Origin of the sequence: Amycolatopsis sp. NBC_01480, from assembly GCF_036227205.1 — a bacterium.
Classification (GTDB): Bacteria; Actinomycetota; Actinomycetes; order Mycobacteriales; family Pseudonocardiaceae; genus Amycolatopsis.
The window spans coordinates 1193148-1250818 of record NZ_CP109442.1; the positions used below are offsets into that span (position 1 = coordinate 1193148).

Sequence of the window (57671 nt, forward strand, 5' to 3'; positions counted from 1 at the left end):
AACCGTGGAGATGATCGGGATCTCGGGCGCGCGATAGGTCAGATTGCGGGCGATGAAGGCGAAGTCCGCCAGCATCGGCTCCATCAGCGACGAGTGGAACGCGTGCGAAACCTTCAGCCGCGACGTCTGCTCGAACTTCGACGCCACGGTGAGCACCGCGTCCTCGTCACCGGAGAGCACCACGGATGCCGGCCCGTTCACGGCGGCGATCGACACCCCATCGGTCAGCAGCGGCAGGACGTCCGCTTCGGTCGCGGCCACGGCGACCATCGCGCCTCCGGCCGGCAACGCCTGCATCAACCGCGCCCGGGCCGTCACCAGCGTGCAGGCGTCCTCGAGCGAGAGCACGCCGGCGACGTGCGCCGCGGCCAGCTCGCCGATCGAGTGTCCCAGCAGGTAGTCCGGCCGGACGCCCCAGGACTCCAGCAGCCGGAATACCGCGACCTCGACCGCGAACAGCGCGGGCTGCGTGTACCCGGTCTCGCCGGAGCCGAGCACGGTCCGCAGCGGGACGTCCAGGTGCTTGTCCAGCTCGGCGGCCACCAGGTCGAAGACCTCGGCGAACGCCGGGTACGCCGCGGCCAGCTCCAGCCCCATCCCGGCGCGCTGCGCGCCCTGGCCGGTGAACAGGAACGCGGTGCGCCCCGCCGCGGCAGCGTTCTCAGCCGAGCCCTCGACGATCCCCGCGGGCGCCCGGCCCGCCGCGAACTCGCCGAGCGCCCGGACCGCACCGGCCCGATCGGCGGCCACGACACCGGCGCGGTGCTCCGCGAGCGTGCGGGTGGTCGCCAGCGAGAACCCGATGTCCGCAGTGGACGCGTCCGTGGCGAACTCGGCAAGGCTGCCCGCCTGGGCCCGCAGGGCTTCCGGGTCGTTGGCGGACAGGAGCCACGTCACCGGGGCCGAGTCCGTCGCATCCCCGGCCGCAACAGGATCACCCTGCTCGACGATCACGTGCGCGTTGGTCCCGCTGATGCCGAACGAGGACACCCCGGCCCGCCGGGCCCGCCCGGTCTCCGGCCACGGCCGCTGCTCACTGAGCAGCGAGACCGTGTCCGTCCATTCGACGTGCGGTGACGGCTCTTCCGCGTGCAGTGTGCGGGGCAGGACGCCGCGCCGCAGCGCCTCCACCATCTTGATCACGCCGCCGACCCCGGCGGCCGCCTGGGTGTGGCCGACGTTCGACTTGAACGAGCCCACGTGCAGCGGACGCTCCGGCGTGGCCACCTTGCCGTAGGTCGCGATCAGCGCCTGCGCCTCGATCGGGTCGCCCAGCTTCGTGCCGGTGCCGTGCGCCTCGACGGCGTCCACATCGGACAGTCCCAGCCCGGCGTCGGCCAGCGCCGCGCGGATCACGCGCTGCTGGGCCGGGCCGTTGGGGACGGTGATGCCGCTCGACGCGCCGTCGGAGTTCACCGCGCTGCCCCGCAGCACCGCCAGCACGTGGTGGCCGTTCTTCCGCGCGTCGGAAAGCCGTTCCAGCAACAGCATCCCGGCGCCCTCGGAGCAGCCGACGCCGTCGGCGCCGCTGCCGAACGCCTTGCAGCGCCCGTCCGAGGAGAGCCCGTGCTGCTCGCTGAAGTAGACGAACATGTCCGGCGTCACCATCACGGTCACGCCACCGGCCAGCGCCAGCGAGCACTCGCCGCGGCGCAGGGCCTGCGCCGCCCAGTGCATGGCCACCAGCGAGGACGAGCACGCCGTGTCCACCGACACCGACGGGCCTTCCAGCCCGAGGGTGTAGGAGACGCGTCCGGAGATCAGGCTGCCGTCGCTGCTGCCCGCGCCGTAGTCGTGGTACATGACGCCGGCGAATACGCCGGTCTTCGAGCCGCGCAGGGTCGACGGCACGATTCCGGCGCGTTCCACGGCCTCCCACGCCGTTTCCAGCAACACCCGCTGCTGGGGGTCGAGCGTGAGCGCCTCACGGGGTGAGATCCCGAAGAACTCCGGCTCGAAGTCCGCGGCCTCGTAAAGGAAGCCGCCCTCCTTCGAGTAGGTCGTGCCGGGCGGGCCGGCGGGGTCGAACAGCGCGGCGGTGTCCCAGCCGCGGTCCTCGGGGAACTCGCCGATCGCGTCCGTGCCGCCGGCGACGAGGTCCCACAGCTGCGCGGGCGTGCTCACCCCGCCGGGGAACCGGCAGCCCATGCCGATGATCGCGATCGGCTCGGTCATCGCCGCGGTGAGCTTCTTGTTGTCCGCCTTGAGCTGCTCATTGTCCATCATGGACTGGCGCAGGGCGGCGACGATCTGCTCGGTCGACGGCTGCGTGCTGGGTGACTGCGTCACTCGGACTCACCTCGTTCGTCGGTCGGGTTCCCGCCCATCGCGGACCGGACCAGGTCGGCCAGGTCCATCGCGGCGATGGCCGCGCCCTCGTCGGTTCCATTCGCCGAAGCCGCTTCGCCGGCAGCCGCTTCCTCGACGGCACTGCCGATCTCCGGCAGCAGCTCGGCGAGCAGGTGCTTGGCCAGCGGCACGGGGCTCGGGTAGTCGAAGATCAGCGTGGCCGGCAGGCGCAGCCCGCTGGCGGCACCGAGCCGGTTGCGCAGTTCCAGCGCTGCCAGCGAGTCGATGCCCAGGTCGGTGAAGCCCTTCTCGACGCCGACCGCCGAAGCGTCGTCGTAGCCGAGAACGGCCGCCGCGTGCTCGCGCACCAGCTCCACCGCCGCCGTCTCCCTCTCGTCCGGCGACAGCGTGACCAGCCGGTCCGCGAACCCGGCCACCGGAGCCGCCGTCTGCGGTCCGGCCGCCGCGGCGACCCGGCGTGGGGCCGCCGTGACCAGGCCACGCAGCAGCGGGGCCACCTGGTCCACATCCCGCAATTCGGCGAGCTTCACCGGCACCAGCACCGGCTCGCCGGCCGCGAGCGCGGCGTCGAACAGCGCGAGGCCGTCGGCCGCGGACAGCTCCGCGACGCCGGACCGGGTGATGTGCGCCAGGTCCACCGCGCCGTCGGTGCCCTGCCACGGGCCCCAGGCCAGCGAGGTCGCCGGCAGTCCGCGAGCCGTTCGGTACTCGGCCAGCGCGTCGAGGAAGACGTTGCCCGCCGCGTAGTTCGCCTGTCCGGCGGCGAGCAGCAGGCCGCCCGCCGAGGAGTACAGGACGAACCCGGCCAGGTCGAGATCCGCGGTCAGCTCGTGCAGGTGCCAGGCCGCGTCCACCTTGGGGCGCAGGACATTGTCGACCTGCTCCGGGGTGAGCGCGCTGAGCACGGCGCTGTCCATCTGGCCCGCGGCGTGCACCACGGCGGTGAGTTCCGGGCCGATCGAGTCGATCAGCTCGGCCAGCGCCGCGCGGTCGGTGACGTCGCAGGCCGCGACCGTCACCTGGGCGCCCCGCTCGGTCAGCTCCTCGGCGAGTTCCCTCGCCCCCGGCGTGTCCAGGCCCTTGCGGCTGGTCAGCAGGAGGTTGCGGGCGCCGTGGCCGACCAGGTGCCGGGCCAGCAGCCCGCCGAGCAGGCCGGCGCCGCCGGTGATCAGCACCGTGCCGTCCGGGTCCCAGGCCGCGGGTTCGCCGAGCGTGGTCACCTTGGCCAGGCGCGGCACGCGAACCTCGCCGTCGCGGACGATCGCCTCCGGCTCGGCCGAGGCCACCACCGCGGGCAGCGCCCGCACCGACGAGACGGCCGCGTCCACGTCGACCAGCTGGATCCGGCCCGGGTTCTCGGCTTGGGCCGCCCGCACCAGGCCCCAGACCGGAGCCTGGGCCAGGTCGGGACCGGCAGCCGAATCCGGCCCAGCCGAATCCGACCCAGCCGGATCGGTCACGGCACCCCGGGTGACGACGAGCAGCTTGCCGTCCGCGAACCGGTCGTCGGCCAGCCAGGATTGCAGCTGTGCCAACGTCCGGTGCACGGCGCCGCGAACCTGCGCGGGCACGTCACCCGCGCCCGGTAGGACCGGCAGGACCAGCACGTCGACCGGCTCGGCAGTGTCCAGCACCGGCACACCGAGGCCGAGGTCGTCGGAGCCCAGCACGGCCCAGCCGTCGAGCGAGCCGCCCGGCCGGACGCCCGCCGGCTGCCAGTCGATCCGGTAGAGCGAGTCGGGCACCTTCGTGCCCAGCTGGTCCTCCGACACCGGCCGCGTCACCAGCGATTCGATCCACGCCACCGGGTTGCCGGCCGCGTCGGCCAGCGCCAGCGAGGAGCCGGTGACGTCCTTGCGCACCAGCACCCGCAGCGCCGTCGCGCCGGAGGCCTGCAGCGAGACCCGGTTCCAGGCGAACGGGATGGTGGTCTCGGTCAGTGCCTTCGGGCCGCCCGGGATCAGGTAGTCCGTCGCGCCCAGCGCCGAGTCGAGCAGCCCCGGGTGGAGGCCGAACTCATCAGCGCCGGCACTGGTGGAAAGAGTGCCTTCCGGCAGCGCGACCTCGGCGAAGACCTCAGTCCCGCGAGCGCCTTCGCGCAGCCAGACGGCCTTCAGGTTGCGGAACGTCGGCCCGTAGCCGAAGCCCAGCCCGGCCAGGTCGTCGTACAGCCCGGTCAGGTCCACGGCCTCGGCGCCGGGCGGCGGCCACTCGGTCAGGTCGAACTCGTCCGGCCTCGCCCCGGTGGCCAGTGTGCCGGCCGCGTGCTGCGTCCAGGCCGCGCCGGGCTCCTCGGTGCGCGAGTGCACCGACAGCTCCCGGGTGCCGCCGGCGCCGGGCGCGCCGACCACCACGCGGATGTCGGCCCCGCCCTTTTCCGGCAGCAGCAACGGCGCCTGCTGGGTCAGCTCGTCCAGCACGTCGCAGCCGACCTGGTCGCCCGCGTGCAGGGCCAGCTCGACGAACGCCGCGCCGGGCAGCATGGTCCGGCCCATGATCACGTGGTCGGCCAGCCAGCCCTGGGTGTCCACCGAGAGCCGCCCGGTCAGCACCGCGCCGCCGTCGGGCAGCTCCACCAGCGCGCCCAGCAGCGGGTGCGCGGCGGACTTCGCGCCGAGCGAGGCCACGTCACCGGTCCGCTTGGTGGCGTCGAGCCAGTAGGACTTGTTCTGGAAGGCGTAGGTCGGCAGGTCCACAGTGGACGCGCCGCGGCCGGTGTAGACGGCCCGCCAGTCGATCTTCGCGCCGCGCGAGTACAGCGTGGCGAGCGCGGTGAACAGCGTCGGCACCTCGGCGCGGCCCCGGCGCAGCGCCGGCACGCCGACCACGCGGTCCGGCCGGGCCGCCCCCGCCGTGTCGCACTCGCGGGCCATGCCCGTGAGCACCGCGTCCGGGCCCAGCTCCACGAACCGGGTGACGCCGGCGCTCAGCAACGTGGCGACGCCGTCGGCGAACCGGACGGCCTCCCGCACGTGGCCCACCCAGTACTCGGGCGAGCACAGCTGCTCCGCCGCGGCGATCCGGCCGGTCACGTTGGACACGACCGGGACCGCCGGGGCCGAGTAGGACAGCCGGGCCGCGACCTCGCGGAACTCGGCCAGCATCGGCTCCATCAGCGTGGAGTGGAAGGCGTGCGAGACAGCCAACTGCTTGGTCCGCCGTCCCGCTTCGGCGAAGACCACCATGGCCGCCTGGACCGCGGCCTCGGGCCCGGAGATGACCACCGAGCGCGGTCCGTTGACCGCCGCGATGTCCACATCGGACGGAAGCGACTCACGCACCTCCTCTTCGGTCGCAGCAATGGCAGCCATGGCACCGCCGGTCGGGAGCGCCTGCATGAGACGGCCGCGGGCGGCGACCAGCGAGCAGGCGTCGGCCAGCGAGAACACCCCGGCGACGTGCGCCGCGGCCAGCTCCCCGATCGAGTGCCCGGCCACGTAGTCCGGCGTGACGCCCCACGATTCGACCAGCCGGTACAGCGCCACCTCGATCGCGAACAGCGCGCACTGCGTGTACGCGGTCTGGTTCAGCAGCTGCCCGTCCGCCGAGTCCTTCTCGGCCCAGATCACCTGCTTGAGCGGGACTTCGAGCGAGGCGTCGAAGAGGCCACAAGCCTCGTCGAACGCGCCGGCGAAGGCCGGGAAGACCTCGTACAGCCCGCGGCCCATGCCCGGCTGCTGCGCGCCCTGCCCGGTGAAGAGGAACGCGGTCAGATCGGCCGCGCTGACCGTGCCGGTCACGGTGCTCGCCGGGGTCTGGCCCAGAGCCAGCCCGTCGAGCGCCTTCAGGGCGGCTTCGCGGTCGGCCGCCAGTACCACCGAGCGGTAGTCGAGCGCCGCCCGCCCGGTGGCGAGCGAGTAGCCGACGTCGGTCAGGTCCAGCGCCGGGTTGGCCCGCAGGTGCGCGGCCAGCCGGCCCGCCTGGTCGGCGAGCGCCTGGTCCGCCGCGGCGGCGATCGGCAGCGGGACCACCGGAAGCTGCGGCGCGGTCCGGCGCGGCTCCTCCACAGTGGACGGAGGAGCCTCCTCGACGATGAGGTGCGCGTTGGTCCCGCTGATGCCGAAGGACGAGACGCCCGCCCGGCGCGGACGGCCGTTCGGCAGCCACGGCCGGGACTCGGTCAGCAGCTCGATGTCACCGGTCGTCCAGTCGACCACCGGCGAGGGCGCGTCGACGTGCATCGTCTTCGGCAGCATGTTGTGCCGCAGCGCCTGCACCACCTTCATCACGGCCGCCACGCCACCGGCGGCCTGCGCGTGGCCGATATTGGACTTGACCGAGCCCAGGTACAGCGGGTGTCCCTCGGGCCGGTCCTGGCCGTAGGTGGCCAGCAGCGCCTGCGCTTCGATCGGGTCGCCCAGCTTGGTGCCGGTGCCGTGCGCCTCGACCGCGTCCACGTCGGACGGCCGGAGGCCGCTCCCGGCGAGCGCCGCGTGGATCACGCGCTCCTGCGAAGGACCGTTCGGCGCGGTGAGCCCGTTGGACGCGCCGTCCTGGTTGACCGCGCCGGAGCGGATCACCGCGAGCACCTCGTGCCCGTTGCGCTGCGCGTCCGAGAGCCGCTCCAGCAGGAGCAGGCCCGCGCCCTCGGCCCAGCCCACCCCGTCGGAGGCGGCCGAGAAGGACTTCGACCGGCCGTCGGGCGAGAGCACGCCCTGACGGCTGGAGTCCACGAACAGGTCCGACTGCGAGAGCACCGTGACCCCGCCGGCCAGCGCCAGCCCGCACTCCCCCGCCCGCAGCGCCTGCACCGCGAGGTGCAGCGTGACCAGCGAGGACGAGCAGGCCGTGTCGACCGTCATGCACGGGCCTTCCAGCCCGAGCAGGTAGGAGATGCGGCCGGAGACGACCGCGCCCGAGCTGCCGTTGGGGATGTAGGCGGCGACGTCGGCGGGCGCGCCCGGGACGCGGCTGCCGTAGTCGTCGTACATGGCGCCGGCGAAGACGCCGGTCAGGCTGCCGCGCAGCACGGTCGGGTCGATGCCCGCCCGCTCGATGGCCTCCCACGCGGTCGCCAGCAGGAGCCGCTGCTGCGGGTCCATGGCCAGCGCCTCACGCGGGCCGATGCCGAAGAACGCCGGGTCGAACTCGGCCGCGTCGTGCAGGAAGCCGCCGCGGTTGGCGTAGGTCTTCCCGCGCTTGCCGCGCTCGGGGTCGTAGATGCCCTCGATGTCCCAGCCGCGGTTGGTCGGGAAGCCGGTGGTCGCGTCGACCTCGTCCACGAGCAGCTGCCACAGGTCCTCCGGTGACCGGACGCCACCGGGGTAGCGGCAGGCCATGCCGACGATCGCGATCGGCTCCTGCATGGACGCGTTGGTCCGGGTGGTCGTGGCGGGGACCTTCGCCACTGCACCGAGCAGCTTGCCCTTGACGAAGTCGGCCACCGCCTTGGCGGTCGGGTGGTCGAAGATCAGCGTCGCGGGCAGTGACAGGCCGGTGGCGGTGCCGAGCAGGTTGCGCAGCTCCACCGCGGCCAGCGAGTCGAAGCCGAGCTCCTTGAACGCGCGGGTTCCGTCCACTTCGGACTTGTCCGCGTAGCCGAGCACGATCGCCACCTGCGTGCGGACGATGTCCAGCAGCACGCGGTCGCGCTCGCTCTCGACCAGCCCGGCCAGTTCGGCGGCCAGTGCGTTGTCGCTGGCCTTCGCCGCCTTCGCGACCCGCCGGGCCTTCGGCGGGACGAAACCACGCAGCAGGGCCGGCAGTTCGTCGGTGCGGGCCCGCAGCGCCGGGACGTCCACGCGCAGCGGTGCGATCACGGCTTCGTCAGCCGAAACGGCCGCGTCGAACAGCGCGAGCCCCTGCTCCGCGGTGACCGCCGGCAGGCCCAGGCGCGCCATCCGCGCCAGGTCCGCCTCGGCCAGGTCGCCGCCGAGCCCGGTGTTCTCCGCCCACAGGCCCCAGGCCAGCGCCGTCGCCGGCAGGCCGTGGGCCCGGCGGTGCTCGGCGAGACCGTCGAGGAACGAGTTCGCGGCCGCGTAGTTCGCCTGGCCCGCGGGCAGCACCTGGCCGCCGGCGGAGGAGAACAGGACAAACGCCGACAGTCCGGCGGTCAGCTCGTGCAGGTGCCAGGCCGCGTCCACCTTGGGGCGCAGCACCGCCTCCGCCTGCTCGGCGGTCAGCGAATCGAAGACCCCGCTGTCCGCCGTGCCGGCCGCGTGCACCACCGCGGTGAGCGGCGCGTCGGCGGGCACCCCGGCGATCAGCGCCTCCGCCGCGGCCCGGTCGGCGACGTCGCAAGCCGCGACCGTCACCTTCGCGCCGAGGTCGGAAAGCTCCTCCACCAGCTGGGCGGCGCCGGGCGCCTCGAGCCCGCGACGGCTGGTCAGCAGCAAGTTCGTGACGCCGTGCTCGGCCACCAGGTACCGGGCCAGCAGGCTGCCCAGCCCGCCGGTGCCGCCGGTGATGAGCACCGTGCCCTCGGCCCGCCACGGCGAGCCGGCTTCGGACTCGGTCCGGGCGTAGCGCGGCACCAGCACCGAGCCCGCGCGAACGGCGGACTCCGGCTCACCGGACGCGAGCACCGCGGCGATGGTCTCCACGGAGGTGTCCGCATCGGCGTCGACCAGGAAGACGCGGCCCGGGTGCTCGGCCTGCGCCCCGCGGGCCAGGCCCCACAGCAGGCCCTGGGTGACGTCCACAGTGGACTCACCGGCGGGCACCGCGTCGCGGGTGACCACGGCGAGTTTCGTGCCCGCGAACCGGCCCTCGGCCAGCCAGGCCTGGATCTCGGCGAGGAGCCACGTGGTGTTGGCGCGGGCCGTCTCGGGAACGTCGGCGTCCAGCGTGGGCACGGTCAGCGTCACCACGTCCGGCACGGGCTCACCGCGGTCGACTGCCCCGATGAGGTCGGCGAAACCTGCGTACGTGGCGGCCACCCCGACCCGGCCGCGGCCGACCGCGACCACGTCGCCCGCCTCGACCGGAGGCACGGAAACCGGCTGCCAGGTGATCTTCAGCAGCGAGCCATCAGTCTTGTCCGTTGTGGACAGTTCCTTGTGCACCGGGCGCGAGACCAGCGAGCCGATGGTCGCGACCGGGCGGCCCTCGCTGTCGGCCACCTCGATGGCCGAGACCTCGTCCCCGTCCAGCCGGACGATCCGCACCCGCAGCACCGAGGCGCCGACGGCGTGCAGCGTGACCTCGTTCCACACGAACGGCAGCAGCGTCGAGCCGTCCGGGTCGCCGAGCAGGTCGGCGTGCATGGCGATGTCGAGCAGGGCCGGGTGCAGGCCGTACGCGCCCGCCGTGGACGCCGCCGGCTCCGGCAGCGCGACCTCGGCGAACACCTCGTTGCCCCGGCTCCAGGCGGCCTTGAGGCCCTGGAACGACGGGCCGTAGCCGTAACCGCGGTCGTTCAGCCGCTCGTACGCGCCTTCGACTCCGATGACGTTCGCGCCGGCCGGCGGCCACTCGGTGAGCCCGGCGGGCTCGGGCCGCGGCGCCGCGGAAAGCGTGCCGAGGGCGTGCTGGGTCCACTCGCCGTCGGCCGCGCCGGCGGGACGGGAGAAGACCGTGATCGGGCGGCGGTCCTCGGCCGCGGGGCCGACCACCACCTGCAGCGCGACCGCCTCGCCCGGCGGCAGCACGAGCGGCGCTTGCAGCGTCAGCTCTTCGACCGTCGGGTGCCCGACCTGGTCGCCGGCCGCGATGGCCAGCTCGACGAACCCGGTGCCGGGCACCAGGATCGCGCCCTTCACCACGTGGTCGGCCAGCCACGGCACGGACTCGGCAGAGAGCCGGCCGGTGAGCACCGTGGTGTCCGAACCGGACAGTGGCACGACCGCGCCGAGCATCGGGTGCGCCAGCGGCTGCTGGCCCACCGACGTCACATCGCCGGACGGCGTGGCGTCCAGCCAGTAACGCTTGTGCTGGAAGGCATAGGTCGGCAGGTCGAGCCGGACCGGGCCGTCGCCGAGCAGCTTGCCGAGCGCCGCGGCGCCGCGGGTGTGCAGCCGGCCGACGGCGGCGAGCACCGTCCGGACCTCGTCGGTGTCCCGGCGCCCGAGCGCGACGAACGCCACCGCGTCCGGGTCCGGCACGCTCTGCGGGCCGAGCACGGACAGCACGCTGTCCGGCCCCAGCTCCAGGAACGTGCGCACCCCGGCGGCCTCGATGGCCGCCACCGCCTCGCCGAAGCGCACGGCCTCGCGGACGTGGGTGACCCAGTACTCCGGTGAGCGCAGCTCGTCTTCGGTCGCCAGGCGGCCGGTGACGGTGGAAACAATCGGAATCTTGGGTGCGGCAAAGGAAAGACCCTCGGCCACGGTGCGGAACTCCGCCAGCATCGGCGCCATCAGCGGCGAGTGGAACGCGTGGCTCACGCGCAGCCGGCGGGTCTGGATGCCGTCCGCCGAAGCCGCCCGCTCGATGCCGGACACCACCTCGTCGACGCCCGAGACGACCACCGACGCGGGGCCGTTGACGGCGGCGATGCTCGCCTCGTCCTCGTGCCCGGCCAGCAGCGCCCGCGCCGTCTCCTCGGAGGTGGCGAGGGAGACCATCGCGCCCGGCGGCTCGCTCAGCGAACCCATCAGCCGGCCGCGGGCGGCGACCAGCGTGGCGGCGTCGGCCAGCGAAAGCACCCCGGCGACGTGCGCCGCGGCCAGCTCGCCGATCGAGTGCCCGGCCAGCGCGTCCGGGATGATGCCCCACGACTCGACCAGCCGGAACAGCGCGACCTCGATGGCGAACAGGCCGGTCTGCGTGTACTGCGTCTGGTCCAGCAGCCCGCGGTTGGCCAGCGCCGTGGTGCCGAAGACGACGTCGCGCAGTGGCACGTCCAGCAGCGGGTCGATGGCGGCGCAGACGGCGTCGAACGCCTCCGCGAACACCGGGTACGCCGCGTACAGCTCCTGCCCCATGCCGACGCGTTGCGCGCCTTGGCCGGAGAACAGGAAGGCGATCTTGCCGTCGACGGTGCTGCCGATGTCGGAGGAGCTTCCGGTGGCGAGTTCGTCCAGTCCGTCGGCCAGCTCGGCGGCGGTCCCGGCCACGATCACCGCGCGATGCTCCAGCGAGGCACGGTTCGAGGCCAGCGAACGCGCCAGCTCGGCGACGTCGAGGTCCTCGTGCTCGGCCAGGAAGGCCCGCAGTTTGGCGGCCTGGCCACGCACCGCGGCGGCGGTCCGGCCGGACAGCGCGACCGGGACCACGCCACCGGACACCGGCGAGGCGGGCTGCTCGGCCACGGCGTCGGCCGGGGCCTGCTCCAGGATCACGTGCGCGTTGGTGCCGCTGATGCCGAACGACGAGACGGCGGCGCGGCGCGGGTGCCCGTCGGCCGACCACTCCCGCGGCTCGGTGAGCAGCCGGACGGCGCCGGCCTCCCAGTCGACCACAGTGGACGGACGGTCCACGTGCAGGGTGCGCGGCAGCTGCTCGTGCTGCATCGCCATGACCATCTTGATGATCCCGGCGACGCCGGCCGCGGCCTGCGTGTGCCCGATGTTGGACTTGATCGAGCCCAGCCACAGCGGCTGCTCGTCGGCCCGGTCCTGCCCGTAGGTCGCCAGCAGGGCCTGCGCCTCGATCGGGTCACCCAGGGTGGTGGCGGTGCCGTGGCCCTCGACTGCGTCCACTTCGGACGCTTCGAGGCCGGCGTCGGCCAGCGCCTTGGCGATCACGCGCTGCTGCGAGGGGCCGTTCGGGGCGGTCAAGCCGTTGGACGCGCCGTCGTGGTTCACCGCGGAGCCACGCAGCAGCGCGAGCACCGGGTGGCCGTTGCGCTGGGCGTCGGACAGCCGCTCGACGAGCAGCATGCCCGCGCCCTCACCCCAGCCGGTGCCGTCGGCCCCGTCGGCGAACGAGCGGCAGCGGCCGTCGGCGGAAAGCCCGCGCTGGCGGCTGAAGTCGACGAAAGTGTCCGGAGTGGACATCACCGTGACACCGCCGGCCAGCGCGAGCGTGCACTCGCCGCGGCGCAGCGCCTGGACCGCCCAGTGCAGGGCGACCAGCGACGAGGAGCACGCGGTGTCGACCGTGACGGTCGGGCCTTCCAGCCCCAGCGCGTACGACACGCGGCCGGAGACGACGCTGGCGAGGCTGCCATTGCCGAGGTAGCCGGCGATGTCGTCGGAAACGGTGCCGAGCCGGGTCCCCCAGTCGTGGTACATCACGCCGGCGAACACGCCGGTAGCGCTGCCACGCAAGGAAACCGGGTCGATGCCGGCCCGCTCGAACGCCTCCCACGAGACCTCGAGCAGCAGCCGCTGCTGCGGGTCCATGGCCTGCGCCTCACGCGGGCTGATCTCGAAGAAGTCGGCGTCGAACTCGGCGGCGTCGTGCAGGAAGGCGCCGTGCTTGACGTAACTGTGGCCGGGCTTGCCGGGCTCGGGGTCGTACAGCGCGTCGACGTTCCAGCCGCGGTCGGCCGGGAACGGGGTGAGCGCCTCCTCGCCGTCGGCCACCAGCCGCCACAGGTCCTCCGGCGTCGCGACGCCACCGGGATAACGGCAGGCGATGCCGACGATGGCGATCGGCTCCTCCGGGTCCGCGGTGGTGACCGGCGCGATCGGCTTCGCCGGGGCCAGCCCGACCAGCCGCGTGACGATGTACTCGGCCAGCGCGCGCGGCGTCGGGTAGTCGAACACCAGCGTGGCGGGCAGCCGCAGGCCGGTGACGGAGTCGAGCACGTTGCGCAGCTCGACCGCGGCGAGGGAGTCGAACCCGATCTCGCCGAACGGGCGGGCCGGGCTGATGGCTTCGGCGCTGTCGTGCCCGAGCACGGCGGCGACGTGCGTGCGCACCAGGTCCAGGATCGCGCGGTCGCGGTCGGCCTCGGTGAGGTGCGCGAACCGCTCGGCGAACTGCTGCTCCGGGGTGAGCTCCCCGGCCGGGACGGCGGCGGCGATGCGGCGGCGGCCGGCCGGAGCCAGGCCACGCAGCAGCGCCGGGACGTCCTCGCCCCGGGCCCGCAGCGCGGCGCGGTCGACGCGGGTCGGCACCACGGCCGGCGCGCCGGTGGCCAGCGCCGCGTCGAGCGCGGCCAGGCTTTCCGAGACCGTCAGCGGGGCCAGGCCCAGCCGGGCGATCCGGTTCCGGTCCACTTCGGACAGTGTGGCACCCATGCCCAGCGGAACGCCGTCGTCCGGTGCCCACAGACCCCAGGCCAGGGACGTGGCCGGCAGGCCGATTTCACGGCGGTGCGTGGCCAGCGCGTCGAGGAAGGTGTTGCCCGCCGCGTAATTCGCCTGGCCCGCGCCGTCGACCAGACCGGCCGAGGAGGAGAACAAGACGAACGCGGTGAGGTCCAGCTCCGCGGTCAGCTCGTGCAGCGCCCAGGCCGCGTCGAGCTTCGGCGCGACGACGGCGTCCAGCTGCGCCTCGGTGAGCGTGCCGATCATGGCGTTGTCGAGGATCCCGGCGGTGTGCACGACGGCCGACAGCGGCCGATCGGCCGGGACCTTCTTCAGCGCCGCCGTCAGCGAACGCTTCTTGGTGACGTCGCAGGCGACGACCTGCACCGCGGCACCCAGCCCGGTCAGCTCGTCGACCAGCTCGGCCGCACCCGGCGCGTCGGCGCCACGACGGCTGAGCAGCAGCAGCGAGCGGACACCGTGCGTGGTGACCAGGTGCCGCGCGACCTGCGCGCCGAGCCCGCCGGTACCGCCGGTGATCAGCACGGTGCCGTCGGCGTTCCAGGTCGCGCCCTCGGGCTCGGCCGTGAGCCGGACCAGACGGGCGGACTGCACGGAGTCACCGTCCACGCGCAGTTCGGGCTCACCCGAGGCGAGCGCGGTGGCCAGCGTGGCGGGCGACAACGCGCCTTCGACGAGCACAACGCGGCCCGGGTGTTCGGCCTGCGCCGAACGCACGAGCCCGCGGACGGCGGCGTCCGCGAGCGCCCCGCGAGTGACGACGACCAGCTTCGAACCGGCGTAACGCTCGCCTTCGAGCCATTGCTTCAGCACGGCGAGCACCCGGTGCGCGGTCTGCTTCGCCGCGGACGGAATGTTCTTGCCCCGCGCTGTTTTCAACTGCCGGCGCAGGTCGGAGCCGGCATCGGCACCCACGGGCAGTACTGCAACCGGCAGCAGCACGGCGTCCGGCATGTCGACCAGCGAGACGAGCGAGTCGACCACCGGCACGTCCAGCCCGGCGACGGAGCCCAGCGCGGCCAGCGAAGGCAGCTCGCCGGAAGCCGCGACCGGCGTCCACTCGACGGTGTACAGCAGGTCCTGCGCCCGCGTGCCGAGGTCGGCGCCGCGGATGGCGCGGGAGCGGAACGATTCGACCGACAGCACCGGCGAGCCGGCCGCGTCGGTCACTTCGAGCGTGACACCGCCGGTCGCGGGCGAGGTGATCCGCACCCGCACCTCGGCGGCGCCGGAGGCGTGCAGCCGCACCCCGGTCCACGCGAACGGCAGGCGGATCTCGTCGGCCTCGCGCGCCTCGCCCGAGGCGAAGTCGGTGGCGTGCAAGACAGCGTCGAGCAACGCGGGGTGGACGCCGAACTTCGCGTCGCGGCCCGCAACAGGCAGGGCGACCTCGGCGTACACCACGTCGTCGCGCTTCCACGCCGTGCGCAGGCCCTGGAACAGCGGGCCGTAACCGTAACCCTGCTCGGCCAGCTCGCCGTACAGCTCGGCGGTGGCGACCACCTCGGCACCCCGCGGCGGCCACTCGGTCAGCGGCTCCGGCACGACCGTGGCCGATTCGGCGAGCACACCCACGGCATGACGGGTCCACGCGGCGTCCGCGTCCTGCTCGGGGCGCGAGTAGAACTCGATGCTGCGACGGCCGTCGGCGTCCGGGCCGACCACGGCCTGCACCGCGACCGCGCCACCCTCGGGCAGGGCCAGCGGCGCCTGGAGGGTCAGCTCGTCGACGACGTCGCAGCCGGCCTGCTCGGCGGCGTGCAGCGCCATCTCGACAAACGCGGTGCCGGGCAGCACCACGGTGCCGGCGATGGTGTGGTCGGCCAGCCACGGGTGTGAACGCAGGCCGACGCGGCCGGTGAGCACGAGCCCGTCGTGGTCGGCCAGGCCGATCTCGGCGGCCAGCAGCGGGTGCCCGGAGGCGAGCTGGCCGAGGTCGGCCGCGTCGCCGTGCCCGGACGGCGAGACGAGCCAGAAGTGCTTGCGCTGGAAGGCGTACGTCGGCAGGTCGACCCGGCGGGCCGGGCCGAAGACGGCGGTCCAGTCGACCGCCACACCACGCGTGTGCAGCCGTCCGAGTGCGGCGGCGAGCGTCGCCACCTCCGCGTGGTCACGGCGCTGCGCCGGGATGAAACCGATCTGCTCGGCATACGGGCCGGTGGCGGCCATCGCGGACAGCACGGCGTCCGGGCCGGCCTCGATCGCCGTGGTCACGCCGGCCTCGGCCAGCGTCGCGAGCCCGTCGGCGAACCGCACCGCCCGGCGCACGTGCCACAGCCAGTACCCCGGCGAGCACAGCTCCTCGGCCGTGGCGACCCGGCCGGTCACGTTCGACACCACCGGGATCGACGGCGGCGCGTAGTCGACGACCTGCAGGATCTCGCGGAACTCGGCCAGCATCGGCTCCATCAGCGGCGAGTGGAACGCGTGCGAGACCCGCAGTTCGCTGGTCTTGCGGCCCTGCAGCTGGAACACCGACACCACGTCGGCCACCGCGTCGCGCTCGCCGGAGATGACCACGGACGACGGCCCGTTCACCGCGGCGATGCTCAGGCGGTCGTTCAGCAGCGGCTGGACCTCGTCCTCGGTCGCGGCGATCGCGACCATGGCGCCACCACCCATTTCCCCACCGCCACCCTCAACGGAGTCGCGACGCGACGCAGTGCCTGCCTTAGGCAGCGCCTGCATGAGGCGGCCACGAGCAGCGACGACCAGGCAGGCGTCCGCCAGTGACCAGACGCCGGCGATGTGCGCGGCGGCCAGCTCACCGATGGAGTGGCCCAGCAGCAGGTCCGGCTTGACGCCCCACGACTCGAGCAGCCGCGCCGTCGCGACCTCGACCGCGAACAGCGCGCCCTGCGTGTACTGGGTGCCGTTCAGCTCCTCGACGTCGTCGCCGAACAGCACGTCGCGCAGCGGGCGGTCCATCTGCACGTCGAGGTGATCGATCGCCTCGTCGAAAACCTCGGCGAAAACCGGGTACGCCAGGTACAGCTCACGGCCCATGGCGAGCCGCTGCGAACCCTGGCCGGTGAACAGCATCGCGAGCTTGCCGGGCGTGCGGGAACCGGTGACCACGGCGGCGTCCGGCTCACCGGCGGCGAGCGCGAGCAGGCCGCGCACGGCGTCTTCGGTGTTCTCGGCGACGACCACGGCCCGGTGGTCGTGCGCGGCGCGGGTGGTAGCGAGCGAGAAGCCGACGTCGGCCAGGTTCGTGCCCGGCTCGAGGATTTCCGCGAGCTTTCCGGCCTGTGCGCGAAGGGCTTCCTCGCTGCGGGCCGAGACGACCAGAGGCACGGCGGGCAGCTGTTCGCCCGCCGGATCCTCCTCGGCAGCGGCGGGTGCCTGCTCGATGCTGCTCTGTTCGATAATGCTCTGTTCAATAATGACGTGCGCGTTGGTCCCGCTCACGCCGAACGACGAGATCCCGGCCCGGCGCGGACGCTCGGCTTCCGGCCACTCGCGGGCCTCGGTCAGCAGTTCGACCGCACCCGCGGTCCAGTCCACATTGGACGACGGCGCGTCCACGTGCAGGGTCTTCGGCAGCACGCCGCGGCGCATCGCCTCGACCATCTTGATCACGCCGGCGACCCCGGCCGCGGCCTGGGTGTGGCCGATGTTCGACTTGATCGAGCCCAGCAGCAGCGGGGTCTCGCGGTTCTGCCCGTAGGTGGCGAGCAGCGCCTGCGCCTCGATCGGGTCGCCGAGGCGGGTGCCGGTGCCGTGTGCCTCGACCGCGTCCACTTCGGACGGTCCCAGGCGCGCGTCGGCGAGCGCGCGGTTGATCACGCGCTGCTGCGAAGGGCCGTTCGGCGCGGTGAGGCCGTTCGAGGCGCCGTCGGAGTTGATGGCCGAGCCACGCACGATCGCGAGCACGGTGTGCCCGTTCGCGACGGCGTCGGAAAGGCGCTCCAGCACCAGAACACCGACACCTTCAGAGAAACCGGTGCCGTCGGCCGCGTCAGCGAAAGCCTTGCAACGACCGTCCTCGGCCAAGCCGCGCTGGCGGCTGAACGCGGTGAACGTGCCGGGGCCGCCCATCACGGCGACACCGCCGGCGAGCGCCAGCTGCGTCTCGCCGCGGCGCAGCGCCTGGACCGCGAGGTGCAGCGCGACCAGCGAACCCGAGCAAGCCGTGTCGACGGTCAGAGTCGGGCCTTCGAGGCCGAGCGCGTATGCAACGCGACCGGAGACGACACTGGGCGCGTTGCCGGTGAGCAGGTAGCCGTCGAGGCCGTCCGGGGCCTCGTGCAGACGGGGGCCGTACTCCTGGGCCTCCGCGCCGATGAACACGCCGGCCGGCGTGCCGCGCAGCGTGCCCGGGTCGATCTTGGCCCGCTCCAACGCTTCCCACGCCGTTTCCAGCACGAGCCGCTGCTGCGGGTCCATTGCGGACGCTTCACGCGGGGCGATGCCGAAGAAGCCCGCGTCGAACTCGCCGGCGTCGGGCAGGAAGCCGCCCGAGGTCACGTAACTGCTGCCCGGGCGGTCCGGATCGGGGTCGTACAAGCTGTCCAGGTCCCAGCCGCGGTCGGTCGGGAAGCCGGAGATGGTGTGCGCCTCGTCGGCGACGAGCTGCCACAGCTGCTCGGGCGAGGCCGCGCCGCCGGGGTACCGGCAGCCGATGCCGACGATGGCCACCGGCTCGTCCACCGCGCCGGCCGGCGCGGTCAGTCCACTGTCGACGATCTCCGCACCGAACACCAGAGCGTGCAGGTGACGGGCGACGGCGGTCGGCGTCGGCTGGTCGAACGCCAGCGTGACCGGCAGCTCCAGGCCCGTGGCAGCGGTCAGCTGCGTGTGCAGCTCGACCGCGGCCAGCGAGTCGAACCCGTGGTCCGAGAACGCCTTCTCCGGGTCCAGCACGGCCGGCACGTCCGGGCGCACCGCCCGCAGCGCGGCCCGGGTGGCGTCGTGCACGATGTCGGCCAGGAAGGCCGCGCGGTCGCCCGGCGGCACTTTCGCCAGTCGCTCCGCGAAGCCGGATTCCCGATTCTTCTCACTCTCAGGCATTACGCACTCCACCGCGGTAGCAAGGCAGCATTCAGGGTTGTTGGCGGGATCGTAAGGCGGCTCGGCGCCGGTCCGGATCCCCAGAAAAGCCGGTTAGGGGCGGGAAATCACCAGGCGACGCGCATCTCGGAAGGCCCTCGCACGATCACGCCGTACTCCCATTTCACGCCCTCGCGGCCGTCCGCGAAGCGCAGTTCCGGGAACCGGGCGAGGATCGCCTTGAGCGCCTCCTGCAGCTCCAGCCGGGCCAGCTGCGCACCGATGCAGTGGTGCGGGCCGTGCCCGAACGCCACGTGCGGGTTGGGGCTGCGCGTCAGGTCGATGGTGTCCGGGTTCGCGAACACCTCCGGGTCGCGGTTGGCCGCGTGCAGCGCCGGCAGCACCGGGTCGCCCGCGCGCACCACGACGTCGCCGAAGCGGATGTCCTCGGTGGCGTACCGGGCGAACATCGCCGCGGTGTTGATCGGCACGTAGCGCAGCAGCTCCTCCACGGCCGTCGGCATCAGGTCCGGGTTGGCGCGCAGCAGCGCCAGCTCGTCCGGATTCGTCAGCAACGTGAAGATGAAGCTCGGCAGCGCCGTGGAAACCGTCTCCACACCACCGGTCAGCAGGCCGGCGCCGGCGATGGAGATCAGCTCGTTCTCGCTGAGCTTGTCCCCCGCGTCCCGCGCGTAGACGAGCGCGCCGAGCAGGTCGTCGGTCGGCTCCTCACGGCGCTGGGCCACCAGGCCGGCGACGTACGCGTCGAGCTGGTCGCCGTAGACGTCGAGCACGTCGCCCTTCGCCGTGGCGTCGCTGACCAATGCCTGCGTCCACTCGCGGAAGATCTTGTGGTCGTCCTTCGGCACCCCGAGCAGGTCGCAGATCACCGTGACGGGCAGCGGCCGCGCCAGCTGCTCGACCAGGTCGGCCGAGTCCCCCCCGGCCACCATCTCGTCCAGCAGCCGGTTGACCAGCTCCCGCACGCCCTCGCGCATCTGCTCCAGCCGGCGCGCGGTGAACGCCTTGCCCACCAGCCGCCGCAGCCGCGAGTGGTCCGGCGGGTCCATGCCCATGATGCCGTCGCCCATCTGCTGGCGGCGCATCCGCGGCTGGTCCAGGCCCTGCGCCAGCTCGCGGCTGAACCGCGCGTCGGTGGTGACCAGCTTGACGTCGGCGTACCTCGTCGCCAGCCAGGCCGCCTCGCCGAACGGCATCTGCACCCGGCTCAACGGCTCTTCGCGCTGCAGGACGTGGTACTGCTCGGAAACGGAGATCTCGTGCATGTCGAACGGATAAGCCCGCACGGTCCGTCGGGTGCTCATCGCGAATCCCCTCCAATCGCGGTCATCGGCTGCTCCAGGAACTGGGCGTCGTAGGTGTTCTGGACATGCGAAAGCGCCGACATCAGCGTCGACGAGGTGATCTTCCCCGGGCTCCGGCGCTCCACGACGTGCCGGAGCGGGAGCGAGCCGAGGTCGGACCAGCCGAGCCGGCCCTGGCTGTCGAGGTAGCTGCGGGCCTGCCCGGCGTTGTCCGGGTGCAGGCAGAACGGGACGTCGAGCAGGCCGCGCTTGAACGCGACCACGATCGCGCGGCCGAGGTCGGCGTGGCTGTTCAGCACGGCGTCGACAAGCGCGTACGCCTCACGGTAAACTTGATTGTCACTGTCCACTGGGGTTTTGGTGATGGCGGCCTTGGTGGTGACTCCTCGCGCGGTCGCGCCCGCGTGCTCCAGCGCCGCGATGTTCTCCGCGACGGTCGGGATCCGGTGCGCCTCCGCGACCGTCTTCACGATCAGCCGCTCCGAGTCCGTGGTCATGGCCAGTTCGGCGGCTTTCGCGAGCAGGCCGCGCGCGCCGTCCGGAGTGCGCGGGAACAGGCCCATGTACGCGTAGATGACCACGTGCCAGGTGGCCCCTGGCAGCAGCTCGGCGCACAGCCGGCGCAGCGCGGACACGGCCTCCTGGTCCTGCGTCATGTCGGTCTGCTGCGCGTAGCTCACCGAGATGCTGCGCAATCCCTTGCGGTAGAAGAACAACGCCTCCAGCACGCTCAGCGCCACCAGCTCGCTGGGCGGGCACAGCTGGCCCATCATGCAGCCGCCGAACGTCTCCAGGTGCGGGCGCCCGGCCGGGTGCTCGGCGTCCATCAGCAGGTCGCAGCAGTGGGACCAGTTGCGCACGGCCTCGTCGAGCGGTGTGCGGCTGTAAGGCAGGCAGTAGGAGACGGGGCCGCCTTCGGTGGCGTGCAGGCCGGCCTTGATCATCGCGCGGAAGATGTCCGCGGGCCGCGCCGAGCCGTGCCGCACCTGCACCGGGAAGTCCGGGCCCTCGATGCCGTCGAGCATGGCTCGCGTGACCTCGGCGGGATGGTTGACGATCGGGTAGCCGTTCAGCGCGATTCCGTTGCGCAGCGCGTGCGCCACGGAATCGGTGTCGCAGACGCGGGTGTAGCTGTCGAGCGTGACGGTGCCGACGGTCGCCGCGGCCGCCGCCTTGGTCGCGGCCAGCCCGGCCCGCATCACCACGGGATCGGCGAAGCCCAGCCGCGGCTGCACCACGAGTTCGCCGGCCGCGTGCCGGCTCGCGACGAACTCTTCGAAGCTCATGCCGCGCACCTGCTCGTGAGTGGTGAAGACGGTTCTAACCGGTACCGCCACTCACGAGCCCCGGTACTCACGTGCCCTCCACCCGTACCGGCAGCTGGGCACCAGCCCCCGGCAGCGCCGCCGCGAACTGGCGGAACGAGGCCGCGCCCTGATGGTCGTCGAACACCGCGTCGAACCCGGCCAGCAGCAGCTGCCCGGTCTCCTCCTCGGTGAGCGGCCCGCCGACGCCGAGCTTGCCGCCGATCACCACCGGCAGCGCCCGCAGCTCCTCGAACGCCCGCAGCCGCTGGACCACCCGCAGGCCGTCCTGGTAACCGTGGCCGTTGACGCTGCTCAGCACGAGCATCGCGGGACGGCGGCTCAGGCACTCGGACTCCAGCAGCTCGTCCGGCACGCACGCGCCGAGGTTCACCACGTCGAAGCCCAGCTCGCCGACCAGCAGCTCCAGGTACACCAGGTTCCAGGTGTGCGAATCCGAGGCCATGCTGCTGACGATCACCGTGCGGCGGTCCGGCACGGCCGCGATACTTCCGCCGTACGCGCGCATCTCTTCGCTCATGGGGAGACCTCGTAAACCCGCTGGTAGTCCAAACGCGACACCGAGACGACGTCCCCGCCGCGCACCACGACCTCCGTCGGGGCCGGGCGGCCGAGGAAGCTGATCAGGCTGGCGGTAACGCCGTACGCGCCGACGTTCGGCACCGTCACCACGTCGCCGGCCGACAGCTCGGGCACCTTGGCCGCCTTCGCCAGCGAGTCGCCGGGAGTACACAGTGGACCGACCAGGCTGCCGGTCAGCGGGGCCTCACCGTCGACGCCGATCGCGGCGGGCAGCAGCCGGCCGATGCCGGACAGACCGCCGAGCACGTTGATCCCGCCGTCAAGGATGACAAACCGCTGGCCGCGGCTCTCCTTGACGTTGACCACGCCGGCCAGCAGCGAGCCGCTGCTGCCGGACAGGTAACGGCCGGACTCGCAGGCCAGCTCCATGCCGCCGTCACGCCACTCGGGCAGGTACAGGTCGAGCAGCACTTCCAGCCCGGCGCGCAGCTTCGGGTAGTCGGTGCGCGGGCCCGGCACCGCGTACGGCGAGGAGAAACCACCGCCGATGTCCAGGAACTCCAGCGGCAGCCCGACTTCCTGGCGAAGCTGCGCGGCCGACTGCAACACGAACTCGTACTCGGCGAGCAGGCTGTCCTCGTCCTGCGCGTTGCTCATGGTGAAGAAGTGCGCGCCGACGACGCGAGTGCCGGGCACCGACTTGAGCGCTGGCATCAGCGAGGGCAGCGTCTCGGCGTCGATGCCGAACTGCGAGGGACGGCCCATCATCCGGATGCCGCTGGACGCGCTGCCCTGCGTGGTGTTGACGCGCAGCAGGCAGGACACCGTCACGCCGTGCTTCTCCGCCGCGGCGCCGACGTGCTGCAGGTCCGAAAGCGACTCGACGGAGAACATCCGGACGCCGGTGGCGATCGCGTGCTCCAGCTCGCCGTTCGTCTTGCCGGGCCCGGTGTAGAGGATCTCGCCCGGCTCGAAGCCGGCGGCGAGCGCGTTCGCCAGCTCGCCGGTGGAGCTGATCTCCGCGCGGCAGCCGCCGGAACGCAGCTCACGCGCGATCTCCGGGTGCGGGTTGGCCTTCAGCGCGTAGTACAGCTGGAAGCCTTCGGGCAGCAGGCCGAAGAGCTGGTCGCGGGACTCGGCGACCACGTCGAGGTCGTAGACGTAGGTGGGCGTGCCGAATTTCTCGGCCAGCGCCGGGTACTTGCTCATGCCTGGGCACCTTCCACCAGCAGGGCGAGTTCTTTGGTCGCGTTCTTGCCATGGGCCGTGAGCGGGAACTCGTCGACGACGTGGCACAGCGACGGGACCTTCTGCGGTTCCAGCCGCTGGGCCAGCTCCCGCAGGACCGTGGTCGGCGCGAGGTCGCTCTCCACGCAGATGGCCAGGTCCCGCGTCTCGCTCGGCGGGATCGCGCCGGCCGCGCGCACCCCGGGGATGTCCATCGCCGCGGCCTCGATCTCCAAAGTGGACATCCGGATGCCCTTGCGCTTGAACATGTCGTCGCGGCGGCCTTCGAAGTAGAGGTAGCCGTCGGCGTCCAGGCGGCCGTAGTCGCCGGTGTGCAGGCGGAGCCCGCCGGTGGCCTCGTCCGGCCGGAACGCGCGGGCGGTCAGCTCCGGCGCGCGCCAGTAGCCGGGCATCACGTGCGGGCCGGCCGCCACGATCTCGCCGATGTCGCCGGCCGGAAGCTCGGTGCCGTCGGCCGCCAGGATGTGCACGGACGTGCCAGGCAGCGGCAGCCCGGACGCGCCCGGACGTTCAGTGTCCTCTTCGGGCGGCATGATGGTGATCCGCTTGCACTCGGTCTGGCCGAACTGGCGGACCACGCGGGCGCCCGGGAAAGCGTTACGCAGCTTGGTGATGGTCGCGTCGGGCAGCGCGGCGCCGGTGTTGGTGAACAGGCGCACCGGCGCGGCGCCGGCCGTGTCGCGTTCGGCCAGGGTGGCGATCATCGTGGCGAGCGAAGGGACGATGGGGACCACCGTGGCGCCGACCTCGCGCATCCGCTGCAGCAGCCGCAGGTCGGATTCCGCGTCGGCGAGCACGATCTCGCTACGGCCGAGGGTGGCCAGCAGGACCTTGTAGAGGCCGTAGTCCCAGGACATCGGGAACCGGCAGAACACCACGTCGTCGCCGCGGTAGCCGAGCACGGCCTGGATCGCGCGGGCGGCGAAGGTGACCTGCCGGTGCGGGCCGATCACGCCCTTGGGCGCGGCGGTGCTGCCGGAGGTGTAGATGAGCACGGCGACGTCGTCGGGCGCCACCTCGGTCGGCTCGGCCCGTTCGCCGGCTCGGAACGCCGCGTCGATCTCATTCCACAGTGGACCGAACTCGGCGGGCGTGAGCACCAGCCGCGGCTCGGCGTTGGCCACCACGGAGTCGAAGTGGAACTTCTTCATCGCCGGGTTGATCGGCACGAACACCGCGCCCCGCCGGGTGGTCCCGTAGAACAGCGCGACCAGCTCGCGGTTGGTCGGCAGCTGCACGACCACGCGGTCGCCATGCCCCACCCCGCGACGGGCGAGCACGGCCTCCACCGCGCGGCTCCACTCCGCGACCTCCGCGTAGGTCCACGCGCCTTCACGGTCGCGCACCGCCGTGGCCCCCGCCGCGTCGGCCACTGCCTCGTCCAGCAGCGAAAACACCAGCGAACCGCCAGGAGAATCGTCCACCACTGCCACTCCCATGCTCTCGACGGGCCTGCCCCGGATGACTGCGTGCCGGCGCGGAAACTCCTCCCCCGACTTCGCAGAAAGCTAGCCGCGGCGGCTCGGCCGGCCACACCCCTAGCGGCCCCTAACCGACCTCCCGGGCGGGCACGCGAAAAAGGCCTGCCCTGCCGGGAAACCCAGGCAGAGCAGGCCTTTTCAGATTCGCTTCAGGCTAGCCGCGCACACCCGAGCGCCGGCGGCCGACGTGGTGCGCGATGGCGACGGCGATGCCCACCGCGACAACGGCTCCGGTCGCGACCGGACTCAGGAACTTCGACAGGCTCGGCGCACTGTTCGGCCCGATCAGCCAGACCGCCAGCGGCACGGCGTACGCCGCGGTGACCGCCGCCGTCCACCAACCCAGAGCACGCAGCCGGGCGTCCCGCAGGGTCCCGATCAACACGACCGCGATCGGGAGACCGGCCATCAAGGCGAACTGGCCGAGCACGAAAACCGGGACCAGCCAAGCCGCGATCAGCACGGTCAGCGAGGTACGGCGGACAGCGGCGGTGACGCGGTCGACGGTCGGGGTGGCGGTGGTCATCGTCTACTCCTGCGGGTCGGCGGCTGGCGCTTCTTGCGATAGTTAGAAGCTATAACACTCCCTTCCGGGAGGCAATAGGCAAAGTGAGATGTTCTAACTAGACGCGGCAACTCACCCCACCGGCACCGGACTCAGCAGCTCGGCCGCCACCCCCGCGAGCGCCTTGCGGTCGATCTTTCGGTTGGTGTTCAGCGGGAACTCGTCGACATGGCGGTAATGCCGCGGGATCACCCCCTCCGGCAGCACCTGCCGCAGCGCGCGGACCAGCTCGATGACCGGACGTTCCCCGCCGGTGTAGAAGACGAACAGCTCGGTGCCCGCGTCACCCGCGACGCCGAGGGCCACCGCGTCCAGCACGCCGCAGTCGCGCAGCGCGTGCTCCACCTCCGTCAGCTCGATGCGCCAGCCGAGCACCTGAACCTGCGAATCGAGCCGGCCGAGGTACGCCAGATCGGCCCCCTCGAGACGGCGGACGCGGTCGCCGGTGCGGTAGAAACGGCGGCCGTCACGGTCGAGGAAACGGCCGCGTTCGTCGGCGGGGTCGAGGTACCCCGGCGTCAGCTGCGCGCCGGCGATGGCCAGCTCACCCTCCTCGGCCTCCTCGACGTCACCCGGGCCGAGAAGCAGATAGTCGTGGCCCGCGTGCACTTCCCCGATCGGGACCACGCCGTTCACCGCGACCTCCGGCGTCACCTCGTCGTCCCACCGATAGCCCGCGACGGTGATGGTCAGTTCGGTGGGGCCGTACAGGTTCTCCGCGATCGCGTTCGGCGCCGCTATCCGCCAGTCCGCCGTGTCCCGCACGGTCAGCGCCTCGCCCGCGAAGAAGCTCCAGCGCAAGCCCGGCAGCGCGCCAGGGGTGAGCCCGCCGGTGCGGCGGACCAGATCGATCGCGCTCGGCGTGGAGAACCACACCGTCAGCCCGCGCTCGGCCGCGAACGCCGGCAGGTTCCGGTACGCCGTGCCGGGCAGCACCACCGCGGGCGCCCCCGCGCCCCAAGCGCAGAACAGGTCGAACATCGCGCAGTCGAAGTTCAGGTCGAAGGTCTGCGAGAACACGTCGTCCGGGGTGAAGTCGTACCGCTCGTCGAGCAGGCCGAAGTAGTGCTCGGTGGCGGCGTGGCCGATCCGGACCCCCTTGGGCCGCCCGGTGGAGCCGGAAGTGAACAGCACGTACGCGCTGTCGTCGGGACGCACCGGCCGCGGCGCCGTCAGCGCCTGGGACTCCCGCGGCCGCAGAACCGACGGCTGGTCACCGCATTCCGGCGCCAGCACGGTCAACGGCCGCGCCTCCGGCAGCAGGGTGAGGCCACGAGCGTCCGCCACCACCGCGTCCACTTCGGCCGCCTCGATCATCTGCGCGGTCCGGGCCGCCGGGAAGTCCGGGCGCAGCGGAACCACCGTCGCGCCGGCGTACAGCCCGGCCAGGATCCCGGCGTAAGCGGTGACGCCCTTGCCCGCCAGCACCCCTACGGTCCGGGCACCGGACTCGGCCAGCGCACCGCCCCACAGCAGCGCCAGCTCGTGCAGCCGGTCGTAGGTGACGGCCTGCTCACCCACGTGGACGGCCACGCCGCCGTCCGATCGTTCGAGGCCGCGCAGGAATCGCGAGTGCAGTCCGCCGGTGAAGCTCGTGTCCATCGTGGTCCTCCGCCAGTAATAGGGGTACTGATGCGTCGATCCGGGACGGCGACGCGAGGTAGAGTCCAAAACCGAACCGGGCGGTCGGTTTTATGCCTGGGAGATCCGAACCTAGTCATCCGGAGCAGCCATGTGGGACAGCACTTTCGACGAGACCCTTCGCACGTTCCTTCCGTTCCTGCCCGCCGAGGAGGCGCTGACCGCCGAAACCCCGCTGCGGGAGTACGGGCTCGACTCGCTCGCGACCGTCGAGCTGCTCGCCTTGCTGGAGCAGAACTACAACGTGCGCTTCGAGGACGACGCCCTGAACCTGGAAACGTTCGAGAACCCCGGCCGCCTGTGGGCGACCCTGACTGGCCTCCTGCCGCAGAGCGCGGACCAGCTCGATGGCCGGCCGCTCTCCGCCGAGCAGAAGCAGCCGGCTAGCTGACGCGCGAGGGACCCGCGCCCCGGCGGCGTGGCTGAAGGGCCATCCGCGGGTTCACGGTGACCACCTCGAACCGGCTCGTGGTGGCGCGGACCCGGCCGAACAAGGTGTCCGGTCCCGCCACCCAGAGCTTCCGGACGCCGAGCTGCTCCAAGGAGGACACGACATGCGGCCAGCGCAGCGGTTTGACGATGCTGTCCAGCAGCATCGTGCGCACCTGCTCGCCGGTGCGCAGGATCGAGCCGTCCTGGTCGGCGACGATGGGCAGCAGCGGGTCGTGGAAGTCGAGTCCACCGAGGACTTCGTCCTCCGCTTTGCGCCGCAGCGCCCCGAAAGCGCCCGAATGCAACGGTGGCCGCATCGTGTAGAGCGACAGCCCGCCGATGCTCCGGATCGTCTGCTTGAGCCAGTCGAGGTTCCGCTCGCGCAGCGAGACCATGTAGAAGTCGTGGTCGATGTAACACGAGATGTCGGACCACTCGCCGCGGCCTTCCAGCTCGGTGAGAGCGTCCTTGAGCTTCTCCTCCGGGGTGCGGACGAACGAGTGCGTGACCACGTCGGTGTGCTCGGTGGCGAAGAACTCGTTGAGGCAGCGGGCGAGTTCCGAGGTCATCCACACGGCGTCGGGGAAGGTCAGCGAGCCGGCGTACACACTGGCCGGCTTCTCGCCGAAGCTCGGCCCGGTGCAGTAGTCGGGGCTGAGCTCGTACTCCTGCTCGGCCCATTCGGCGAGGGCGAGACAGGTCAGCATGAAGCCGACCTGGGCGTACTCGGAGTAGTCGCCGTCGGCCTCGCGGAAGTTGTCGACCAGCGAGTAGCCCAGCCGGTCGTTCGCCTCCTTGATCAGCCGCCGGGCGAACGGGTTGATCAGCAGGAACTTCCCGAAGTCGGCGAACCGGCACGGGCTCATCCCGGGGAACACGACCGCCGATCCGGCCCGGTTGGCCTCATCCATGGCTGGCGACCTCTCGCTCGGCGGCCCGGAACGCGGGCTCGCAGGGGTGGACCTCTTGCAGGAAACTCAGCAGTACCTCCTGGAACCGCTCGGGCTCCTCGAGGTGCGGGACGTGACTGGAGTGCTCGAAAATCTCCCAGCGCACGTCGTGGATCCGGTCGAAGTACGGCTGGACGGTCACCGGGGTGGCCTCGTCGTGCCGGCCGGAAATGAGCAGGGTCGGTGCCTCGATGTCGTCGAGGTACTCGATCACGGAATAGTCCTTCAGCGTGCCCGAGACGGTGAACTCGCTCGGCCCGTTCATCGTGGCGTAGACGGTGTTGTCCTCCGCCATCTCCATGAACGAGGCGAGGTAGTCACTCGGCCACGGCAGCTCCCGGCACACGTGGCGGTCGTAGAACACCCGCATCAGGTCGAAGTACTCCTGCGAGCTGGTGGTGCCGGCCGCCTCGTGCGCCCGCAGCAGGGCGTCCACACCGGGCGGAAGCTGCGCGCGGAGCACGTCCATTTCCTGGCGCCACAACGGGTACGAGGCGGGCGAGTTGGCGATCACCAGCCCCCGCAGGCCGTCCGGGCGCTGCGCGGCGTGCCGGGCGACGACCAGCCCGCCCCACGACTGTCCATACAGGACGTAGTTGTCCTCGATGCCCAGCCGGTGCAGCAGGTTGTCCAGCTCGTCGGCGAACAGCCCCGGGGTCCAGAAGTCCGCGCCCCGGTCCGGCAGGTGCGTCGAACCGCCGCTGCCCAGCTGGTCGTAGTGCACCACCGGCCACCCGTGCCCGGCCAGCTCGCCGAGGTTGCGCAGGTAGTCGTGGGTGCTCCCGGGCCCGCCGTGGACCACGACCACGGTGGGCAGCTCGCCGCCGGCGACGCCGGTGACCCGATACCAGGTGCGGTACTCGCCGAAGGGAACCCAGCCCTTCGCGGTGGGTGCCACGGCCATGCTCATCACCTCTTCGTCTCCCTCGTCCGGCCGGGCCTCGGATGCTGGCGGCCGGATCCACCTTCATGTCTATCCGCCGCGCACGTGCCGTCACCAGCCCCTAAGGGGCATCTAAAGCGCGTCTAAGTACAACCACCTCCTTACTGCGCAACGGATCCCCAGCGGAAGGCCACAGCGGCGGAACAGGGGTGCGCGACCCCTAGCCGCCGCTTCCCGGGTCGGCCGGACGGCTCATCGGGACTACTTTTTTCCCTGTACCAGCAGTGGTTTTCCACCCGTGACATCGGAGAGTGCGGCCATGCGTGTTTTGCTGATGGTGTTTCCGACGAGGACGCACGTCTACAGCATGGCGCCGGTCGGCTGGGCGCTGGCCGCGGCCGGGCACGAGGTCCGCTTCGCCGGGCAGCGCAATCCGCGTGAGGTGGAGTCGTTCGCCGAGACCGGCCTCGACGCGATGTGGTTCGGCGGTGAGCTGGACATCGCGCGGCATCGCCAGCTCCAGGTCGACGGCAACAACGCGATGCAGGGCGACTTCCGCATCTCGGAGAGCCGGCCGGAGCGCTACACCGAAGAGTACGTGCGCAACGTCTACGAGCACTGGGTCGAGGTCTTCCGCTGGACCACCCCGGAGCCGCTGCTCGACGAGCTGGTCCGGTTCGCCCGGCAGTGGCAGCCGGACCTGATCGTCTGGGACCCGATGATCTACGCCGCGCCGATCCTCGCGCAGGCGATCGGCGTGCCGCACCTGAGGATGATGTACGCCGCCGACCAGACCGCGCGGATCGGCGCCCAGTACCGCGACCTGCGCGCGAGCCGGCCGCAGGACACGACGCCGGACCCGTTCGTGGAGTGGATGTCCGCGGCGGTCGGGCGGTTCGGCGCGGACTACGGCGAAGCCTTGCGCTACGGCGTGAAGACGATCGACTGCCACCCGTCCTACCTGCGCTACGAAGGCGTCGACGTGGACTACGTGCCGGCCCGGTTCGTCGCGCACAACAAGCCGATGGCGATCCCGCGGTGGGTCCTGGAGAGACCGCGGCGCCCGCGCGTGATGCTGACCCTGGGCATCTCGAACCGGCAGGTGCTCGGCGTCGAGGAGACGTCGGTGGCCGACCTGCTCGACGGCCTCGCGGACCTCGACGTCGAAGTGATCGCGACGCTCAACGCCGCGCAGCTGGCCACCGTGCCCAAGGTCCCGGACAACGTGCGCGCCGTCGACTTCGTGCCGATGAACGAGCTGCTCGCGACCTGTTCGGCGATCGTGCACCAGGGCGGCGGCGCGACGATCGGCAACGCCGTGGTCAACGGCGTCCCGCAGCTCGTGATCCCCGGCACCACCTGGAGCGAGCGGGTCTCGGCGGTCGCGCAAGTCAAGCGCGGCAACGGATTGCTGGTGGACCTGGAGGACGTCACGCCGGGCTCGGTGCGCGAAGGGATCCAGCGGCTGCTGGAGGAGCCGGGCTTCCGCGAGAGCGCGCTCGAGGTGCGCGATGAGATGCTGGCCACGCCTGCCCTGGACGAGCTGGTGCCGGAGTTCGAACGGATCGCGCGATGCCGGTGACGCAGCGGCCGCACGCGATCCGGACCATCGGGTTCCTGCTCGCGAGCTTCCCGATGCGGCTGCTGGCGTTCATCCTGACGCTGGTGTCGATGGTGCTCGGCATCGCGACCACCATGCTGTGGGTCGGCATCCCGATCCTCATCACCGCCACCTCCGTGGTGCGCGGTTTCACCGGCCTCGAACGCCGCTGGGTGCACAGCATGCTCGGCATCGAAGTCGCCGAGCCCCTGCGCCGCCCGCACGGGAACGGGTTGCTCCAGACCTGGCAGACCCGGCTCGTCGACCCGGTCACCTGGCGTGAGCTGGTGTTCGTGCTGATGGCGCTGCCACTGGGCATCGTCGAGTTCGTGGCCGGGATCGTCTCGGTGGCGGTGCCGCCCTTCGGCATCTTCGTCGCGCCGCGGATCGGGGCGATGCACGGCGCGCTCTCGCTGTCGATGCTCGGCCCGGACCGGACCGCGCAGCTGGAGGCGCGCACGCGCCAGCTCAAGGATTCCCGCGCCCGCGGGGTCGACGCCGTGGAGGCCGAGCGCCGGCGCATCGAACGAGATCTGCACGACGGCGCGCAGCAGCGGCTGGTGGCCGTCGCGATGAGCCTGGGGCGGGCGCGGCTGAAGCTCGACACCGACAACCAGGCGGACGTGCGCGAACTCATCGGCGCCGCGCACAGTGACGCCAAGCTCGCCGTGTCCGAGCTGCGGGACCTCGCGCGCGGGATCTATCCGCCGGTGCTGCAGGACCGCGGCCTCGACGCGGCGCTGTCCTCGCTCACCGCGCGCATGCCGATCCACGTGGACGTCGAGGTGACGGTGGAGCCGCGGCCGCCCGCCCCGGTGGAGACCACGACCTACTTCATCGTCAGCGAAACGCTCACCAACATCACCAAGCACGCGGGCGCGGACCGGGCCTCGGTCCGGGTCACCCGCGACGCCGACACCGTGGTCGTCGAGATCATGGACAACGGCCACGGCGGCGCCTCGGTGCGCCCCGGCGGCGGGCTGGCCGGGCTGGCCGACCGCGCCGCCACGATCGACGGGGTGCTCACCGTGGTCAGCCCCGTGGGCGGGCCGACGGTGGTGCGCGCCGACCTGCCCGTCCGATGGTGAGTTCCGGCTCTGTTCCAACCCGTTCGGCGAACCCCCTGAGGAGCACCCCATGCGCGTCGTGATCGCCGAAGACTCCGTGCTGCTGCGCGCGGGCGTGCAGAGCCTGCTCGCCGACGTCGGCATCGAGACCGCCGCCGCCGTGGACAACGGCGACGACATGCTGGTCGCCATCCGCGAGCACCACCCGGACCTGGTGATCGCCGACGTCCGCATGCCGCCGACCTTCACCGACGAGGGCCTGCGCGCGGCCTTGGCGGCCCGTAAGGAGATCCCGGGCCTGCCGGTGCTGGTGGTCTCGCAGTACGTCGAGGGCAGCTACGCGGTCGACCTGATCGCCGAGGGCACCTCCGGCGTGGGCTATCTGCTGAAGGAGCGCGTCGCCGACGTGGCCGACTTCCTGGAGTCCGTCCGCCGCGTGGCCGGCGGCGGCTCCGCGATCGACCCGGACGTGGTCGCCCAGATGCTGTCGCGCAGCAAGGACCCGCTCGACGCGCTCACCGCCCGCGAGACCGAGGTGCTCGGCCTGATGGCCCAGGGCCTGTCCAACGCCGCGATCGCCAAATCGCTGGTGGTGACCCAGGGCGCGGTGGAGAACCACATCAGCAACATCTTCGCCAAACTCGGCCTGGAAGCGAGCCGCGACGAGAACCGCCGGATCCGGGCCGTGCTCACCTATTTGGACAGCACTGCCGTGCGTGCGTGATTGACTGTCGAGAACGGCCGGCCGACTCCGTCCCAGGGGCAGCCGCGGCCACCAGGGCCGTACGACAGGAAGGACCGCCGCCATGGCCGTCGCCGAAGACCTCGACCGCGCCACCGACTCGACCGACCCGGCCTGGGACTGGGTCGCCGGGCAGACCCGCACTTATCTGGCTTCCGGCGGCACCGAGGGCCACGAGTCCAACGGCGTGTACACGCTGGTGCTCGCCACCACCGGCCGCCGGACCGGCGAGCCGCGGCGCACCTGCCTGATCTACGGCACCTCCGGTGACGACCTCGTGGTCGTCGCGTCCAAGGGCGGGGCCGACGAGGACCCGGAGTGGTTCAAGAACCTCCAGGCCGAGCCGAGCGTCGCGGTGCAGGCCGGCACCCGCCGGTTCACCGCGCGCGCCCGCGTCGCCTCGCCGGACGAGCGCGGTCCGCTGTGGGCGCTGATGGCGCGGATCTTCCCGCTGTACGAGGAGTACGCGCAGAAGACCGAGCGCGTGATCCCGGTCGTCCTGCTCACACCGCAGGACTGACCGGCTCAGCGCGCCGCGCGCCAGCTCGTCGCCACCTGGAACGGGCGCGGGCGCGGGACCACGACCGGCGGAACCGGCGTGGCCACGGTCCGGTCCGCGGCGGCAGCCCCGGCCGCGGACAGGACCGCGACCAGCGCCGCCAGCTCGGCGTCGTCCGGGGAACCGCGCACGATGCGCACCTCGGGCGCGCCCATCAGACGGGCGGGTTCCCGTGCTTGCGCGCCGGGATGTCGGCGTGCTTGGTACGCAGCATGGCGAGCGCGCGGATCAGCAGCGACCGCGTCTCGGCCGGCTCGATCACGTCGTCCACGAGACCGCGTTCGGCCGCGTAGTACGGGTGCATCAGCTCGGTCCGGTACTCCTTGATCTTGAGGCGCCGCACGGCTTCCGGGTCGTCGGCGGCCTTGATCTCGCGGCGGAAGATCACGTTGGCCGCGCCCTCGGCGCCCATCACCGCGATCTCGTTCGTCGGCCAGGCCAGTGAGACGTCCGTGCCGATCGAGCGCGAGTCCATCACGATGTACGCGCCGCCGTAGGCCTTGCGCAGGATCAGCTGAACCCGCGGCACCGTGGCGTTGCAGTAGGCGTACAGCAGCTTCGCGCCATGGCGGATGATGCCGCCGTGCTCCTGGTCGACGCCGGGCAGGAAGCCGGGCACGTCCACCAGCGTCACGAGCGGGATGTTGAACGCGTCGCAGGTCTGCACGAACCGCGCGGCCTTCTCGCTGGCCTCGATGTCGAGCACCCCGGCCAGCATCGCGGGCTGGTTCGCGACGATGCCGACCACGTGCCCGTCCATCCGGGCCAGCGCGCACACCACGTTCCTCGCCCAGCCGGCGTGCACCTGGAGGAACTCGCCGTCGTCGACGATCTCTTCGAGCACGCTGCACATGTCGTACGCGCGGCTCGAGTCGGTGGGCACCAGTTCGAGCAGGCGGTCGGTGCGGCGCTCGGCCGGATCGTCGGTCGGCGCGTGCGGCGGGGCCTCGTTGTTGTTGGACGGCAACAGGGAAAGCAGGTAGCGCACGTCCTCGAGGCAGCTCGGCTCGTCGTCGTAGACGAACGCGGCCACGCCGGAAGTGGCGGCGTGCACGTCGGCGCCGCCGAGGCCGTTCTGCGTGATCTCCTCGCCGGTCACGGCCTGCACGACGTCCGGGCCGGTGATGAACATCTGCGAGGTTTCGCGGACCATGAACACGAAGTCCGTCAACGCCGGCGAGTACGCCGCGCCGCCCGCGCACGGGCCGAGCATCACGGAGATCTGCGGGATCACCCCGGAGCACCGGGTGTTGCGCTGGAAGATGCCGCCGTAACCGGCGAGCGCGGTCACGCCCTCCTGGATCCGGGTACCGGCACCGTCGTTCAGCGAGACCAGCGGGGCGCCCGCGGCCTCGGCCAGATCCATCACCTTGTGGATCTTCTGCGCGTGCGCCTCACCGAGCGCGCCGCCGAAGATGCGGAAGTCGTGGGCGTAGACGAACACCGTCCGGCCGTGCACGGTGCCCCAGCCGCAGACCACACCGTCGGAGTACGGGCGGCGGTGCTCCAGCCCGAACCCGGTGGCGCGGTGGCGGCGCAGGGCTTCGATCTCGGTGAACGTGCCGGGGTCGAGCAGCAGCTCGATGCGCTCGTGGGCGGTCAGCTTGCCGCGTTCGTGCTGCCGGACTGTCGCGGCGTCGTCGGGCCCGCGCCGCGCCTCTTCCTTGATCTCGCGCAGCTCCACGAGCCGGTTCCCGAACGCTCCGTCCACCGCCAGTGCCTCAGACATGCGCCCGCCCCTTGTCGACAAGCCGATCCGTCAGGTACCGCAGGATCACGTCCTGGTGCCGGGTCAGGAAGAAGTGCCCGCCGGCCAGCGGCACCAGCTCGAAGTCCGCGGTGGTGTGCGCGGCCCACGAGGCGACCTCGTCCACGGACGCCACCGGGTCGTCGGTCCCGGTGAACGCCACCACCGGCGTCGACAGGGGTGTGCTCGCGGTGTCGCGGTAGGTCTCGACCGCGCGATAGTCGTTGCGCACCACCGGCAGGATCATCCGGACCACGTCCTCGTCGCCCAGCAGGTCCATCTCGGTGCCGCTCAGCCGGCGCAGTTCGGCGAGGACGCCGTCGTCGGTCCGGGTGTGCACACTTTCGTCGCGCTGCCGCGAGGGCGCGCGCCGCCCGGAGACGAACAGCGCCTCCGCGGGAGTGCCCGCCTCTTCCAGCCGGCGCGCCACCTCGTAGGCGACCATCGCGCCCATGCTGTGCCCGAACAGCGCCAGCGGCCGGCCGTCCTTGCCGCGCAACAACTCGGCGACCCGGTCGGCGATCGCGCCGATGCTGGTCAGGAACGGCTCGTGCCGCCGGTCCTGCCGCCCCGGGTACTGCACGCCGAACACCTCGACGTCCGGCGCGAGCGACTTCGAAACGGGGAAGTAGAACGTGGCCGAGCCACCGGCGTGCGGCAGGCACACCAGCCTGGTCCTGGCTTCGGGCGAGGGGTGGAACCGGCGGAACCAGTTCTCCTCGGCGTCCTCGGAACTTCCGGCCATGTTGTCCCACCGCCTGTTCGTCTCACGGACCAGGGACACGACAACCACCCCCGGCGCCTTCCCGACAAACCACGCTAGCCCGGCGCGGCGCGGCGGAACGACCCCTAACGGCCCCTAGGCGGCACACTCCACTGTGGACTGTTTCGGCGGTGGTCCACAGCTCCGGCGTGACTTCGGGCAATCCCGGAGACAAAACGGTCACAACCGGGCAAGATCGGCACCATGACTCCGACCTTCGTGCTCGTCCACGGCTCCAACGGCAACGGCCAGTACTACGCCCCGCTACAGCGGGAGCTGGCGCTGCTCGGCCACCGTTCGCTGGCCGTCGACCTGCCCGGGCACGGGAACGGCGGCGGGTTCTCGGCGGCGTTCCAAGCCCAGGACCAGGCGGCCTTCGCCGAAGAGCCGTCGCCGCTGGCCGGCGTCACGCACGCCGACGGGGTCGCGCACGTGATCGACGTCGTCCGGCGGGCCCGCGAGCACGGGCCGGTGGTGCTGGCCGGGCACAGCCGCGGCGGGTTCATGCTGACGAGCGTCGCCAACGCGGTGCCGGAACTGCTCGAACGCATCGTCTACGTGTCGGCCTGGTGCTGCGTGGACAGCACGGCGGGCGAGTACCTGGCCAGCCCGGAGAACGCGTCGAGCGCGCTGATGGACGTCGCGGGCCTCGTGGCCGGGGACCCGGCGAAGGTCGGCGCGTTGCGGATGAACTGGCGGACCACCGACCCGGCGCTGCTGGCCACGCTGAAGCGCGCGTTGCTCGCCGACGGCACGGACAGCGAGTTCTACGCCTTCCTCGCCACCCTCGAACCGGACGAGTGCCTCGACGCGGGCAGCGACCGCGCCGAAGCGGACACCTGGGGCCGCGTGCCGCACAGCTACGTGCGGCTGACCGGCGACCAGAGCATCCCGGTCGCGCTGCAGGACCGGTTCGTCGCGGAGGCCGACGCGCTCACCCCCGCCAACCCGTTCGACGTGCACTCCCTCGACAGCGGCCACCTGCGCGCGCTGCTGCGGCCGTCCGAGCTGGCGGGGATCCTGGCCGAGAGCGTCACACGCCGGTCGACGAGCCCGGCCGGATGATCATCAGCACGGTCACCACGGCCCACAGCAGGTTGAACACCCCGGTGACCATGCCCAGCCGGGCCGCGAGGCGGGTGTCGACGGCGGTCGCGACCCCGCCGGCGGCCTCGGCTTCGGGCTCGGCCAGCGCCGTGCGCTGCCCCGGCAGGACCAGCAGCACCAGCACGGCCGCCGCGACGGCCGTCAGCCCGATGGACACCAGCACCCAGGTGTCGCCGGTGACGTGCATGGTGCCCGCGACCGCGAACCCGAACAGGGGCACCGCGATCCCCACCCACGCGTAAACCCGGCAGATTCGGTGAAGCAGCCGCAGCGTGCCGGTGTCGCCGCGCTTGAGGGCGGCGGGGAACATGCTGGCGGCCACGGCCACGGGCCCGACGGCGAGGATCGCCGCCAGCACGTGGATCGACAGGAAGACTTTGCTCACGAACGATCACGCTAGCCCCGCCGCCGGCCCGCCCGGAACCGGCTCGTTCGCCTCGTTCCGCCGGATTCTCGCCACCGGCCCCGGAAAACGGCCGTCCGATCAGGACTCGGCGGATCCCGGCACCCGGACGGCGGAGAAGATCAGCTCCCGCCGGAGCCGGAACCCGAGCGATTCGTACAGCCGGATGGCGTGGACGTTGGACGCCGCCGCGTGCAGGAACGGTGTCTCGCCCCGAGCCCGGATCCCGGCGCCGACCGCGCGCACGAGCCGGGCCGCCAGCCCGCGGCCGCGGAACGCCGGGTCGGTGCAGACCGCGCTGATCTCGGTCCAGCCGGGCGGATGCAGCCGCTCCCCCGCCATGGCGATCAGGGCGCCCTCGTGCCGGATGCCCAGATAGGTGCCCAGCAGCACGGTCCGCGGCAGGAACGGCCCGGGCTGCGTCTTGGCGACGAGGTCGAGCATCTCCGGCACGTCGTCTTCGCCCAGCCGTACCGCGCCGGAATCGTCGCCGGTCACCAGCCCCGAGCCGTCCAGCTGGACGCCCTGGGTGTCGTTCAGCCGCGTCCACCCCTCCGGCGGCGCGCCCGCGCCACCGACGATCACCACCGTCGCGCCGGGCCCGGCCAGGTCGGCGATGTCCTGCCAGAGGTGCTCGTCCGGATCGTCGGGGACGGCGAGGAACGGGCTGACGTCCACGGGGTACCGCAGCACCTGGCCCTTCTGCTCGGCGAAGTGCGCGTGTGGCCCCGAGAGGGCCGCCCACGCCGGGTTGTCCAGCGGCGACGTGCTCATCCTGCCTGCCATTCCGTGATCGGGATCCCGACCCAGGATGCGTTCGGCGAGACGTCCGCCGCCAGCGAATCCCACATGGTGAATCACCGTGTGACAAGCGCCTCGGAGTACGGCTTCATCGCCGGGTAGTAGTCGTCGAAGGACACCGCGGGCGCGTCTTCGCGGGCGGCGACCAGCAGGTCCAGGTAGTACTCCCAGCCGGGGCCGATCTCGCCGACGCCGTCGGTCCCGTCGGTCCCGTCGAGATGGTGTACCAGGCTCAGCTCGGTGCCACCGTCCACTTCGGACAGAGCAGCTCCAGCCATCACCCGCTTTCCCCCTTCGCCGCGGAAGCGTCAGCGCAATCGCAAAACGGTCGAAACGGTCCGGACGCGTTCCTCCTCGTCGCCGACCGGGCTGATCACCAGCTCGGTGACGCCGACGTCGGCGAACCGCCGCAGCTCGGCGGCCACCTCCCGCTCGGAACCGGCCACCACCGTGTCCTCCGGCCCGGATTTCCCTTGCGCCGCAAGCACTCGCCGGTAGCTGGCGAACGCACCGGCCTGGCCGAAGCGCGTGGCGATGTCCGCACGGACGCGGCCGGGATCGCTGGTCACGCTGGCCATCACCGTCGCCACCACGCGGGGCGACGGCCGTCCCGCCTCGCGCGCGGCCGCGGTCACCTTCGGCACGATGTCGTCGCCCAGCAGATCGGCGCCGGTCCACACGGTCACCGTGCCGTCCGCCAGCTCGCCGGCCAGGCGCAGCATCACCGGCCCGAGCGCGGACACCAGCACCGACGGCGCCTCGGCTCCCGGCACGTCGACGGTCCCGGCGGCGGCCAGCGTCTCGCCGCGGAAGTCGACAGTCTCGCCCCGCAGCAAGGGTTGCAGCACCTGGAGGTACTCGCGGATGTGCCGGGCCGGGCGGTCGTAGGACAGGCCGTACTGGCCTTCGATGACCTCCCGGTGGCTCGGCCCGATCCCCAGCGTCAGCCGCCCGCCGACAGCCGCCTGCACGGTCAGCGCCTGGCCCGCCAGCGCGAGCGGATGGCTCGCGAAAGTGCGCACTACTGCCGTGCCGAGGCCGATCCGAGGCACGCGCTGCCCGACGAGCCCCGCGAGCGTGAGCGCGTCCCACGAAGTCAGCTGCGGCAGGAACACGCTGTCCAGCCCCAGGCGCTCGGCCGCCGCGGCCTCTTCGACCACGGCGTCGAGCCCCTGCGGACGAGCGGAGTAAAGCCCGATCTTCACGACTGCCCCCAAACGGAATCCTGAATTCACCTTGTGCCGACGACCCTACACTAAGCTGAACGCGTAATTCCGCTTACTGGGAAGGGGCTGGTCATGCGGGCGGACGCGGTGCGCAACCGCGAACGGATCGTCACGAGCGCCGTGCGGCTGTTCGCCGAGCGCGGTCCCGACGTGCAGATGTGCGAGATCGCCGCGGCGGCGGGCCTGGGCGTCGGCACGCTTTACCGGCACTTCCCGGACCGTCAGGCGCTCGCGCTGGAGATCGGCGTGAGTGCGCTGCGCGAGATGACGGAGTTCGCCGGAGCCGCGCGTGAACGCGAGGACTCGGCGTGGGACGAACTGCAGGCGATCGTCCGGCATTGTGCGACTTTGCCGCTGGCGCTGGCGAAGTCGCTTTCGGAGCTGGTGCCGGAGGAGGCCGGGCTGGCCGAGCTGGAACGCTCCGTCGACGACCTGCTGGCCGACCTCGTCGAGCGGGCCCAGAAGGAAGGCGCGCTGCGGACGGACGTCCCACCGCGCGAGGTGGTGCGACTGCTGAGCGTGGTGGTCTGCCGCCCGGGCGCGCGCGCCGACGATTACCTGACCGTCGTGATGCTCGACGGACTCCGTGCGGATTGAGGACCGCAGCTGTCCTGATGGCGGATTAGCTTACGAGCACACCGTCGAAAGGAATCCCGATGAGCAGCGTGGACCGCAACCAGCCGCTGGGCACCCCGACCTGGGTCGACCTCGCCGTGCCGGACCTGGAGCGGGCGCGGGAGTTCTACGGCCGCGTGTTCGGCTGGGAGTTCGACGGCGGTGACTGCCTGCTGCGCGGCCTGCCCGTCGCCGGCCTGCGGGTGGCCTCGCCGAACAGTCCCGGCTGGGACGTCCATCTGGCGACCGAGGACGTCGACGCGACCGCCGCGGCCGTCACCGCCGCCGGTGGCACGCTGCTGACCGAGCCGCACGACGTCACGGGACGGGGCCGGTCCGCGTTCGCGCTGGACCCCACCGGCGCACGGTTCGGCCTGTGGCACGGTCGCGGCTTCCCCGGCTGCCGCCTGGTGAACGAGCCGGACACCTTGGTACGCAACGACTTGCTGACCCCAGGGGCGGCCAAGGCCCGCGACTTCTACTGCGCCGTCTTCGGCTTCACCCTCGACGGCAACCAGGACCTGCCCGGCGCCGATTTCACCTTCCTGCGCCGCCCGGACGGCCACGAGATCGGCGGCATCTTCGCCGCCCCGGACGCCACGGTTTCGTCTTGGGCCACCACCTTCGAGGTAGCCGACGCCGACGCGACAGTCGCGAAAGCCGTCGCTGCGGGCGGCACCGCCCAGCCCGCCGCGCCCACCCCGTACGGCCGCATGGCGGCGATCACCGACCCGTTCGGCACGGAGTTCACCGCCATCACCCGGGCCTGAGCCCCGCTTGCCCGGCCCAGCTGTCTGTCCCACCGTCCACAGTGCATGCCCCTGGCCCTGGCTTTACCTCATTGCGGCCCGCGCGAAAGGTGGCTAGACAGATGAGGTGGACCTAGAAGAGCTGACCGGCCTCCCCGACACCCGCCTGCAGGCCGCGACCGAGGCGGACGCGCCGGAACTGCTGGTGCTGCAGCGCTGCTGCTGGCTGCAAGAAGCGCTGCTGAACAACACCCTGGAAATCCCCGCCCTGCACGAAAGCCTCGACGACGTCCGCGAAGGGACGAGGACGTGGCGCGTCTGGACCGTCCGGCAAGGCCCCCGCCTGATCGGCGCAGTCCGCGGCAAAATCGACGGCGAAGACTGGGAAGTAGGCCGCCTGATGGTCGCCCCGGACCTCGCCGGCCGTGGCCTGGGCCGTTTCCTGCTCGCCCACGTGGAACACCAGGCCCCCGCCGAGCTACGGCGGTTCACCCTGTTCACCGGCGCCAAGAGCACCCGCAACATCTCGATGTACGAGCGGGCGGGCTACCGCCTCGTCGACCAGCCCGGACCGGTGGAGGGGCATATCGCGCATGCTGTGTTCCTGGTGAAACAGCGCTGACTCACCCCGTGTGCAGGTGGGCGGCCAGCCGGCTGCGCAGCCCGCCCACGTCGCCGAGGGGGATGGCGAAGGAGTGGACCGGCCGGTAGCCCGCGGTGTTGTTCCAGCGGCCGCAGGGGCCGACGACGTAGAGGAAGCCGTCGGCCGGGTCGGTGTGGGGGACGGACCAGATCTGCTCACTGCCACGGCCCGCGCCGGAGCGGCGGGCGCGCCAGAACTGCGGCGTCGCCATCACTGTGCCGAGGGCGGTGACAAGGCCGGGCACGTCCGTTTCGGGCAGGCCGAGGCCGCGGCCCGGCCACACGCGGGGCAGGGCGTCGGCGGGGGCGCCGGGCAGCGACGGGCACGCGAAGGCCACCTCGGCGTCCCCGACCTCGGGCGCCCAGTGCCGCAGAGGCCCGGTCGCCGTGCTCGGCCGCATGATTCACTCCCTTCCGCGAAAGTGCGGCGAGTGAACCACGAAGCAGCCAAACCCGACTGGGCGATCACGGGTTGGTTCTTCAATGCCAGAGCGGATTTCCACGACCCACCCCCGGCCCGGCAGCCGACGGACCCACCCGGCGGGGTGAACGGTGTCACCCACCGCCGCCGACCGGCGCGAAGGCAACCCACCCGGGACAACGATGTCACCCTCAGCGCCGCCAGCCCGAGCGAAGGCCGCTCCGCTCGAGACAACCGCCGCCCACGACTCCGCTCGCCCAGAACGACCGCCACCCGAAATCCCGCTCAACCAACCGGAATCTCCCCCTTGTGCTCCACCAACCAGTCCTCCAGCGACTTCAACCGCGGATTGATCTCCCGAACCCGCTCAAGGTCACGCGCCGCAATGAACGAGTCCGAAGCATCGGCGTAAAACTGGTACATATTCGCCACCTCCTCCGCCCCCGGGAACCCCGCCGCCCGCACCTGCGCGTGGCTCAGCGGACGGTAAACCACCTTCTCCCCCAACACCCCCGTGAACAGTTCCGCCAACTCGTCACCCGTGTAGTGCGCGCCGGCCAGACCCACAGTGCGCCCGACATACCGGCTGCCCGCCAGAAAAATGCCATACGCAGTGCGCCCGATGTCCTCCGACGCCACCAGCGCCATCACCTTGTCGTCCATCGGGTTCGTCAGGACGAGCTGACCGTCGGCGTCGCGGCTCGGGCCCTGGCCGGCCAGGAACGATTCGTAGTAGAACGTCGTCTCGAGGAAGGTGGTCGGCACGCCGGCGTCGGTGAAGAACGCGTTCGCCTCGCCCTTCGCGTCGAAGTGCGGCACCTTGTAGACGTCCAGCAGGTCCGGCAACTCGCTGCCCAGGTGCGCGAAATGCGGCCGGGTGTCCTCCAACGTGGACCAGACGGCGTGCTTGAGGCCCGCGTCCTTCGCCGCGCGCGCCGCGGTCGCGGCCTGGTCCAGTTCCATCTGCGCCCGCGTGCGCGCCGCCTCCTCTTCCGGGGTGCGCTGCACCCAGAAGTTGGTGACGACAAACGCCCCGTACGCGCCGTCGAAAGCGCGCCGGACGGAGTCGTACACGTCGAGGTTCGCTTCGACGACTTCAGCGCCGCGCGCGGACAGTTCCTTCGCCGCCGGCGAGTCCGCGTTGCGGGTCACCGCGCGCAAGGCGAACGGCCCCTGCGCGTCGTCGAGGATCGCGCGCGCCAGACCACCGCCCTGCGAACCGGTCGCTCCCACTACAGCGATGATCTTCTTGTCGGTCATGACTTGCTGCCTTCCTTCTCTTCGATGTTCTCTGCCACGAGTTCGCGCACGAGCGGCGCGACCCGGGTCCCGTAAAGCTCGATGTTGCGAAGCACCGCACCGCGCGGCACCCCGCCAAGCCCGTACTTGAGGTCGAAGCGCGAAGCCCCGAGGGTCTTGAGCGTCGCCGCGATCTTGCGGGCGACGGTTTCCGGTGAGCCGACGTACCAGGAGCCGTGCTCGGAAACCTCCTGTCCGAAGGTCTCGCGGGTCGGCGCGCGGAAGCCGCGCTGGCGCGAGACCCGCGTGAGCACCTCGACGTAGTGCGGGTACAGCTCCTCCCGCGCGGCCTCGTCGGTGTCGGCGACGTGGCCCGGCGAGTGGATGCCGATCGCGCGCTGCGGTTTGTCCAGCCGCCGCTGCACCTCACGGAACAGCTCGGCGAACGGCCGGAACCGCGAGGACGGCCCGCCGATGATGGCGAGCATCAGCGACATCCCGTACTTCGCCGTCCGCAGCACCGACTCCGGGCTGCCGCCCACCCCGATCCACGCCGGGATCGGCCCGGCCTCGGTGCGCGGCACGACCTCCTGCCCGGTGAGCGCCGGGCGCATCCGGCCCGACCAGGTCACCGGCTTCTCTTCGAGCAGCCGCGAAAACAGGTCGACCTTCTCCTCGAACAGCTCGTCGTAATCCGCCAGGTCGTAGCCGAACAGCGGGAACGACTCGGTGCTGGAGCCGCGGCCGAGGATCACCTCCGCGCGGCCGTGGGAGAGCGCGTCGAGCGTCGAGTAGCGCTGGAACACCCGCACCGGGTCGTCGGAGCTGAGCACGGTGACCGCGGAGCCGAGCCGGATCCGCGACGTCTTCGCCGCGATCGCCGCCAGCACCACGTCCGGCGCCGAGAGCGGCATGTCGACGGTGTGGTGCTCACCGATGCCGAAGAAGTCCAGCCCCACCTGATCCGCGAGCACGCCGTGCTCGACCAGCCCGCGGATCGTCTCGGCGTGGCTCACCGGGGCGCCGTGGTCGTCGGCGAGGACGTCGCCGAAAGTGTCCAAACCCAGGGTGATCCCGGTGGCCGGGGCACCCGTCGAATACTTCGTCATGCCATGAGGTTGAACCCTCACGTACCTCCCGCGCCTCACCACACGGTGGGTACCCACGGCAGGGGACGGCAGGGCCGACAGCCCAGGATGAGGATGGGGATATGAGCGAGCAGCGGTACACCGAACTCGGGGATTTCCTGCGCTCCCGCCGGGCGGCGCTGTCCCCCGCGGAGTCCGGCGTCCCGACGTACGGCACCCCGCGGCGGGTGCCCGGGCTGCGCCGCGAGGAGGTCGCGCAGCTCGCCGGCGTGAGCGTGAACTACTACACCCGCCTCGAACAGGGCGAGAGCCACCAGATGTCCGACTCGGTGATGGAGGCGATCGCGAACGCGCTGCGCCTCGACGAGAGCGAACGGCTGCACCTGCTGCGCCTGGCCTGGCCCGCGCAAGTCGCCCGTCGTGAAATCGGGCCGGAAACGGTGCGCCCCGCGGTGCACGCGCTCGCCGAGAGCACCACCGGACAGGCCGCGATCATCGTCGGCCGCCGCGCGGACCTGCTCGGCGGCAACCGGCTCGGGTTCGCCCTGCTGGGCGTCGACCCCGGCGGGCGGCCCAACATGACCAAGCGGATGTTCCTCGAACCGTCGATGCGCGACCTGCTGGTGGACTGGGAGAGCCAGGCCCGCGCCACCGTCGCGTACCTGCGGATGGCCTCGGGCGACCAGCCGGACGACGCGCTGCTGGCCGAGCTGGTCGGGGAGCTGAGCATCAAAAGCCCGGAGTTCGCGCGGATCTGGGCCACCCACCCGGTGGCCGAATGCCTGCACTCGGTGCGCGAGTACGACCATCCGCTGGTCGGACGGCTCACCCTGAACGAGGAGAGCCTGCGTCTGCCCGACGACCCCGGCCAGCGCCTGATCTTCAGCGGCGCCGAGCCCGGCTCGCCCTCGGCGGAACGGCTGGCGCTGCTGGGCTCGCTGGTCTCCTAAAGCTCGTCGAACACCAGCACGGTGTGGGTCGAGAGCACGTCCGGCATCGACTGGAGCCGTTCGAAGACCAGGTCGCGCAGGCTGTCCGCGTCGCGGGTGCGGACGAACAGGATCAGGTCGTTGTCCCCCGAGACGAGGCCGCCGTGCTCGATCTCGGCGATCTGCTTGAGCGCCGTGCGGACGGTGCGCCAGGAGTTCTGCGTGACCTTGAGGTAGACGTACGCGGACAGGCCCTGCCCCATCCGGCGCGGGTCGGTGACCGCGGCGTACCCGGTGATCACGCCTTCGCGGTGCAGCCGTTCCACCCGCGTGTAGCAGCCCGCGCGCGAAATGTGTGCGCGTTCGGCCAGCGCGCGCATCGACGCCCGGCCGTCGGCCTTCAGCTCGGCGATCAGCTTCAGGTCGACCTCGTCAAGCTTTGAGTCGGCTCCGCCGAGAGCCGCCGCCATTCGTCCATCCGACTCGGGCATCCGCGCCTCTCCCGACACCATTCGTCCAGCCCAGATCAGGTCAACGAGCCATTATTCCACACTTGATCGGGATCTCTGGATACCTGATCGCCCGAGGGTGAGGATTCGACTTAACCGTCTTCACGTCGAATCGTCGGATCGGAGCTGCCGGTGACTACCACGGAACGTGCCGCCGCCTCGCACCTGCTGCCCAGCGCGGAACCGCTCGGGCTCATCGCCGCCGACGGCGGCCCGGTGCCCGATCCCGCGCTGGAGCTGCCGGACGGCGAGGTGCTGCTGCGGCTGTACCAGGGCATGGTCGCGGGCCGCCGCTTCGACACGCAGGCCACGGCGCTGACGAAGCAGGGCCGGCTGGCCGTCTACCCGTCCGCGCGCGGGCAGGAGGCCGCCGAGATCGGCGGGATTCTCGCGCTGCGCCCGCAGGACTGGCTTTTCCCCACTTATCGCGACTCGATGGCCGTGGTCGCCCGCGGCGTCGACCCCGTCGAGGTGCTGACGCTGCTGCGCGGCGACTGGCACTGCGGCTACGACCCGTACCACGCGAACGTCGCGCCGCAGTGCACGCCGCTGGCCACGAACACCCTGCACGCGGTCGGCTTCGCGCACGCCGCGCGGATCAAGGGCGAGGACTCCGTGTCGCTCGTCCTGCTCGGCGACGGCGCGACCAGCGAGGGCGACACCCACGAGGCACTGAACTTCGCCGCCGTCTGGCAGGCGCCGGTGGTCTTCCTGGTGCAGAACAACGGGTACGCCATCAGCGTCCCGCTCGCGAAGCAGACCGCGGCGCCGTCCTTGGCGCACAAGGGAATCGGTTACGGAATGCCGTCGGTGCTGGTGGACGGGAACGACGCCGCCGCCGTGCACGCGGTGGTGGAGCAGGCCGTCGCCCGCGCGGCCGCCGGCGAAGGCCCGACGCTGATCGAAGCCGTCACCTATCGCGTGGAATCGCACACCAACGCCGACGACGCCACCCGCTACCGCGACCGCGCCGAGGTCGAGCAGTGGCTGGCCCGCGACCCGATCGCCCGGCTGAAGCAGTACCTGACCGACCGCGGACTGCTCGATGACGCCCGTCAGCAGCAGATCGACGCCCGCGCCGAGGCCGAGGCGGCCACGCTGCGCGAGCGGATGAACGTCGACACCGAACTCGACCCGGCGGAGCTGTTCCGCCACGTCTACGCCGAGCCGACCGCGGCCCTGCGGCAGCAGGCCGCCGAGCTGACCGCCGAACTCACCACCGGGGACCAGGCATGACCGCGATCGCCGAACCGGTGTCCACTGCGCCAGATCTGGACACCCTGACCATGGCGGGCGCGCTCAACCGCGCGCTGGCCGACGCGCTGACCGAGGACGAGCGAGTACTCGTGTTCGGCGAGGACGTCGGCACGCTCGGCGGTGTCTTCCGCGTCACCGACGGGCTCGCCGCCCGCTTCGGCGAGGCCCGCGTGTTCGACACGCCGCTGGCCGAGGCCGGCATCGTCGGCACGGCCATCGGCATGGCCATGAACGGCCTGCGCCCGGTCGTGGAGATGCAGTTCGACGCCTTCGCGTACCCGGCGTTCGAGCAGATCACCAGCCACCTGGCGAAGCTGCGCAACCGCACGCACGGCCGGGTCGAGCTGCCCATCGTGATCCGGATCCCGTACGGCGGCGGCATCGGCGGCGTCGAGCACCACTGCGACTCCTCCGAGGTCTACTACACCCACACGGCCGGCCTGCGAGTGGTCACGCCGTCCTCGCCCGCCGACGCGTATGCCTTGCTGCGCCAGGCGATCGACTGCCCGGACCCGGTGATCTTCCTCGAGCCGAAGCGCCGGTACTGGGAGAAGGAGACCGCGCGGCTCGACCACCACGGCTCGACGCTGGACCGCGCCGTCGTGCGCCGGCCGGGCACCGACCTCACGCTGATCTCCTACGGCGGCGCGCTCGGCACCACGCTGGAAGCCGCCGAGGCCGCCCAGGAAGAGGGCTACAGCGCCGAAGTGATCGACCTGCGCAGCCTCTCGCCGTTCGACCTCGACACCGTCGCCGCGTCCGTGCGCCGCACCGGCCGCGCGGTCGTGGTGCACGAGGCGAGCCGGTTCTGCGGTTACGGCGCGGAGGTCGCGGCGCAGCTGTCGGAGACCTGCTTCCACTATCTGGAGGCGCCGGTGCTACGCGTCGCGGGCTTCGACATTCCTTATCCCGCACCGAATCTGGAGCAGCACCACCTGCCGGGGATCGACCGGATCCTGGACGCGATCGAGCGGCTGCAGTGGGACGACAGCGCCGCGGCGGCCGGCGGGGGTGCGTGATGGCCGTTTTCAAACTGCCGGACCTAGGCGAGGGACTGACCGAGGCCGAGATCGTCGCGTGGCACGTGGCGGTGGGCGACACCGTGACCGTCGACCAGACGGTGGTGGAGGTCGAGACGGCCAAGGCGAGCGTCGAGGTCCCCGTGCCGTTCGCCGGGCGCGTGGCGACGCTGCACGGCGCGGCGGGTGACACGCTCGCCGTCGGAACCCCGCTGATCACCGTGGAAGAGGGCGCTTTTGCCGAGCCGGGAGTGGTGACACCGGCCCCGTCGGAAGCGGCCGAAGGCAGCGGGAACGTGCTGATCGGCTACGGCACCGGCACTGCTCAGGCCCGTCGGGTCCGGCGCCCGCGCGGCTCGGCGCGGCCGGCGGTGCACGCCGCGCCGAAGTCCGCCCAGGACCGGATCCGGGTCGTCTCCCCGCTCGTGCGGCGGCTGGCGAAGGAGTCCGGTGTGGACATTCGCACGCTGACCGGCTCGGGCACCGGCGGGCTGATCAGCCGGGCCGACGTCGAGCGCGCGGCCGCAGTGCCGGCCGCGATGCCGGTCGCAGCGCCTGCCGAGATTCCCCAGGTTCCCGGTGAGTACCGGATTCCGTTGCGGGGCATCCGAAAGACCGTCGCCGACAAGCTCACCCGCTCACGCAGAGAGATCCCCGAGGCGACGGTGTGGGTCGATGTCGACGCGACCCCGTTGCTGGAACTGCGTGCGGCCTTGAACGCCGACCCTTCGGCGCCGAAGGTCAGCCTGCTGGCGTTGTTGTCCCGCTTCGCGCTGGCCGGCCTGCGCCGCTTCCCGGAGCTGAACTCGCGCATCGAGGGTGACGAGATCGTGGTCCCGTCGGCGGTCCAGCTGGGCTTCGCCGCGCAGACCGACCGCGGCCTGGTCGTGCCGGTGGTGCCGGACGCCCACGCGCTGACCGTCGAGGAGCTGTCCGCGGCGCTGGCCGAACGGACCGAGCGCGCGCGGGCGGGCGAGCTGGCGCCGGCCGAACTGACCGGCGGCAGCTTCACCATCAACAACTACGGCGTCTTCGGGGTCGACGGTTCCGCCGCGATCATCAACCACCCCGAGGTGGCGATCCTGGGCATCGGGCGGATCATCGACCGGCCGTGGATCGTCGAGGGCCAGGTGGTGCCGCGCAAGATCACCGAGCTGACGCTGGCCTTCGACCACCGCGCCTGCGACGGCGGCACGGCGGGCGGCTTCCTGCGTTTCGTCGCCGACTGCGTCGAATCACCCCTGCGACTGCTGCGGAACGTCTAACTCACGTGTCCGGAAAAGGTTGCGGGCTTGCTGTGCGGGCCGGCTCGATGCAGTGGATGACGCTTTCGCCGCACTCAGCGCAGCGGAAGCGTCATCCGCTGCGCGCGGCAACCGCCTCACTCGACGCCGAGCATGACCTCGGTGGACTTCACCAGCGCGGTGACCGGCTTGCCCACCTCGAGTTCGAGTTCCTCGGCGGCGTCCTTGGTGATCGAGGCGGTCACGGACTGGCCGCCGTCGAGCTGCACGGTCACGACGGTCATCACCGAGCCGGGCTTGACGGCCGAGACGGTGCCGGTGAGCTGGTTGCGAGTGGACAGGCGCATGTGGACGGTCCTTCGAGCTGGGAGGGTCGGAACGCCGTAACCGTAGGCGTTTTCCGGCCGCCGCGTCGGCCCTGTGACGACCGTGAGCTGGGGGCTGCGTCGATAGTCACGCCTCCGTCACCGCAGCTGCGGGCCCGGTGACACCGGCGACCGGCACCCGCGCATTGCTGTGACTTCGGACGCCCCGGGCGCGTCCGTACAACCAGCTCAGCCGCGCACCGCCCGGCCCGGCAGCGCGTCCGGCACGATCTCGCCGTCGCGGACGACCGGGACGCCGTTGACCAGGACGTGCGGGATGCCGAGCGACGGCCGGGTGCCGTCCGCGTAGGACGCCTGGTCGGTGACGCGCTCGGGGTCGAACGCCACGATGTCGGCGTCGGTCCCCACACGCAGGCGGCCCTTGCGCCGCATCGCGGGCACCACCTCGTCCAGCACCTGCGCGGGCACGAGCGAGCAGCGCGCGATCGCCTCGGACAGCGTCAGCTTCCCCGTCTCGCGGTAGAGGCGGCGCAACGCCCGGGCGAAGGTGCCCGCGCCACGCGGGTGGCCGAGCGCGCCGGGCGGCAACGGCCAGGTCAGCGGGTCCGGCCTCGTGCCGGTCCAGGTCAGCGGCATGGCATCGCTGGCCACGGCGGTGTCCTCGAACAGCAGCGCGCGGTCCAGGTGCGCGCGGTCCGCCGGGTCGTCCTCGTCGAGGAAGTGCAGCACCGTCAACGCGCCGGGGTCGGTCTTGCGGACCTCGGCCAGCCGGGCGGCGTCGGCGATCCGCTCGCCGGTGGCCACCAGCACCAGCGTGTCGGTGCGGATCCCTTGGCGCGCCAGGTTTTCCGGGGACAGGAAGGCCGCGCCGATCGCGGTCGAGCCGGCGCCGTACGGGTAGGCCTCGGTGGTCACCATCGCGCCTTCGAGACGGCAGCGCTCCACCAGCCCCAGCACGCGGTCGACCTGGCGCGCCGAGGTGCTGTTCACGTGGCAGTAGTGCATGTGCGCGCCGGTCTGCCCGGCGACACGGACGATCTCCTCGGCGCCGTCGATCGGCACGTCCGGGTCCGCTTCGACGAGCGGGCGCGCATGCGTGTACGTCGGCAGCCCGGCCTCCGCCGCCAGCTCCGCGACAGCCAGGTACTCCGCGGGATCGAGGTGCGGCGCGTACCCGGCGAGCACGCCGATGCCCAGCGCCCCGGCGGAAAGATCGGCCGACAGGTGCTCGAAAATCGCCGCCCGCTGTTTCGGCGACGCGTTCACCTGCCAGGCCGGGTTGCCCAGATGCGTGATCACGGTGTTTGCGGGCCCGTCGAGCGGCGCGCCGGCGAGCACGGCCATGCGCGCGAGCGCCCACGACGTTGAATAGCCGTAGTTCAACGGGCGGCCTTCCGCGGCCGCGTTCGCGTACGCGCGGGCGACCGGGGTGGTGCCCGCTTCCAGCTCGAGCGCAGTGGTGACGCCGTCCAGCGCCTGAAGCCGCTGTTCGGGAATGGCCTGGCCGTGGCTGTGCAGGTCGACGAACCCGGGGCAGACCACCAGCCCGGTCGCGTCGATCCGCTGCGCGCCCTCCAGCGGCGTGGCCGACACCGCGCCCACAGTGCCGTCACTGATGCCGACATCCGCGACGGCGTCGAAGCCGCTCTCCGGGTCGATGACCCGGCCGCCACTGATCACGAGCGGGAAACTTTCCGACGAACTGGTCACGATCGCTCCTGCACACGGGGCTCCGGCCTGCCCAACGTAGGGGTGATCAGCCGGGCTGGACAAGGAGGAGTTTCGGCCCCTCCGGAGACGGGTAGCCGATGAGTACGGACCAACGGAGGGAATTGAAGATGAGCGACAAAATGGAGAACAAGGCCGAAGAGCTGAAGGGCCGCGCCAAGGAGACCGTCGGCAAGGCCACGGACAACGAGCAGTGGGAGGCCGAAGGCAAGGCCGAGCAGGGCAAGAGCAACCTCAAGCAGGCTGCCGAAAAGGTCAAGGACGCCGTCAAGGGTGTCAAGGACTGACCTTCCCCCTTTCCCGCCAAGCCCCGGGGCCCGTGTGGGTCTCGGGGCTCCGGTGCGTCTCCGGCCGGCCTCAGCCTCGGCGCCCGTTTGTCCGTTCCCGCTAAATTTGCGTAACGCGCACTCTTTGCGTGTTGCGCAAGTTTTGGCCACCGTGGGCCCATGCCCGACCGACCGAGCCTGCGGGACCGCCGCCACCAGGAGACCCGCACGCAGATCAGCTGGGCCGCCGTCCGGCTGACCGTGGAGCGCGGGCTGCGGCAGGTCACCATCGACGGCATCGCGGCCGAGGCCGGCGTTTCGGCCCGGACGGTGGCCAAAGCGACGCGTCGCTTTGGCGTCTTCGGACGAGCAGCCGGACCTCGCCGCGCTCGCTCGCTGGTTCGGCGCGCCGTCGGAGATCAGCTCCGCAGCCGCGTAACGGCGAGGCTCATCTTGGCCCCGGACGGAAGCCGGCCGTCTTCGGTCAGCAGCTCGCGGGTCGAGGCCTCGAAAGCGGCGCGCAGCTCGGCCAGCTGCGTTTCGTCCAATGTGGACACCGGATAGTAGGTTTCGCAGCACCGGTGCCAGACCTCGTCCGCCGGACCGCCGAGGTCGAGCACCAGCGTGTCCCACGAAACCGGCTCGAAACCGGCCGGCGCCAGCAGTTCGTCGAGGCCGTCACGGCGGCGGGTCCGGGGATCGCCCGTCTTCGGCAGCTGCCGTTCCTTCGGGACCGCGTCGAACATCGGCCGGGCCAGGGAAAGGAACACCTCCGCCGCATCCGCCGGGCCGGCCCCGACGGCGACCGCGAAGGTGCCACCGGGCGCCAGCACCCGCGCGACCTCCGCGGCGATCACCGGCACGTCCGCCATCAGCATCAACGCCATGTGCGACACGACCGCGTCGAACGAACCGTCCTCGAACGGCAGTTCCTGCGCGCGGCCCTGGCGCAGATCGGCGCCGGCCAGCGCGGGACGACGGCGGGCCGCGGCCAGCTCGCCCGAGGAGAGGTCGATGCCCGCGATCACCTCGGCGCCGCGGCCGGCCAGGATCTCCAGCAGTACCCCGTCACCACAGCCGAGGTCGAGCACCCGCCGCGCCCCGGCGACCCGGTCGGCCAGCACGTCGTAGCTCTTCCGGCCATCGCCGACGACGTGCCCGGAGAGGCCCACCTTGGACTGGCCGTCCGGATTGCGGTCGTGGTAGCGGCGCAGGAAGTCCTCGACGGATGCGGTCATGCTCCGAACGTAGCGCGGGCGGGCCGCGCGTTTGGTATGTGTGGGGGCATGGACAACGGCGAGGCGGTGCTGCTGGGCATCGACGTCGGCACGACCGCGGTCAAGGTCGCGGCGTTCGCGGAAAGCGGACGGCCGGTCGGCGCGCACTCGGTGGCGTACCCGATCACCCGGCCCCGGCCGGGCTGGGCCGAGCAGGACCCGGAGGACTGGTGGCGCGCCTGCGTGACGGCGATGCGGGCCGTCCTTTCCGGACTCCCGCCCGGCGCCGTGCGCGCGGCCGGCATCGTCAGCCAGGTCAACACCCACCTGCTCGTCGACGCCGACCTGAACCCGCTGACCCCGGCCGTGATCTGGCAGGACCAGCGGTGCGCCGGTGTCGCCCGGGAACTGGACGCGCGGTTCACCGCCGAGGAGAAGACCCGCATCTGGGGCGGCCCGGTGGTGCTGGACGCGTCGTTCGCCGGCGCCCGCGCGGCGTGGTTCGCCCGCGAGGAGCCGGAACGGTGGGCCCGGGCGCGCTGGCTGCTGAGCCCCAAGGACTTCATCGGCGCTCGGCTCACCGGGTGCGTGGCCACGGACAAGCTTTCCGGCGTCCGGATCGCGGACGCGGACGGTTACCTGCCCGAGGCCGTCGCGCTCGTCGACGGCCTGGCCGGGCGGCTGCCGGAACTCCTCGAACCCGAGACCCCGCTGGGCCCTTCGCCGCAGCTGGGCGGCGCGCCCGTCGTGGTCGGCACCATGGACGCGTTCGGCTCGGTGTTCGGCACCCGCACCACCGAACCCGGCCGGGGCATGGTCTTGTGCGGCACGTCGCTGGTGGTCGCGGGCGCGTCACGGGAGGGCGCGGCGACACGCGGACTGGTCCGGTTTCCCCCGCGCGACGGGCTTTTCGTCCACGCCGGGCCGACGCAGGCCGCCGGCGACGCGGTGCGGTGGTGGGGCCGGGTCTCCGGCCAGAGCGTCGACGGGGTGTTCGCCTCGGCCGCCGACGGCTCGCCGGGGGTGGTCTTCACGCCGTACCTGCAAGGCGAACGGGCGCCGCTGTGGGACGCCGACGTGCGCGGCAGCTTCCTCGGGCTCGGCTCGGGCACCAGCCGCGCGGACCTCTCGCGCGCCGTGCTGACGGGAGTCGCCTGCTCCGCCCGGCACGTGCTGGAGGCGGTGGACGAGGCCTGCGGCAGCCCGTTGCCGTCCCTCACCTTTTCCGGCGGCGGAGCGCGTAGCGACCTCTGGACGCAACTGCACGCGGACGTCATCGGCCGCCCGCTCGAACGGCTGCGAGTGCGTGACAGCGGCGCGCTCGGCGCGGCCCTGCTGGGTGCCGTCGGCGCTGGCCTGTACAGCGATGTGGAAACGGCGGCCGAAGCGACCGTCGCCGTCGAGCGCGTCTTCGAACCGGAGACGGACCTGACTCCGCTGTACGAGGCGTACCGCGCTTCGTACGACGGCCTGGCGAAGGCCCACTCGCACCTCGCCACGTTCCGCGACGGCTGATGTAATGGCCGGATGACGAGGACCATCCGCTACGGCGACGAGCCCAGCCAGTTCGTCGAGGTGCACGGCGCCGAACCGGTGCGCGGCACGGCTTTGGTGCTGCACGGCGGTTTCTGGCGCGCCCGGCACGACCTGCACCAGCTCGACGCCCTGTGCGCCGACCTCGCCGCGGCCGGCTGGCTCGCGGTGAACATCGAGTACCGCCGCACCGAAGGCGACGGCGGCGGCTGGCCACAGAGCCTCGACGACGTCCTCGCCGCGATCGCCGCCGTTCGCGCCGACGCTGTGTCTGTTACGGCTGTATCCACTGCGGCTGTGTCCGCTCCGGCTGTCTCCGCGGCTGGTTCAGCACTGCCGACCGTCGCGATCGGCCACTCCGCGGGCGGACATCTGGCCCTGCTGGCCGCCGCGCGCACCGGGCTGTCCGCGGCCGTCGGGCTCGCGCCGCTCACGGACCTGCCACGCAGTTCCGCCGAAGGCCTGGGCGAGGAAGCGACGGACCTCTTCCTCACCGCCCCCGACCCCAGGGCGTCCCCGCTGACCTGCCTCCCGCTGGGCCTGCCGCAGCTGATCGTCCACGGCGACGCCGACGTCCGCGTGCCGGTGGAACACAGCCGCGCGTACGTCGCCGCCGCGCGAGCCGCGGGCGACCCGATCGATTACGTCGAGCTGCCGGGCCTGAGCCACTTCCAGGTCACCGACCTCGAGGGCGAGGCCTGGCCGCGCGTCCGCGCCTGGCTGGCCCGCTTGTGAGTGTTTATGCCGGTTAGAACCGTCATAAACACTCACGAGCTAGTTCGGCGCGGAGCCGGGCAGGTCGGCGCGGCAGTCGACGTTGCCGCCGGTCTGCTTCGCGACTTCCTTGTGTTCCAGCACGATCCGGCAGGTGACGATCCCGGACGCCGGCCGCACGCTCAGCGTCACCGGGCCCGAGCCCTCCGGCGTGCGCTTGATGATCACCGGCAGCTGCGTCGTCACCACTTCCGGCAGCTTCGAGCCGGGGAACTGGTAGGTCAGCTGCGCGGTTCCCTTGCCCTCCACGCGAAACTCGGCGTCGACGGTGGGCGGGGCCGCGCAGGCGCTGAGCCCCAGCGCCACGAGGCCGAGCAGGACGATCTTCCTCATGCCCGGGAGTCTCGTCCCGCCGGCCCTGGACGCGCCTCACCCGGACGGCCGGAACCGCTCGTACTTTCGGCCCGTCCCGCCCGTCTGTCCTCAGTGGACCGACCGGTCAGGCGTCCGCCTGGACGAACTCGTGCCCATCGGTGTTCTCGACCACGACCGAGGCGACGTCCGCGGGGGCGACGAGCGCGGAGCCGTACAGCTTGGCGCCCTCGCGGGATGCCTTCTCCGACACCAGCCAGCCGCCGGCGATCTCGCGGTCGCCGTTCTTGCCCACCACCACGAGCCGGCACTTCTGCCCGGCCGGGATGCCGCTCACGGACGCCTCCACCTTGACCCAGCCCGCGGCGGGCACGATGCTCGCCGTCAGCTTGGTCCCGGGCCCGGTGCCGGTGACGACCTTCGTGCCGGGCACCGCGCTCGACGTCGCGGGAGCGGGCGGTTGCTGCCCCGCCCCGGCCTCCGGCGCCGCGCCGCCCGAGCCCGCGCGGCCGACCAGCACCCCACCGCCCAGCGCGGCGGCGACGACCACCACCGCGGCCGCGACCGCGACGAACCGGCCTCGTCCGGCCGAACTGCGCGCTTCCGAGCGCACCTGGCGCAGCGTGCGCTGAAGCAGCAGGTCACCGCCCTCGGGCGGACCGTCCAGCAGCGCCTCGGGCGGCAGCGCGCCGAGGAACTCCCGCATCTCGTTCAGCGACTCGACCTCGGTGCGGCAGTCCACGCACGTGGCCAGGTGGGCCTCGACGGCCTGTGTTTCGCTCGGGGACAGCTCGCCGGCGACGTAGCCGGCCACGTCCGCGTGCTCGTCGTGTTTGCCCATCAGGCCACCCCCTCCGCCCGCTGGTTCCCGAACAGCTCGCGCAGCGCACGCAGGCCGTAATACGAGCGGGATTTCACGGTCCCCGGTGGGATACCCAGTTTCTCGGCGGCTTCAGTCACGGTCCGCCCGTGCAAGTACATCTGCTCGAGGACTTCACGGTGCTCCGCGGACAGCCCGTCCAGCGCGGAGAGCACCACCATGGAGTCCACGACCTGGTCCGAGTGGTCGCGCTCCACGGCAACGGTGGTCGGCGACTCGGCGACCTCGGCCGGCCGCGCGTCGCGGGCCCGGACCTTGTCGATCACCAGGTTGCGGACCACGGTCAGCAGCCAGCCGCGCACCGAGCCCTTGCCATTGACCAGGCTCTCCGGGTTGCGCCAAGCGCGCACCAGCGCCTCCTGCACCACGTCCTCGGCGGCGCTGCGGTCACCGAGGAGCCTGGTGGCGTAGGCGAGCATCGCCTTGCCGTGCTCTTCGAACAACGAGCGGACGAGCGCCTCGTCGGCCACCTCTTGGCGGTGACGGGTTCTCAACCCGGCCATCCGGACCACCCTCCCGAACCGGCGAAGTCACCCCCGCCGTGTTGCGCAGAACTTTAGGACAGCGCGAACGGCCGTCCCCCACGAGGCTCGTATCCACTGACGGTGGCCATGCCGGCCACGGGCCAGTGAACACGTCCCTCGAATGGACCAGTCCGCCGGTCGGGTGCGAGGTGTCCTTCGGACATCGAACCCTGCCCGTTCGTGCCAGGACATTACGGGCAGTTCGGCCAGTTCGGCCCACTGTCGCCGATTCCGCCGGTTTCGCTTTTTGACCGACCGGGTCTCAGCAGGCCGACCCGCTCTTCGGGGCTTTTCGACCGGCCCGGCCTCAACCGACCAGCCCGCTCTCCGGCACTTTCTGGGGCCGCCAGACCTCAGCCAAGCGGCCCGCTCTCCGGCACTTTTGCCCGCCGAGCCTCAGCCGACCGGTCCGTCTTCCTGCCCTTCTTGACCCGCCGGGCCTCGCCGTCCAGCCCGTCCTTCGGCACCTTCTGGGCCGGCCGGACCTCAGCCGACCGGCCCGTTCTCCGGCACCACCGTGGCGGTGGCCTGCCGGCCGCCCTGCCCGGCGACGGTGATCTTCAGCTGGTCACCGGGGTGATGGGTGTCCATCACGGTGATCAGCGCGGTCGCGGACTGCACGGGCTGACCGTCGATCGCGACGACCAGCAGGTCCGGCTTCAGCCCGACCTTCGCCGCGGGGCTTCCGGCCACCAGCGATTTGATCAGCGCGCCCGAGCCGTTGCCCCCGTCGACCACGGTCAGCCCGAGGAACGCACTGGGTCCGATGTGGACGTTCGACGAGGCCCGCCCGGCCACGATCTGTGCCGCGATGGCCGCGGCCTGGTTGATCGGGATGGCGTATCCCTCGTGCGCCCGCTGTCCCTCCTCGAACTGGTAACCCGCCCCGGCAGCGGTGTCGACGCCGATCACGCGTCCCTGTGCGTCGGCCAGCGAGCCGCCGGAGTCGCCGGACTGGATGTCGGCGTCCACCTGGATCAGGTCGGTCAGGGTCTCGGTGGCGCCGGTGGTCTCGTCGGACGCGGTGATCGACTGGCCGAGCGCAGTCACCCGCCCCGCCGACACGATGGGCTTGCCACCGAGCCCGCCCGCATTCCCGAGCGCCACCACCCCGTCGCCCGTGACGACTTTCGCCGAATCGCCAAGCTGCGCGGCGGTCAGCCCGCTCGCCCCGTCGAGCTTGAGCACGGCGATGTCGTGACTCCGGTCGTACCCGAGCACGGCGGCGTTGTAGGCCCGCCCGTTGCCGATGTCGGTGGCCCGCACCGTGACGGCCCCCTCGACCACGTGGTTGTTGGTCAGCACCAGCCCATCGGCACTGAGCACAATCCCGGTACCCGCGGCGCCGCCCTCGTCAAGCCCCAGCTGAACCTCGATGTTGACCAACGCGGGGCTGACCTTCGCGGTTACCCCCGCGACGTCCAGGTTCGCCGGAACCGCCCGAGCCTCACCAACCGGCGCGGGCGCAGGCGCCGGCCCTTGCGCGTAGTGCCCCACGGCGACTCCGGCAAGCACCGCGAGCACGAGGACCACTGCCGAGATCCCGAACGCCCGCCACCGCTTGCGCTTCGCCGCGGTCCCCTGCCCGGGTCGAGGCCCTGGCCCTCCCCC

45 protein-coding genes and 1 pseudogene (1 of these 46 only partly in view) are annotated in these 57671 nt (G+C 72.0%); 17 read left to right on the plus strand and 29 right to left on the minus strand.

What is annotated here, in order from left to right; genetic code table 11:
- The 9 genes from OG371_RS05465 to OG371_RS05505 all read right to left on the minus strand — a co-directional run.
- Positions 1-2289, minus strand: partial view of a type I polyketide synthase gene (locus tag OG371_RS05465; protein WP_329066178.1) — the beginning only. 3084 nt of this gene lie to the left of the window's left edge; the window shows 2289 of its 5373 coding nt (coding positions 1-2289); its start codon is at positions 2287-2289; its stop codon lies beyond the left edge, outside the window.
- Positions 2286-18422, minus strand: coding sequence for a type I polyketide synthase (locus tag OG371_RS05470; protein WP_329066180.1), 16137 nt, complete (start codon positions 18420-18422; stop codon positions 2286-2288). The genes OG371_RS05465 and OG371_RS05470 overlap by 4 nt, the downstream gene beginning before the upstream one ends.
- Positions 18423-18529: 107 nt before the next feature.
- The gene (locus OG371_RS05475) at positions 18530-19726 is read right to left on the minus strand and encodes a cytochrome P450 (protein ID WP_329066183.1); all 1197 of its coding nucleotides are present in this window, start codon (positions 19724-19726) and stop codon (positions 18530-18532) included.
- Positions 19723-21012 carry a methylaspartate mutase gene (locus OG371_RS05480; protein ID WP_329066185.1) on the minus strand — a complete coding sequence of 430 codons (1290 nt, stop codon included), beginning with the start codon at positions 21010-21012 and terminating at the stop codon, positions 19723-19725. Before OG371_RS05480 ends, OG371_RS05475 begins: the two co-directional genes overlap by 4 nt.
- A 67-nt stretch (positions 21013-21079) precedes the next feature.
- Entirely contained in the window at positions 21080-21571 is a 492-nt protein-coding gene (locus OG371_RS05485) for a cobalamin B12-binding domain-containing protein (protein WP_329066187.1), read from the minus strand.
- Complete coding sequence (locus OG371_RS05490) at positions 21568-22782, minus strand: type III PLP-dependent enzyme (RefSeq protein ID WP_329066189.1); 1215 nt, start codon at positions 22780-22782, stop codon at positions 21568-21570. Before OG371_RS05490 ends, OG371_RS05485 begins: the two co-directional genes overlap by 4 nt.
- A complete protein-coding gene (locus OG371_RS05495) occupies positions 22779-24245 on the minus strand; it encodes an AMP-binding protein (RefSeq protein ID WP_329066190.1) in 1467 nt (488 codons plus the stop codon). The genes OG371_RS05490 and OG371_RS05495 overlap by 4 nt, the downstream gene beginning before the upstream one ends.
- Before the next feature lie 211 nt (positions 24246-24456).
- Positions 24457-24828, minus strand: a complete 372-nt coding sequence (locus OG371_RS05500; protein WP_329066192.1) for a hypothetical protein — start codon at positions 24826-24828, stop codon at positions 24457-24459.
- A 111-nt stretch (positions 24829-24939) separates the two neighbouring features.
- The gene (locus OG371_RS05505; protein ID WP_329066195.1) at positions 24940-26469 is read right to left on the minus strand and encodes an AMP-binding protein; all 1530 of its coding nucleotides are present in this window, start codon (positions 26467-26469) and stop codon (positions 24940-24942) included.
- A gap of 130 nt (positions 26470-26599) precedes the next feature.
- Here OG371_RS05505 and OG371_RS05510 point away from each other — a divergent pair, with 130 nt between their 5' ends.
- On the plus strand, positions 26600-26899 hold the full coding sequence (locus OG371_RS05510) for an acyl carrier protein (protein WP_329066197.1): 300 nt from the start codon (positions 26600-26602) through the stop codon (positions 26897-26899).
- Here OG371_RS05510 and OG371_RS05515 read toward each other — a convergent pair.
- Positions 26892-27851: an ACP S-malonyltransferase gene (locus OG371_RS05515; RefSeq protein ID WP_329066199.1), complete on the minus strand. Its 960-nt coding sequence runs from the start codon at positions 27849-27851 to the stop codon at positions 26892-26894. The two genes, OG371_RS05510 and OG371_RS05515, sit on opposite strands and share 8 nt — an antisense overlap.
- Positions 27844-28794, minus strand: coding sequence for a proline iminopeptidase-family hydrolase (locus tag OG371_RS05520; RefSeq protein ID WP_329066202.1), 951 nt, complete (start codon positions 28792-28794; stop codon positions 27844-27846). The genes OG371_RS05515 and OG371_RS05520 overlap by 8 nt, the downstream gene beginning before the upstream one ends.
- A 298-nt stretch (positions 28795-29092) precedes the next feature.
- On the opposite strand from OG371_RS05520, the gene OG371_RS05525 reads away from it, so the two are divergent.
- The 4 genes from OG371_RS05525 to OG371_RS05540 all read left to right on the plus strand — a co-directional run bounded on the left by OG371_RS05525 (position 29093) and on the right by OG371_RS05540 (position 32702).
- Complete coding sequence (locus tag OG371_RS05525; protein WP_329066204.1) at positions 29093-30355, plus strand: nucleotide disphospho-sugar-binding domain-containing protein; 1263 nt, start codon at positions 29093-29095, stop codon at positions 30353-30355.
- The gene (locus OG371_RS05530) at positions 30346-31461 is read left to right on the plus strand and encodes a sensor histidine kinase (RefSeq protein ID WP_329066206.1); all 1116 of its coding nucleotides are present in this window, start codon (positions 30346-30348) and stop codon (positions 31459-31461) included. Before OG371_RS05525 ends, OG371_RS05530 begins: the two co-directional genes overlap by 10 nt.
- 49 nt (positions 31462-31510) lie before the next feature.
- On the plus strand, positions 31511-32164 hold the full coding sequence (locus OG371_RS05535; protein ID WP_329066208.1) for a response regulator transcription factor: 654 nt from the start codon (positions 31511-31513) through the stop codon (positions 32162-32164).
- An 82-nt stretch (positions 32165-32246) separates the two neighbouring features.
- Positions 32247-32702 (plus strand): nitroreductase family deazaflavin-dependent oxidoreductase, encoded by a 456-nt coding sequence (locus OG371_RS05540; RefSeq protein WP_329066210.1) that lies wholly within the window; start codon positions 32247-32249, stop codon positions 32700-32702.
- A gap of 5 nt (positions 32703-32707) precedes the next feature.
- Here the strand turns inward: OG371_RS05540 and OG371_RS05545 are convergent, their stop codons facing one another.
- From OG371_RS05545 to OG371_RS05555, 3 genes are read right to left on the minus strand one after another with little or no spacing between them, the layout of a single operon-like run.
- Positions 32708-32896, minus strand: coding sequence for an acyl-CoA carboxylase epsilon subunit (locus tag OG371_RS05545; protein WP_329066212.1), 189 nt, complete (start codon positions 32894-32896; stop codon positions 32708-32710).
- Complete coding sequence (locus OG371_RS05550; RefSeq protein ID WP_329066214.1) at positions 32896-34470, minus strand: acyl-CoA carboxylase subunit beta; 1575 nt, start codon at positions 34468-34470, stop codon at positions 32896-32898. Before OG371_RS05550 ends, OG371_RS05545 begins: the two co-directional genes overlap by 1 nt.
- Positions 34463-35233 (minus strand): thioesterase II family protein, encoded by a 771-nt coding sequence (locus OG371_RS05555; protein WP_329066216.1) that lies wholly within the window; start codon positions 35231-35233, stop codon positions 34463-34465. Before OG371_RS05555 ends, OG371_RS05550 begins: the two co-directional genes overlap by 8 nt.
- A 222-nt stretch (positions 35234-35455) precedes the next feature.
- On the opposite strand from OG371_RS05555, the gene OG371_RS05560 reads away from it, so the two are divergent.
- Positions 35456-36316, plus strand: a complete 861-nt coding sequence (locus tag OG371_RS05560) for an alpha/beta hydrolase (protein WP_329066218.1) — start codon at positions 35456-35458, stop codon at positions 36314-36316.
- On the opposite strand, the gene OG371_RS05565 is transcribed toward OG371_RS05560, so the two are convergent.
- The 4 genes from OG371_RS05565 to OG371_RS05580 all read right to left on the minus strand — a co-directional run bounded on the left by OG371_RS05565 (position 36285) and on the right by OG371_RS05580 (position 38767).
- Positions 36285-36743, minus strand: a complete 459-nt coding sequence (locus tag OG371_RS05565; RefSeq protein WP_329066220.1) for a DUF2269 family protein — start codon at positions 36741-36743, stop codon at positions 36285-36287. The genes OG371_RS05560 and OG371_RS05565 overlap by 32 nt on opposite strands.
- 99 nt (positions 36744-36842) lie before the next feature.
- Positions 36843-37535, minus strand: coding sequence for a GNAT family N-acetyltransferase (locus OG371_RS05570; protein WP_329066221.1), 693 nt, complete (start codon positions 37533-37535; stop codon positions 36843-36845).
- An 83-nt stretch (positions 37536-37618) separates the two neighbouring features.
- A complete protein-coding gene (locus OG371_RS05575) occupies positions 37619-37840 on the minus strand; it encodes a hypothetical protein (protein ID WP_329066222.1) in 222 nt (73 codons plus the stop codon).
- Positions 37841-37870: 30 nt separating this feature from the next.
- Positions 37871-38767, minus strand: coding sequence for a TIGR03564 family F420-dependent LLM class oxidoreductase (locus tag OG371_RS05580; RefSeq protein ID WP_329066224.1), 897 nt, complete (start codon positions 38765-38767; stop codon positions 37871-37873).
- 93 nt (positions 38768-38860) lie between these two features.
- Between OG371_RS05580 and OG371_RS05585 the strand changes: the two genes are divergently transcribed.
- From OG371_RS05585 to OG371_RS05595, 3 genes are all read left to right on the plus strand, one after another.
- Positions 38861-39385 carry a TetR/AcrR family transcriptional regulator gene (locus OG371_RS05585; RefSeq protein ID WP_329066226.1) on the plus strand — a complete coding sequence of 175 codons (525 nt, stop codon included), beginning with the start codon at positions 38861-38863 and terminating at the stop codon, positions 39383-39385.
- A 59-nt stretch (positions 39386-39444) separates the two neighbouring features.
- Positions 39445-40173 carry a VOC family protein gene (locus OG371_RS05590; RefSeq protein ID WP_329066228.1) on the plus strand — a complete coding sequence of 243 codons (729 nt, stop codon included), beginning with the start codon at positions 39445-39447 and terminating at the stop codon, positions 40171-40173.
- Positions 40174-40279: 106 nt separating this feature from the next.
- Complete coding sequence (locus tag OG371_RS05595; protein WP_329066230.1) at positions 40280-40774, plus strand: GNAT family N-acetyltransferase; 495 nt, start codon at positions 40280-40282, stop codon at positions 40772-40774.
- A gap of 1 nt (position 40775) precedes the next feature.
- Here the strand turns inward: OG371_RS05595 and OG371_RS05600 are convergent, their stop codons facing one another.
- The 3 genes from OG371_RS05600 to OG371_RS05610 all read right to left on the minus strand — a co-directional run bounded on the left by OG371_RS05600 (position 40776) and on the right by OG371_RS05610 (position 43563).
- Positions 40776-41195, minus strand: coding sequence for a hypothetical protein (locus tag OG371_RS05600; RefSeq protein WP_329066233.1), 420 nt, complete (start codon positions 41193-41195; stop codon positions 40776-40778).
- A 305-nt stretch (positions 41196-41500) separates the two neighbouring features.
- Positions 41501-42475: an NmrA/HSCARG family protein gene (locus OG371_RS05605; protein WP_329066234.1), complete on the minus strand. Its 975-nt coding sequence runs from the start codon at positions 42473-42475 to the stop codon at positions 41501-41503.
- The gene (locus OG371_RS05610) at positions 42472-43563 is read right to left on the minus strand and encodes an LLM class flavin-dependent oxidoreductase (protein ID WP_329066236.1); all 1092 of its coding nucleotides are present in this window, start codon (positions 43561-43563) and stop codon (positions 42472-42474) included. Before OG371_RS05610 ends, OG371_RS05605 begins: the two co-directional genes overlap by 4 nt.
- Positions 43564-43664: 101 nt before the next feature.
- Here OG371_RS05610 and OG371_RS05615 point away from each other — a divergent pair, with 101 nt between their 5' ends.
- Positions 43665-44492 (plus strand): helix-turn-helix transcriptional regulator, encoded by an 828-nt coding sequence (locus OG371_RS05615; RefSeq protein WP_329066237.1) that lies wholly within the window; start codon positions 43665-43667, stop codon positions 44490-44492.
- On the opposite strand, the gene OG371_RS05620 is transcribed toward OG371_RS05615, so the two are convergent.
- Positions 44489-44941, minus strand: a complete 453-nt coding sequence (locus OG371_RS05620) for an Lrp/AsnC family transcriptional regulator (RefSeq protein ID WP_329066239.1) — start codon at positions 44939-44941, stop codon at positions 44489-44491. The two genes, OG371_RS05615 and OG371_RS05620, sit on opposite strands and share 4 nt — an antisense overlap.
- A gap of 171 nt (positions 44942-45112) precedes the next feature.
- Between OG371_RS05620 and pdhA the strand changes: the two genes are divergently transcribed.
- The 3 genes from pdhA to OG371_RS05635 are packed head-to-tail and all read left to right on the plus strand — an operon-like array spanning position 45113 to position 48521.
- Positions 45113-46216 carry a pyruvate dehydrogenase (acetyl-transferring) E1 component subunit alpha gene (gene pdhA / locus OG371_RS05625; RefSeq protein WP_329066240.1) on the plus strand — a complete coding sequence of 368 codons (1104 nt, stop codon included), beginning with the start codon at positions 45113-45115 and terminating at the stop codon, positions 46214-46216.
- Positions 46213-47256 carry an alpha-ketoacid dehydrogenase subunit beta gene (locus OG371_RS05630; RefSeq protein ID WP_329066241.1) on the plus strand — a complete coding sequence of 348 codons (1044 nt, stop codon included), beginning with the start codon at positions 46213-46215 and terminating at the stop codon, positions 47254-47256. Before pdhA ends, OG371_RS05630 begins: the two co-directional genes overlap by 4 nt.
- Positions 47256-48521, plus strand: coding sequence for a dihydrolipoamide acetyltransferase family protein (locus OG371_RS05635; RefSeq protein ID WP_329066242.1), 1266 nt, complete (start codon positions 47256-47258; stop codon positions 48519-48521). Before OG371_RS05630 ends, OG371_RS05635 begins: the two co-directional genes overlap by 1 nt.
- A 116-nt stretch (positions 48522-48637) precedes the next feature.
- On the opposite strand, the gene OG371_RS05640 is transcribed toward OG371_RS05635, so the two are convergent.
- Positions 48638-48847 (minus strand): TOBE domain-containing protein, encoded by a 210-nt coding sequence (locus tag OG371_RS05640; RefSeq protein WP_329066243.1) that lies wholly within the window; start codon positions 48845-48847, stop codon positions 48638-48640.
- 207 nt (positions 48848-49054) lie between these two features.
- Entirely contained in the window at positions 49055-50536 is a 1482-nt protein-coding gene (locus OG371_RS05645; RefSeq protein ID WP_329066244.1) for an amidohydrolase family protein, read from the minus strand.
- A gap of 128 nt (positions 50537-50664) precedes the next feature.
- Here OG371_RS05645 and OG371_RS05650 point away from each other — a divergent pair, with 128 nt between their 5' ends.
- Together OG371_RS05650 and OG371_RS05655 are read left to right on the plus strand one after the other, a co-directional pair.
- Entirely contained in the window at positions 50665-50841 is a 177-nt protein-coding gene (locus OG371_RS05650) for a CsbD family protein (RefSeq protein WP_329066245.1), read from the plus strand.
- A gap of 159 nt (positions 50842-51000) precedes the next feature.
- A pseudogene (locus OG371_RS05655) lies at positions 51001-51141 on the plus strand (TetR family transcriptional regulator); the annotation flags it as partial.
- A gap of 98 nt (positions 51142-51239) precedes the next feature.
- Here OG371_RS05655 and OG371_RS05660 read toward each other — a convergent pair.
- Positions 51240-52058, minus strand: coding sequence for a class I SAM-dependent methyltransferase (locus tag OG371_RS05660; protein WP_329066247.1), 819 nt, complete (start codon positions 52056-52058; stop codon positions 51240-51242).
- 48 nt (positions 52059-52106) lie between these two features.
- Here OG371_RS05660 and OG371_RS05665 point away from each other — a divergent pair, with 48 nt between their 5' ends.
- Positions 52107-53552: a xylulokinase gene (locus OG371_RS05665; RefSeq protein WP_329066249.1), complete on the plus strand. Its 1446-nt coding sequence runs from the start codon at positions 52107-52109 to the stop codon at positions 53550-53552.
- A gap of 12 nt (positions 53553-53564) precedes the next feature.
- Positions 53565-54305 (plus strand): alpha/beta hydrolase family protein, encoded by a 741-nt coding sequence (locus tag OG371_RS05670; protein WP_329066252.1) that lies wholly within the window; start codon positions 53565-53567, stop codon positions 54303-54305.
- A 39-nt stretch (positions 54306-54344) separates the two neighbouring features.
- Here the strand turns inward: OG371_RS05670 and OG371_RS05675 are convergent, their stop codons facing one another.
- The 4 genes from OG371_RS05675 to OG371_RS05690 all read right to left on the minus strand — a co-directional run bounded on the left by OG371_RS05675 (position 54345) and on the right by OG371_RS05690 (position 57593).
- A complete protein-coding gene (locus tag OG371_RS05675; RefSeq protein ID WP_329066254.1) occupies positions 54345-54677 on the minus strand; it encodes a hypothetical protein in 333 nt (110 codons plus the stop codon).
- Between the two features lie 106 nt (positions 54678-54783).
- Entirely contained in the window at positions 54784-55497 is a 714-nt protein-coding gene (locus OG371_RS05680) for an anti-sigma factor family protein (RefSeq protein WP_329066256.1), read from the minus strand.
- Entirely contained in the window at positions 55497-56039 is a 543-nt protein-coding gene (locus OG371_RS05685; protein WP_329066258.1) for a sigma-70 family RNA polymerase sigma factor, read from the minus strand. The genes OG371_RS05680 and OG371_RS05685 overlap by 1 nt, the downstream gene beginning before the upstream one ends.
- Before the next feature lie 507 nt (positions 56040-56546).
- Complete coding sequence (locus OG371_RS05690; protein ID WP_329066260.1) at positions 56547-57593, minus strand: S1C family serine protease; 1047 nt, start codon at positions 57591-57593, stop codon at positions 56547-56549.
- Positions 57594-57671: the final 78 nt, after the last annotated feature.

Excerpts from the sequence above, each read along its gene's own strand:
- OG371_RS05470 (WP_329066180.1), bottom strand. The coding sequence starts at position 18,422 with ATGCCTGAGAGTGAGAAGAATCGGGAATCCGGCTTCGCGGAGCGACTG.
- OG371_RS05475 (WP_329066183.1), bottom strand. The coding sequence starts at position 19,726 with ATGAGCACCCGACGGACCGTGCGGGCTTATCCGTTCGACATGCACGAG.
- OG371_RS05480 (WP_329066185.1), bottom strand. The coding sequence starts at position 21,012 with ATGAGCTTCGAAGAGTTCGTCGCGAGCCGGCACGCGGCCGGCGAACTC.
- OG371_RS05485 (WP_329066187.1), bottom strand. The coding sequence starts at position 21,571 with ATGAGCGAAGAGATGCGCGCGTACGGCGGAAGTATCGCGGCCGTGCCG.
- OG371_RS05490 (WP_329066189.1), bottom strand. The coding sequence starts at position 22,782 with ATGAGCAAGTACCCGGCGCTGGCCGAGAAATTCGGCACGCCCACCTAC.
- OG371_RS05500 (WP_329066192.1), bottom strand. The coding sequence starts at position 24,828 with ATGACCACCGCCACCCCGACCGTCGACCGCGTCACCGCCGCTGTCCGC.
- OG371_RS05505 (WP_329066195.1), bottom strand. The coding sequence starts at position 26,469 with ATGGACACGAGCTTCACCGGCGGACTGCACTCGCGATTCCTGCGCGGC.
- OG371_RS05510 (WP_329066197.1), top strand. The coding sequence starts at position 26,600 with ATGTGGGACAGCACTTTCGACGAGACCCTTCGCACGTTCCTTCCGTTC.
- OG371_RS05515 (WP_329066199.1), bottom strand. The coding sequence starts at position 27,851 with ATGGATGAGGCCAACCGGGCCGGATCGGCGGTCGTGTTCCCCGGGATG.
- OG371_RS05520 (WP_329066202.1), bottom strand. The coding sequence starts at position 28,794 with ATGGCCGTGGCACCCACCGCGAAGGGCTGGGTTCCCTTCGGCGAGTAC.
- OG371_RS05525 (WP_329066204.1), top strand. The coding sequence starts at position 29,093 with ATGCGTGTTTTGCTGATGGTGTTTCCGACGAGGACGCACGTCTACAGC.
- OG371_RS05530 (WP_329066206.1), top strand. The coding sequence starts at position 30,346 with ATGCCGGTGACGCAGCGGCCGCACGCGATCCGGACCATCGGGTTCCTG.
- OG371_RS05535 (WP_329066208.1), top strand. The coding sequence starts at position 31,511 with ATGCGCGTCGTGATCGCCGAAGACTCCGTGCTGCTGCGCGCGGGCGTG.
- OG371_RS05540 (WP_329066210.1), top strand. The coding sequence starts at position 32,247 with ATGGCCGTCGCCGAAGACCTCGACCGCGCCACCGACTCGACCGACCCG.
- OG371_RS05545 (WP_329066212.1), bottom strand. The coding sequence starts at position 32,896 with ATGGGCGCGCCCGAGGTGCGCATCGTGCGCGGTTCCCCGGACGACGCC.
- OG371_RS05550 (WP_329066214.1), bottom strand. The coding sequence starts at position 34,470 with ATGTCTGAGGCACTGGCGGTGGACGGAGCGTTCGGGAACCGGCTCGTG.
- OG371_RS05555 (WP_329066216.1), bottom strand. The coding sequence starts at position 35,233 with ATGGCCGGAAGTTCCGAGGACGCCGAGGAGAACTGGTTCCGCCGGTTC.
- OG371_RS05560 (WP_329066218.1), top strand. The coding sequence starts at position 35,456 with ATGACTCCGACCTTCGTGCTCGTCCACGGCTCCAACGGCAACGGCCAG.
- OG371_RS05570 (WP_329066221.1), bottom strand. The coding sequence starts at position 37,535 with ATGAGCACGTCGCCGCTGGACAACCCGGCGTGGGCGGCCCTCTCGGGG.
- OG371_RS05575 (WP_329066222.1), bottom strand. The coding sequence starts at position 37,840 with ATGGCTGGAGCTGCTCTGTCCGAAGTGGACGGTGGCACCGAGCTGAGC.
- OG371_RS05585 (WP_329066226.1), top strand. The coding sequence starts at position 38,861 with ATGCGGGCGGACGCGGTGCGCAACCGCGAACGGATCGTCACGAGCGCC.
- OG371_RS05590 (WP_329066228.1), top strand. The coding sequence starts at position 39,445 with ATGAGCAGCGTGGACCGCAACCAGCCGCTGGGCACCCCGACCTGGGTC.
- OG371_RS05600 (WP_329066233.1), bottom strand. The coding sequence starts at position 41,195 with ATGCGGCCGAGCACGGCGACCGGGCCTCTGCGGCACTGGGCGCCCGAG.
- OG371_RS05605 (WP_329066234.1), bottom strand. The coding sequence starts at position 42,475 with ATGACCGACAAGAAGATCATCGCTGTAGTGGGAGCGACCGGTTCGCAG.
- OG371_RS05610 (WP_329066236.1), bottom strand. The coding sequence starts at position 43,563 with ATGACGAAGTATTCGACGGGTGCCCCGGCCACCGGGATCACCCTGGGT.
- OG371_RS05615 (WP_329066237.1), top strand. The coding sequence starts at position 43,665 with ATGAGCGAGCAGCGGTACACCGAACTCGGGGATTTCCTGCGCTCCCGC.
- OG371_RS05620 (WP_329066239.1), bottom strand. The coding sequence starts at position 44,941 with ATGGCGGCGGCTCTCGGCGGAGCCGACTCAAAGCTTGACGAGGTCGAC.
- OG371_RS05630 (WP_329066241.1), top strand. The coding sequence starts at position 46,213 with ATGACCGCGATCGCCGAACCGGTGTCCACTGCGCCAGATCTGGACACC.
- OG371_RS05635 (WP_329066242.1), top strand. The coding sequence starts at position 47,256 with ATGGCCGTTTTCAAACTGCCGGACCTAGGCGAGGGACTGACCGAGGCC.
- OG371_RS05640 (WP_329066243.1), bottom strand. The coding sequence starts at position 48,847 with ATGCGCCTGTCCACTCGCAACCAGCTCACCGGCACCGTCTCGGCCGTC.
- OG371_RS05650 (WP_329066245.1), top strand. The coding sequence starts at position 50,665 with ATGAGCGACAAAATGGAGAACAAGGCCGAAGAGCTGAAGGGCCGCGCC.
- OG371_RS05660 (WP_329066247.1), bottom strand. The coding sequence starts at position 52,058 with ATGACCGCATCCGTCGAGGACTTCCTGCGCCGCTACCACGACCGCAAT.
- OG371_RS05665 (WP_329066249.1), top strand. The coding sequence starts at position 52,107 with ATGGACAACGGCGAGGCGGTGCTGCTGGGCATCGACGTCGGCACGACC.
- OG371_RS05670 (WP_329066252.1), top strand. The coding sequence starts at position 53,565 with ATGACGAGGACCATCCGCTACGGCGACGAGCCCAGCCAGTTCGTCGAG.
- OG371_RS05675 (WP_329066254.1), bottom strand. The coding sequence starts at position 54,677 with ATGAGGAAGATCGTCCTGCTCGGCCTCGTGGCGCTGGGGCTCAGCGCC.
- OG371_RS05680 (WP_329066256.1), bottom strand. The coding sequence starts at position 55,497 with ATGGGCAAACACGACGAGCACGCGGACGTGGCCGGCTACGTCGCCGGC.
- OG371_RS05685 (WP_329066258.1), bottom strand. The coding sequence starts at position 56,039 with ATGGCCGGGTTGAGAACCCGTCACCGCCAAGAGGTGGCCGACGAGGCG.